The organism is Granulicatella sp. HMSC30F09 (genome assembly GCF_001806915.1).
In the GTDB taxonomy this organism is placed as follows: domain Bacteria; phylum Bacillota; class Bacilli; order Lactobacillales; family Aerococcaceae; genus Granulicatella; species Granulicatella adiacens.
Genome location: NZ_KV786410.1, coordinates 67,103 through 119,779 on the forward strand (window position 1 = coordinate 67,103; position 52,677 = coordinate 119,779).

52 protein-coding genes, 1 tRNA gene and 1 other annotated feature are annotated in these 52,677 nt (G+C 37.3%); of the genes, 17 read left to right on the plus strand and 36 right to left on the minus strand.

All coding sequences use genetic code 11. The features are described from left to right. Positions 1-179: 179 nt before the first annotated feature. The 3 genes from yidA (at position 180) to purR (ending at position 2,805) form a co-directional block, all read left to right on the plus strand. On the plus strand, positions 180-1,001 hold the full coding sequence (gene yidA / locus HMPREF3103_RS01280; protein WP_070436944.1) for a sugar-phosphatase: 822 nt from the start codon (positions 180-182) through the stop codon (positions 999-1,001). A 2-nt stretch (positions 1,002-1,003) separates the two neighbouring features. Continuing rightward, on the plus strand, positions 1,004-1,348 hold the full coding sequence (locus HMPREF3103_RS01285; protein WP_070436945.1) for an ASCH domain-containing protein: 345 nt from the start codon (positions 1,004-1,006) through the stop codon (positions 1,346-1,348). 629 nt (positions 1,349-1,977) lie between these two features. Further along, entirely contained in the window at positions 1,978-2,805 is an 828-nt protein-coding gene (gene purR / locus HMPREF3103_RS01290; RefSeq protein ID WP_039849302.1) for a pur operon repressor, read from the plus strand. Positions 2,806-2,886: 81 nt separating this feature from the next. On the opposite strand, the gene HMPREF3103_RS01295 is transcribed toward purR, so the two are convergent. The 5 genes from HMPREF3103_RS01295 to HMPREF3103_RS01315 form a co-directional block, all read right to left on the minus strand. Beyond that, entirely contained in the window at positions 2,887-3,825 is a 939-nt protein-coding gene (locus HMPREF3103_RS01295) for an AEC family transporter (protein ID WP_083278689.1), read from the minus strand. Between the two features lie 28 nt (positions 3,826-3,853). Further along, a complete protein-coding gene (locus HMPREF3103_RS01300) occupies positions 3,854-4,444 on the minus strand; it encodes a TetR/AcrR family transcriptional regulator (protein ID WP_070436947.1) in 591 nt (196 codons plus the stop codon). After that, the gene (locus HMPREF3103_RS01305; RefSeq protein ID WP_070436948.1) at positions 4,426-5,142 is read right to left on the minus strand and encodes an MBL fold metallo-hydrolase; all 717 of its coding nucleotides are present in this window, start codon (positions 5,140-5,142) and stop codon (positions 4,426-4,428) included. Before HMPREF3103_RS01305 ends, HMPREF3103_RS01300 begins: the two co-directional genes overlap by 19 nt. A 111-nt stretch (positions 5,143-5,253) precedes the next feature. After that, entirely contained in the window at positions 5,254-6,063 is an 810-nt protein-coding gene (locus tag HMPREF3103_RS01310; RefSeq protein ID WP_070436949.1) for a metal ABC transporter permease, read from the minus strand. Continuing rightward, positions 6,012-6,716: a metal ABC transporter ATP-binding protein gene (locus HMPREF3103_RS01315; protein WP_039849304.1), complete on the minus strand. Its 705-nt coding sequence runs from the start codon at positions 6,714-6,716 to the stop codon at positions 6,012-6,014. The genes HMPREF3103_RS01310 and HMPREF3103_RS01315 overlap by 52 nt, the downstream gene beginning before the upstream one ends. Before the next feature lie 162 nt (positions 6,717-6,878). Between HMPREF3103_RS01315 and HMPREF3103_RS01320 the strand changes: the two genes are divergently transcribed. From HMPREF3103_RS01320 to HMPREF3103_RS01330, 3 genes are all read left to right on the plus strand, one after another. Then, positions 6,879-7,235, plus strand: coding sequence for a DUF1304 domain-containing protein (locus tag HMPREF3103_RS01320; protein WP_070436950.1), 357 nt, complete (start codon positions 6,879-6,881; stop codon positions 7,233-7,235). Positions 7,236-7,353: 118 nt separating this feature from the next. After that, complete coding sequence (locus HMPREF3103_RS01325) at positions 7,354-8,373, plus strand: SPFH domain-containing protein (RefSeq protein ID WP_070436951.1); 1,020 nt, start codon at positions 7,354-7,356, stop codon at positions 8,371-8,373. A 2-nt stretch (positions 8,374-8,375) separates the two neighbouring features. After that, a complete protein-coding gene (locus tag HMPREF3103_RS01330) occupies positions 8,376-8,579 on the plus strand; it encodes a type II toxin-antitoxin system antitoxin (protein WP_005608052.1) in 204 nt (67 codons plus the stop codon). Positions 8,580-8,869: 290 nt separating this feature from the next. Here HMPREF3103_RS01330 and HMPREF3103_RS01335 read toward each other — a convergent pair whose 3' ends face one another. From HMPREF3103_RS01335 to HMPREF3103_RS01345, 3 genes are read right to left on the minus strand one after another with little or no spacing between them, the layout of a single operon-like run. Further along, positions 8,870-9,994, minus strand: coding sequence for a PIN/TRAM domain-containing protein (locus tag HMPREF3103_RS01335; RefSeq protein ID WP_005608054.1), 1,125 nt, complete (start codon positions 9,992-9,994; stop codon positions 8,870-8,872). Between the two features lie 15 nt (positions 9,995-10,009). Further along, positions 10,010-11,395, minus strand: coding sequence for a DNA repair protein RadA (gene radA, locus HMPREF3103_RS01340; RefSeq protein ID WP_070436952.1), 1,386 nt, complete (start codon positions 11,393-11,395; stop codon positions 10,010-10,012). 12 nt (positions 11,396-11,407) lie between these two features. Then, positions 11,408-11,971: a dCTP deaminase/dUTPase family protein gene (locus HMPREF3103_RS01345; protein WP_070436953.1), complete on the minus strand. Its 564-nt coding sequence runs from the start codon at positions 11,969-11,971 to the stop codon at positions 11,408-11,410. Positions 11,972-12,222: 251 nt separating this feature from the next. On the opposite strand from HMPREF3103_RS01345, the gene HMPREF3103_RS01350 reads away from it, so the two are divergent. The 3 genes from HMPREF3103_RS01350 to HMPREF3103_RS01355 all read left to right on the plus strand — a co-directional run bounded on the left by HMPREF3103_RS01350 (position 12,223) and on the right by HMPREF3103_RS01355 (position 14,694). Continuing rightward, the gene (locus HMPREF3103_RS01350) at positions 12,223-13,326 is read left to right on the plus strand and encodes an ABC transporter ATP-binding protein (RefSeq protein WP_049554782.1); all 1,104 of its coding nucleotides are present in this window, start codon (positions 12,223-12,225) and stop codon (positions 13,324-13,326) included. A 78-nt stretch (positions 13,327-13,404) separates the two neighbouring features. Next, a complete protein-coding gene (locus HMPREF3103_RS09590) occupies positions 13,405-13,806 on the plus strand; it encodes a hypothetical protein (RefSeq protein WP_246826939.1) in 402 nt (133 codons plus the stop codon). 33 nt (positions 13,807-13,839) lie between these two features. Beyond that, positions 13,840-14,694, plus strand: coding sequence for an SNIPE associated domain-containing protein (locus HMPREF3103_RS01355; RefSeq protein ID WP_246826940.1), 855 nt, complete (start codon positions 13,840-13,842; stop codon positions 14,692-14,694). 51 nt (positions 14,695-14,745) lie between these two features. On the opposite strand, the gene HMPREF3103_RS01360 is transcribed toward HMPREF3103_RS01355, so the two are convergent. The 16 genes from HMPREF3103_RS01360 to rpsF form a co-directional block, all read right to left on the minus strand. Further along, entirely contained in the window at positions 14,746-15,084 is a 339-nt protein-coding gene (locus HMPREF3103_RS01360) for a hypothetical protein (RefSeq protein ID WP_070436954.1), read from the minus strand. 97 nt (positions 15,085-15,181) lie between these two features. Then, positions 15,182-15,269: transfer RNA gene (locus HMPREF3103_RS01365), tRNA-Ser, on the minus strand. A 551-nt stretch (positions 15,270-15,820) separates the two neighbouring features. After that, positions 15,821-16,300, minus strand: coding sequence for a 23S rRNA (pseudouridine(1915)-N(3))-methyltransferase RlmH (gene rlmH / locus HMPREF3103_RS01370; RefSeq protein ID WP_049554784.1), 480 nt, complete (start codon positions 16,298-16,300; stop codon positions 15,821-15,823). Between the two features lie 515 nt (positions 16,301-16,815). Further along, positions 16,816-18,051, minus strand: coding sequence for a S1C family serine protease (locus HMPREF3103_RS01375; RefSeq protein ID WP_005608160.1), 1,236 nt, complete (start codon positions 18,049-18,051; stop codon positions 16,816-16,818). Between the two features lie 107 nt (positions 18,052-18,158). Continuing rightward, positions 18,159-18,962 (minus strand): MBL fold metallo-hydrolase, encoded by an 804-nt coding sequence (locus HMPREF3103_RS01380; RefSeq protein ID WP_070436955.1) that lies wholly within the window; start codon positions 18,960-18,962, stop codon positions 18,159-18,161. A 12-nt stretch (positions 18,963-18,974) separates the two neighbouring features. Continuing rightward, the gene (locus HMPREF3103_RS01385) at positions 18,975-19,838 is read right to left on the minus strand and encodes a two-component system regulatory protein YycI (RefSeq protein WP_070436956.1); all 864 of its coding nucleotides are present in this window, start codon (positions 19,836-19,838) and stop codon (positions 18,975-18,977) included. Then, entirely contained in the window at positions 19,828-21,180 is a 1,353-nt protein-coding gene (locus HMPREF3103_RS01390; protein ID WP_070436957.1) for a YycH family regulatory protein, read from the minus strand. The genes HMPREF3103_RS01385 and HMPREF3103_RS01390 overlap by 11 nt, the downstream gene beginning before the upstream one ends. Beyond that, complete coding sequence (gene walK / locus HMPREF3103_RS01395) at positions 21,170-23,026, minus strand: cell wall metabolism sensor histidine kinase WalK (RefSeq protein ID WP_070436958.1); 1,857 nt, start codon at positions 23,024-23,026, stop codon at positions 21,170-21,172. The genes HMPREF3103_RS01390 and walK overlap by 11 nt, the downstream gene beginning before the upstream one ends. Before the next feature lie 82 nt (positions 23,027-23,108). Further along, positions 23,109-23,825 carry a response regulator YycF gene (gene yycF / locus HMPREF3103_RS01400; RefSeq protein WP_049554790.1) on the minus strand — a complete coding sequence of 239 codons (717 nt, stop codon included), beginning with the start codon at positions 23,823-23,825 and terminating at the stop codon, positions 23,109-23,111. A 27-nt stretch (positions 23,826-23,852) separates the two neighbouring features. Then, positions 23,853-25,142, minus strand: a complete 1,290-nt coding sequence (locus HMPREF3103_RS01405) for an adenylosuccinate synthase (protein WP_070436959.1) — start codon at positions 25,140-25,142, stop codon at positions 23,853-23,855. A gap of 32 nt (positions 25,143-25,174) precedes the next feature. Next, positions 25,175-26,560: a replicative DNA helicase gene (dnaB, locus tag HMPREF3103_RS01410; RefSeq protein WP_070436960.1), complete on the minus strand. Its 1,386-nt coding sequence runs from the start codon at positions 26,558-26,560 to the stop codon at positions 25,175-25,177. Positions 26,561-26,745: 185 nt separating this feature from the next. Further along, on the minus strand, positions 26,746-27,198 hold the full coding sequence (gene rplI, locus HMPREF3103_RS01415; protein ID WP_049554793.1) for a 50S ribosomal protein L9: 453 nt from the start codon (positions 27,196-27,198) through the stop codon (positions 26,746-26,748). Positions 27,199-27,213: 15 nt separating this feature from the next. Then, complete coding sequence (locus tag HMPREF3103_RS01420) at positions 27,214-29,241, minus strand: DHH family phosphoesterase (RefSeq protein ID WP_070436961.1); 2,028 nt, start codon at positions 29,239-29,241, stop codon at positions 27,214-27,216. A 253-nt stretch (positions 29,242-29,494) separates the two neighbouring features. Further along, complete coding sequence (rpsR, locus tag HMPREF3103_RS01425) at positions 29,495-29,737, minus strand: 30S ribosomal protein S18 (RefSeq protein WP_005608178.1); 243 nt, start codon at positions 29,735-29,737, stop codon at positions 29,495-29,497. A 22-nt stretch (positions 29,738-29,759) separates the two neighbouring features. Then, complete coding sequence (gene ssb, locus HMPREF3103_RS01430; RefSeq protein ID WP_005608180.1) at positions 29,760-30,257, minus strand: single-stranded DNA-binding protein; 498 nt, start codon at positions 30,255-30,257, stop codon at positions 29,760-29,762. A gap of 46 nt (positions 30,258-30,303) precedes the next feature. Then, complete coding sequence (gene rpsF, locus HMPREF3103_RS01435) at positions 30,304-30,603, minus strand: 30S ribosomal protein S6 (protein ID WP_005608182.1); 300 nt, start codon at positions 30,601-30,603, stop codon at positions 30,304-30,306. A 242-nt stretch (positions 30,604-30,845) separates the two neighbouring features. Between rpsF and HMPREF3103_RS01440 the strand changes: the two genes are divergently transcribed. Next, positions 30,846-31,145, plus strand: a complete 300-nt coding sequence (locus tag HMPREF3103_RS01440) for a helix-turn-helix domain-containing protein (protein WP_070436962.1) — start codon at positions 30,846-30,848, stop codon at positions 31,143-31,145. A 52-nt stretch (positions 31,146-31,197) separates the two neighbouring features. Here the strand turns inward: HMPREF3103_RS01440 and HMPREF3103_RS01445 are convergent, their stop codons facing one another. From HMPREF3103_RS01445 to yaaA, 10 genes are all read right to left on the minus strand, one after another. Beyond that, positions 31,198-32,337 carry a 5-methyltetrahydropteroyltriglutamate--homocysteine S-methyltransferase gene (locus HMPREF3103_RS01445; protein WP_070436963.1) on the minus strand — a complete coding sequence of 380 codons (1,140 nt, stop codon included), beginning with the start codon at positions 32,335-32,337 and terminating at the stop codon, positions 31,198-31,200. Positions 32,338-32,355: 18 nt separating this feature from the next. Then, positions 32,356-33,108 (minus strand): cyclase family protein, encoded by a 753-nt coding sequence (locus HMPREF3103_RS01450; protein ID WP_070436964.1) that lies wholly within the window; start codon positions 33,106-33,108, stop codon positions 32,356-32,358. A gap of 86 nt (positions 33,109-33,194) precedes the next feature. Further along, positions 33,195-34,325 carry a 5-methyltetrahydropteroyltriglutamate--homocysteine S-methyltransferase gene (locus HMPREF3103_RS01455; protein ID WP_070436965.1) on the minus strand — a complete coding sequence of 377 codons (1,131 nt, stop codon included), beginning with the start codon at positions 34,323-34,325 and terminating at the stop codon, positions 33,195-33,197. Between the two features lie 46 nt (positions 34,326-34,371). Further along, a complete protein-coding gene (locus HMPREF3103_RS01460) occupies positions 34,372-35,508 on the minus strand; it encodes a 5-methyltetrahydropteroyltriglutamate--homocysteine S-methyltransferase (protein ID WP_070436966.1) in 1,137 nt (378 codons plus the stop codon). Positions 35,509-35,552: 44 nt separating this feature from the next. Then, positions 35,553-35,790 (minus strand) — a binding site (T-box leader). 162 nt (positions 35,791-35,952) lie between these two features. Further along, entirely contained in the window at positions 35,953-37,596 is a 1,644-nt protein-coding gene (locus HMPREF3103_RS01465; protein ID WP_070436967.1) for a hypothetical protein, read from the minus strand. Further along, complete coding sequence (locus HMPREF3103_RS01470) at positions 37,586-38,329, minus strand: ABC transporter ATP-binding protein (RefSeq protein ID WP_070436968.1); 744 nt, start codon at positions 38,327-38,329, stop codon at positions 37,586-37,588. Before HMPREF3103_RS01470 ends, HMPREF3103_RS01465 begins: the two co-directional genes overlap by 11 nt. A 491-nt stretch (positions 38,330-38,820) precedes the next feature. Next, positions 38,821-41,400: a DNA gyrase subunit A gene (gene gyrA / locus HMPREF3103_RS01475; RefSeq protein WP_070436969.1), complete on the minus strand. Its 2,580-nt coding sequence runs from the start codon at positions 41,398-41,400 to the stop codon at positions 38,821-38,823. A 45-nt stretch (positions 41,401-41,445) separates the two neighbouring features. Then, entirely contained in the window at positions 41,446-43,383 is a 1,938-nt protein-coding gene (gyrB, locus tag HMPREF3103_RS01480; protein ID WP_070436970.1) for a DNA topoisomerase (ATP-hydrolyzing) subunit B, read from the minus strand. 3 nt (positions 43,384-43,386) lie between these two features. Next, the gene (recF, locus tag HMPREF3103_RS01485; protein ID WP_070436971.1) at positions 43,387-44,514 is read right to left on the minus strand and encodes a DNA replication/repair protein RecF; all 1,128 of its coding nucleotides are present in this window, start codon (positions 44,512-44,514) and stop codon (positions 43,387-43,389) included. Continuing rightward, positions 44,511-44,765 carry a S4 domain-containing protein YaaA gene (yaaA, locus tag HMPREF3103_RS01490; protein ID WP_005608200.1) on the minus strand — a complete coding sequence of 85 codons (255 nt, stop codon included), beginning with the start codon at positions 44,763-44,765 and terminating at the stop codon, positions 44,511-44,513. Before yaaA ends, recF begins: the two co-directional genes overlap by 4 nt. A 355-nt stretch (positions 44,766-45,120) precedes the next feature. On the opposite strand from yaaA, the gene HMPREF3103_RS01495 reads away from it, so the two are divergent. Beyond that, entirely contained in the window at positions 45,121-45,444 is a 324-nt protein-coding gene (locus tag HMPREF3103_RS01495; protein ID WP_070436972.1) for an Imm59 family immunity protein, read from the plus strand. 108 nt (positions 45,445-45,552) lie between these two features. On the opposite strand, the gene dnaN is transcribed toward HMPREF3103_RS01495, so the two are convergent. Together dnaN and dnaA are read right to left on the minus strand one after the other, a co-directional pair. After that, positions 45,553-46,710 (minus strand): DNA polymerase III subunit beta, encoded by a 1,158-nt coding sequence (dnaN, locus tag HMPREF3103_RS01500; RefSeq protein ID WP_070436973.1) that lies wholly within the window; start codon positions 46,708-46,710, stop codon positions 45,553-45,555. A 173-nt stretch (positions 46,711-46,883) separates the two neighbouring features. Beyond that, entirely contained in the window at positions 46,884-48,254 is a 1,371-nt protein-coding gene (gene dnaA, locus HMPREF3103_RS01505; RefSeq protein WP_070436974.1) for a chromosomal replication initiator protein DnaA, read from the minus strand. Positions 48,255-48,786: 532 nt separating this feature from the next. Between dnaA and rpmH the strand changes: the two genes are divergently transcribed. The 6 genes from rpmH (at position 48,787) to HMPREF3103_RS01535 (ending at position 52,443) form a co-directional block, all read left to right on the plus strand. Beyond that, complete coding sequence (rpmH, locus tag HMPREF3103_RS01510; protein ID WP_005608206.1) at positions 48,787-48,921, plus strand: 50S ribosomal protein L34; 135 nt, start codon at positions 48,787-48,789, stop codon at positions 48,919-48,921. 67 nt (positions 48,922-48,988) lie between these two features. Further along, entirely contained in the window at positions 48,989-49,333 is a 345-nt protein-coding gene (gene rnpA / locus HMPREF3103_RS01515) for a ribonuclease P protein component (RefSeq protein ID WP_005608208.1), read from the plus strand. 60 nt (positions 49,334-49,393) lie between these two features. Next, a complete protein-coding gene (gene yidC, locus HMPREF3103_RS01520) occupies positions 49,394-50,206 on the plus strand; it encodes a membrane protein insertase YidC (RefSeq protein ID WP_005608210.1) in 813 nt (270 codons plus the stop codon). A gap of 78 nt (positions 50,207-50,284) precedes the next feature. Further along, positions 50,285-51,061 (plus strand): RNA-binding cell elongation regulator Jag/EloR, encoded by a 777-nt coding sequence (jag, locus tag HMPREF3103_RS01525; RefSeq protein WP_083278691.1) that lies wholly within the window; start codon positions 50,285-50,287, stop codon positions 51,059-51,061. A gap of 312 nt (positions 51,062-51,373) precedes the next feature. After that, on the plus strand, positions 51,374-52,234 hold the full coding sequence (locus HMPREF3103_RS01530) for a helix-turn-helix domain-containing protein (protein WP_070436975.1): 861 nt from the start codon (positions 51,374-51,376) through the stop codon (positions 52,232-52,234). 2 nt (positions 52,235-52,236) lie between these two features. Next, entirely contained in the window at positions 52,237-52,443 is a 207-nt protein-coding gene (locus HMPREF3103_RS01535) for a hypothetical protein (protein ID WP_070436976.1), read from the plus strand. Positions 52,444-52,677: the final 234 nt, after the last annotated feature.

The following is a 52,677-nucleotide window of genomic DNA, read 5'->3' on the forward strand; positions in this document are numbered from 1 at the left end:
CACAATATACCTTATAAGGTATATTGTGTTTTCCATATTTTACGGAGTACTCCGAAAGATTTCCGTAATGGAATGATGTAAAAGCATTGTATTTTTGCTCAGATTCTTATTTTAAAGACGTCCAATTATCCAGCTCAAAACCTTACTTAACGCTATTTAACAATTTTCAAGGAGGCATTATGGCTATCAAATTAATCGCCATCGATATCGACGGCACACTGCTCAATTCAAAACGCGAAATCACACCTCGAGTAAAGGCTGCTTTAAACGCCGCGAGCGCACAAGGAGTCTATGTGGTTCTTTGTACAGGACGACCATATCCTGGTGTAAAAGGTCTTCTTCAAGAACTAGACCTCGTCAACGACCACGATTACGTTGTGACTTACAACGGAACACTTGTACAACAAACAGGTTCGAAAAAAGCACTCGTTCGCTTCTCAATGACACATGACGACTTAAAACGCGTGAACGAGTACGCTACAAAATACAATGTGCACTACCACGCTATTGACGAAGAAGCGATTTACGTTCCAACGGAAACAGTTGGCAAATACTCTGTCCATGAGAGCGAACTAGTCGGCATGCCAATCGTGCACCAATTATACAAGGACATTCCAACCGATAAAGAATTCGTTAAAATCATGTTCGTGGATGAGCCTGAAGTTTTAGAAGAATTAATTCCAAATCTTTCTAACGACTTCAAGAGTAGCTACAACATTTTCCGTAGTGCCAGCTTTTACCTCGAAGTCATTCATCCTGAAGCCAGCAAAGGAAAAGCCGTGCATCATCTAGCCGATAAACTTGGCCTTACACCCGATGAAGTGATGTGTCTTGGCGACCACGAGAACGATCGTGATATGATTGAATACGCGGGTCTTGGCGCTGCGATGGGAAATGCGATTGATTCGATTAAAGAGATTGCAAACTTCGTGACAACCACTAATGACGAAGATGGCGTTGCTGTTGCCGTTGAAAAATTCGTACTAAACAAGGAGAACTAGTCATGCTGCATGAGATGACCCTTTTCCCAAGACCGTATGCTTCGATTGTCTCCGGTCAAAAAACGATTGAGCTTCGTCTGTACGATGAGAAGCGCCAATCGATTCAAATTGGTGATCAGATTCGATTTACCAATACCGAAGATGCTTCGCAAACGACACTGTGCGAAGTGGTTCAGTTGCATGTTTTTAAAAACTTCACAGAACTGTATGAAAACCTCCCGCTTCTACAATGTGGGTATACTCCAGAAGACGTGGACAATGCACATCCCGACAACATGTTGACTTACTATTCAAAAGAAAAACAAGCACAATACGGTGTTGTCGGCATCGAACTCAAACGCATTTAAACTATAGAGAATGGTTGGATAAAAACTTTCTTTTGTTTTGAAGTTTTAATGAACACTCGAAGTGGTTATGAAATAGGCTGAACCATATGGATGCTTTACTAAGATTGAGATTACTGAGAATCCACGGATTCTATAATAGCAGTAACGTGAATTCGCATTAAAAAAAGGGAGAAAGACAGAAATGCCATAGATACAAATGTATCTATGGTATTTCGTTTTCTTTCCCCTACAAAGTTGAATAGGAATGAGATAGCTGTTTACAGCGAAACTCATTCCATTCAACCACTGTGCTAAGGGGCGTAGGATTTTTAATCCTTACGCCCCATTTTTTGTTTTAAAGGTGAGAGACCCTAGGCTCGAACCGGTGCAACGTTACAGCTATTATGAACATATCCGTGAGGATTCGAAGGAATCGATTTCCCTTTGAGAAACTTTTTATAACTTTGTTCAGCCCTATTTTTATAACACTTCTCACGCTGAAAAGATATTCTTTATAAAAATAGAACGTTCGTTTTATAAAGAGGTGTTTTTTGTGCTTTTTCCCGAATGATACGGTTTTTCGAAATTGTAATTTTCGTTATTTTATGTATAATATAGAAGTAGTTCATTCAAAGAGGGAGGACGATACAATGAAATTGAAAAGAAGTGAACGTCTTATTGATATGACACAACGTCTATTAGATAATCCACATACGTTAATTTCATTAACTACATTTACAACTTTGTACCAGTCCGCAAAATCTTCTATTAGTGAAGATATTGCTATCATTAAGAAGACTTTTGAAAAACAAGGTGTTGGGATTATTCGTACAGTCCCTGGTGCTGCTGGCGGAGTGATTTTTGTACCAAAAATCAAACGTGAACAAGCATTGGCTGCTGCGGAGAAATTAAAAGAACAAATGAACGATGCAAGTCGCTTATTGCCAGGGGGATATATTTATCTTTCTGATTTACTTGCAAAACCAAATGTATTACATGATTTAGGAAAAATGATTGCATCTGCTTACGAAGATAAGAAGATTGATGCCGTTATGACCGTTGCAACAAAGGGTGTTCCTATTGCACAAACGGTAGCGAATTATTTAAACGTTCCTTTCGTCATTGTTCGTCGTGATTCAAAAATTACAGAAGGTTCTACTGTAAGTATTAACTACGTTTCCGGTTCTTCTTCTCGTGTTGAGAAAATGGAATTATCTAAACGTACACTTCCTAGTGGATCTAATGTATTAATCGTTGACGATTTCTTAAAAGCTGGTGGTACGATTAACGGAATGCGTAGCTTAATTCAAGAGTTCGATTCAACCACTGCAGGAGCGGTTGTGTTCTGTGAATCTGGAGTGTCTAATCACAATGTGTCTGATTATTCTTCTATCATTAAAATTACAGAAATTGATACCGAATCTCAAAAGATCAAAGCTGTTTTAGGTAACTTCTTTGATAAGCATGAATTTTTATAAGATAAAATGAAATAAAGCGAAGAGCCAAATTGGTTCTTCGCTTTTTTGTGTACTCTGCAATTACCATATATGGTAATTGCGTTAAATTAGAAATAAGAATAACGACCACAATGGCAATGCTGCTAAGTAAGCAATGGTGGTCATCGTCACCACATTCGTCGCAAAATCGACATCTCCTTTAGCTTCTGCCGCTAAAATTGGCATAATCACGAGCGTTGGAATAGTCGACTGAATAATAAAGGTTTCTTTTAATAAGGGATTATCCGCTCCTCCAACAAGTAACACCAATACCATTATGATTGGAAAAATAACAAAGCGCCCTGCTAGCGCAAGTACGGTATCGCGGTCGATGCGCAATGTTCCAAGACCACTTTGCTGAAGGTTGATCCCGATATACATAAGGGACAATGGCGTTACTAAACTTCCTACTATACTAATGGAATTTTGTGCAAATGATGGAATTGGAATTCCAAACGCCACAACTCCTAATGCCACCAAGAACGCAATAAGCGGGGGCGAACAGAGGCTCTTCCACTCGATTCCTTTATTTTTAGTTCCATCAGGACGGTCAATTGCTACGACATAAGTTCCCACAGTAAAAATCGACAATGTATTAATGACGTAGTAAACCAAAAAGTACGGCATCGCTTCTTCTCCAAAAAGAGAAAGATTGAGCGGCAGCCCCATAAAAACTGTGTTCGCATTCACGAATGTATTGAGCATCACTCCGCGTCTTCCAACTGGAACTTTGAACAAAACAACAGTGCCCCATGCCACGATGTATCCTAGAATCACCGTAATCAACGGATAAAGGCTTGCTCCAAAGAAGCTCACGAGTTGTTCTTTTGTAATAAATTTTAATACTGAAACAAAGATGGACGCTGGCAAAGCAATTTTCAAAATCAAATCCGCAATGCTCTTACTGAATCCTTTCTGAAACCATCCCTTGGCCTGCAAGAGATAGCCGAGCGTGATGACTGCTAGTATTGTCACTAGACTCGATAACGCCTGTATAATCACATGCTTATCCTCCAAAAATAGTTATATTTTACAAATTCTTCCGATTCAATAATGTAAAGGTTAAGTAATCTGTAACAATTGTCTGTAATCTATCGTTATATCCACAATTCCCAGAAGCGTAGTTAATCACCATTCCTTGTAAAAACAAATAGGTTCCGCGGACGATATTGAATAATTTCTCTTCACTGATTGACATAGGTAAGACTGCTTGAATTAAAGATTTTAGTATGTTGAAACTCTTCATTCTTAATTGATTAATTGGTTTTGTGAATTCGGGTAAGTCAACTTCCTCCCCTTCAACTATGAATAAAAGCTGATTAAAGCTCGCATATTGGAATCCAAACCGAATAAAATGATGGCAAACTCCTAATAATCTATCTTCTACACTCTCATTCGATTGATAGATTTCTAATGTCGTTTGATACAGATTTTCTAAAGGTGCACTAGCAACTTCAAACAAAATTTCATCCTTATTTTTAAAATAAAGATAAATGGTTGTATGAGAGCATCCTGCACGTTTGGCAATTTCTCGAATCCCAACCTCCTGAAAAGATTTTTCTGCAAAAAGACTACTTGCAGCTTCTAAGATTCTATCCCTTGTTAACTGTTCCGAAACCATTCACTTTTCTCCATTTCTTGCAATGCATTCTTCACTTCTCCTCCATGAGCAACAGAAAGTATAGATTGGCGATATTCTTTCAATACTGAATGAGCTGTTTCTAAAGCTTTCGGCATATCTGCTGTATATTCTTTCATTGGTGCGGTTAACACTCCAGCTCTGTTCGTCGTCAGAAGATCTCCTCCAATTAATAGATTATCCTCTGCATGATAATAACAGGTATGTCCTGGCGAGTGCCCTGGTGAATAAATTGCTTTGAGTCCGGCTTGTTCTAACAACTCATTTGATTCGGGAGTTCCTAGTTCAATGAAATCCTGCTTTTTAAAAGTGATAGGCTCTAGCTTTTCTCGACCAGGATATGGTTTTTCTCCTAAAACAAAAGGAATTTCTCTGTTGTCGATAACAATAGGAAGATTTGGTAATAGTTTTTTTAATCTTGGAATTCCTCCAATATGGTCAGAATGTCCATGCGTTAAAAATACTCCAGAAACTCTTTCCTTATCATAAAAATTACGAACAACATACTCTGCCATTCGTGGTAATAATTTAGCTAAACCACTATCAATTAAGAAGTATTGGTTATTCTTTTCAACACTCCAAATACTAACAATGAATATCCCAATATCAAACTCGAATTTTTCAATATGTGGACTAATTCTCTTTCTCTTTGAAATTAAACGATATATCAATTGATTCATTTCAACACCTCAACTGTTAATACTAACCACTGGTTACTTCGTAATATAAACCCTTTTTTCATTCAAGTCAAGAAATAAAAAAAGCCTACCAAATGATGGTAAGCTTTATTATTATGCTTTTTTACGAAAGGCACTCAGGATAAATGAGATGAATAAAATGACAAGGAACACACATGTAATCGCCGCTCCTGGGGGTGCTTCGTAAATATAGGATGCTGAAAGACCTGCAAAAAATCCAATCAGACTAATGATAATCCCGCCGATAATCACTCCATTAAACTTACTGCTCACACGAAGCGCAATCGAAGCTGGCAATACGATAACGGCTGATACTAGAAGAGATCCTGCGATTGGCATCATCACTGCAATCACAACTCCTGTGATAATTGTAAAGAGATTTGTCATCAATCGAACGGGCAGTCCCGCTGTCATCGCTGTGTCTTCATCAAACGATAGAACATAGAGTGGTTTACGGAAAATCGCATATAAACCAACTACAACTACGGCTAGTAAAATCATAATCCACATTTGTTCATTTGTAATTGTCACAATCGAACCAAATAAAAATTGATCCACACTCATCGTTGAACGACCTTTTTGTAAGTTCATTAAAATAAGAGCAATTGCCATTCCACCAGACATCAAAATCGCAACGGTGATTTCGGAATATCCTCTAAAATACTTTCCAATGGCCTCAATAAAAATGGCTGCAATAATAACTACAATTAGAGTTGTGAACGTTGGATTCATTCCTAGAAGAAACCCTAGTGCAACTCCGACTAAAGAAACGTGCGATAAAGTATCCGCCATGAGCGACTGCCTTCTAAGAATTAAGAACAATCCAAGAATCGGCGTGATAAACGCCATCGCTATTCCTGAGATGAATGCTCTTTGCATGAAACCATAGAAAAACATCTCCATGGAGAATCCTCCTTTCGTTGCAGATGGATATGTTTATCCACGTATTGTTCAAGCGCTTCTTCCTCGTGAGTCACCATCAAAATGGCTTTCCCATGATGAGCGCATGCATGATGTAATAGATGATAAAATCGTTCTCTAGAAGCTTTGTCCATACCCGCAGTTGGCTCATCTAAAACGAATAAATCTGGGTCTGTTGCAAAAATTCGCGCTAAACAAATGCGTTGTTTTTGTCCCCCCGATAAATCTCCGATACGCTTATGACGCTCATCCCACATCCCAACGGATTTGAGAGAACGCTCGATATGTTCGTGATCTTCTGCTGTTAATTTTTTAAACCAGCGACCTTGTTGGTATCGCCCTGAAGCAACTAGTTCATAAACATTCGAAGGGAAACCTACATTAAAAGAAGAAATCTGTTGCGGAGCATACCCAATCGATAACTTCTCGCCATTACTATTTTTCTTAGCAATCACTGCTTTCCCTGTCTTAGGTGTTAAAAGTCCCAAAATATTTTTAACGAGTGTTGACTTTGCCGCCCCATTTTCCCCAGTCAAAATCACAAACTGACCCGGCTCCACTGTAAAGCTAATATCTTCAAGTACTGTCTCTTGTTCATATGAGAAAGAAAGATGTTCTACTGAAATATAACTCATGACTTTCTCCTTTCTAAATCGTAGTGATTCTTTTTTATACAAAGGATAGGATAGCATATTGAGTGCACTCCGTCAATGTTTCGCTCTTCCTAGGCTTATCATTCGCTTCTGTCAAAAAAACGGGTTATACTCTAGTCTGCTTAATAAAAAGGAGGCAGACATATGTCTATTATGATTACTATTTTAACGGCTCTCGTGGCACTCGAATTCGTGTATATTTTCTACTTGGAAACACTCCAAACGACTTCAGAAGCTACAAGCCGCGTCTTCAATATGAGTGTTGAAACATTGAAAAATGCTAATATTACGACGCTCTTTAAAAATCAAGGTGTCTATAACTTAATGATTGCCGTAGGATTAGTCTTTGGATTAATCGTTGGTTCTAAAGAATTAGTTGGATTTTTACTCTTCAATATCATTGTCGTAGCAGTATACGGCGGTCTTACAAGCCAAATGAGCATCATCTGGAAACAAGGCGGACTAGCAATTATAACGTTCCTCTTACTACTTATTTTATAGTTAAAATTCCATCTCTAAGAATTATTGGGAAAATTTACCAATAGTTCTTTTTTTATATTGCTTTTTAGATTTCGTAGTGATATCATTTAGATATCAAATAGACAAAGGAGTCTTTTTTATGAACGAAAAAATTTTAAAAACAAAGTCTAACGGTTTTGCCGCATTATTTTTCATTGTTCTAATGATAATTGTTGCGATTGCAAGCTTTATTTCTTCCATCGCCTTTTTGAAGAATGAAGCATTATCTGTCGTGGGTGTTCTTCTAAGTATCTTTTTATTTATTGGATCGGTCATTTCATTTGGTGGTCTGAAAGTTGTGAAACCTCAAGAGGCCATTGTTTTGACTCTTTTTGGGGATTACACAGGAACGATTAAAGAGCCTGGATTCTATTTTGTAAATCCTTTTAGCGTGGCAGTGAATCCTGCTTCTAAAACGAAACTGGGACAAAGCGGCGATGTCGATCGTCAAAATACACCAATCGCGGTTGGTAACTCAGGAATTGAAGCCAACTTAGATGCCTTTAAAAAACATATTTCCTTAAAAATCATGACCTTAAATAATTCTCGTCAAAAAATTAATGATTGCTTAGGAAATCCTGTAGAAATCGGAATTGCCGTAACTTGGAAAGTGGTTGATACAGCTAAAGCGGTCTTCAATGTAGATAACTATAAAGAATACTTATCGCTTCAATGTGACAGCGCCCTTCGTAATATCGTACGCATCTATCCATATGATGTCGCTCCAAATGTCGACACTACAGGTGATGGGATTGCCGACGAAGGTAGCTTACGTGGTTCTAGTGAAGTCGTTGCAAAACGTATTCGTGATGAAATTCAAGCACGTGTAGAAAATGCAGGACTTGAAATTATCGAAGCCCGTATTACTTATCTAGCATATGCTCCAGAAATTGCTGCTGTAATGCTTCAACGTCAACAAGCTTCAGCAATTATTGATGCTAGAAAGATGATTGTAGATGGTGCCGTTGGAATGGTTGAAATGGCGCTAGAACGCTTAAGTGAAGGAGAACTCGTAGAACTTGATGAAGAACGTAAAGCTGCGATGGTTTCTAACTTACTAGTTGTTCTTTGCGGAAATCATGATGCTCAACCAATCGTTAACACAGGAAGCCTATACTAACGATGGCTGACTTAAAGAAAAAACAAATTCCATTACGACTGTCTTCTAAATTATATGCTGCTATCGCATCATGGGCAGAAGATGATTTTAGATCAGTCAATGGACAAATCGAATATTTATTAACGGAATGTGTGAAACAAAGGAAGAAAGACGGCAAATACGTCTCTGAAACCATTGATGAACCATTCGAAATTGATATTGAATAGGAAAAAGGATGGACGAAATTCGTCCATCCTCTTTTTCTATTTATTCAAATTGTCAGCAGATTGTTTATTGCTCCAACCAAAAAAAATTAAGCTCTATGATTACGGAGAATCATGCGGATTTTATAATAACAGTAACGTGGTTCGCAAAAAATACGAATTAAAGGGAGTTCGGAATTTATTCCGTACTCCCTTTTTGAGCTTTTTAGGCGAGAGACACTAGGCTCGAGCCGGTGCAACGTTACCGTTATTATAAATAAATCCGCAAGGATTTGAAGTAATCATTTTGCACTTTATTGTTTAATTTTCTTTTGGCTATGCAGCGGTTTGGCGAAAATCATACGACCTGCTGCAGTTTGAAGCGCGCTCGTTACGACCACTTCAATCTCTTCGTTCATATAATATTGACCGTCTTCCACAACAATCATCGTTCCATCATCCAAGTACGCGACCCCTTGTTGACGCTCCGTTCCTTGTTTCACAACGGTAGTCTTCAACGTTTCACCCGGAATCACAACTGGTTTAATGGCTTGGGCTAAAGCATTGATATTAAATACCGGAACATTTTGGAACTCACTTACTTTGTTCAAGTTGAAATCATTGGTGATAATAATTCCATCAATGGATTTGGCCAATCGAATTAATTTACGATCGACTTCATTGATATCATCATAATCCCCTTCGTAAATTTCCACTTGAATATGCTCTTCTTTTTGAAGGGCGTTTAAAATATCTAATCCGCGGCGGCCTCTTACACGTTTTAAGCTATCTGCACTATCCGCAATGTATTGAAGCTCGTTTAAAACAAATACTGGAATCACCAGCACCCCTTCGATAAAGCCTGTTTTAGCAATATCGTAAATACGACCATCAATAATGACACTCGTATCGAGCAGTTTATATTTTCTAAAATTATCTCCTGCTTTACGCTCTAACACTGGAGAATCTTCTGTTTTTTTCTTATTGACTGTGAAGACTCTTAAAATATCCTCACGACGAGTGGTTCCTACGTAAAATCCAAGATAACCAAAGATAATGCTAAGCGCAATCGGCAGCGCTTGAGTAATTGCAGGAATTTGCAAATTAGTAAACGGAAGGCCAACTAGCCAAGCCACTAATAGTCCAATCAGCGCTCCTATCATCCCGAAGAGTAAATAACTTACTGATAGTTGACTCACAATTTTTTCAAGTCTACGAATTCCCGCTAAAATTGGATCAGCAACGAAAAATGAAATACAGAATAAAATAATTGCACCTAATAAAATATTCGTTACTTGAGATGTTAGCCATTCATTTGAAATATTGAACGTTTGCCATAGACTTGGAAAGTACGTCGCTCCTAAAGATCCTCCGAGCAATACGAAAATGAATTGTAATAATTTTCTTCCGTATGCTCGAAATTTTTTGGGTTGTTCCATCCAATCCTCTCCTTTCTATTTTTCATGATTGAAGGCTTTATAAATAGCCTCTTTGACAGAAGATACACCGACAACTTCGATATTTTCAGGAATTTTCCATCCATCTAAGTTGTTTTTTGGAATGAAGACACGCTTGAATCCGAGTTTTTCTGCTTCACGGACACGGTCATAGACACGGTTTACTTTTCGAATTTCACCTGTCAAGCCAATTTCGCCGATAAAGCAATCCCCCATCTGCGTTTCTTTTTCCTTATAGCTTGAAACGATACTCATCGCAATCGCTAAATCGACTGCAGGTTCGTTGAGTTTCAAACCACCAGTTGATTTAAAGTAAGCATCTTGGTTTTGCAATAGAAGACCTGCACGTTTCTCAAGTACCGCCATCAAGAGCGCAACACGATTATAGTCTAGACCACTTGTCGTACGGCGTGCATTTCCAAAGGCTGTTGGGGACAATAGACATTGCACCTCGGTTAAAATTGGTCGTGTCCCTTCAAGAGACACGACAATTGCGGAACCAGTTGCGCCAGCCAAACGTTCTTCTAAAAAGACTTCCGAAGGATTGGTTACTTCATTCAGCCCTTCTTGATGCATTTCGAAGACCCCAATCTCGTTCGTTGACCCAAAACGGTTTTTCACAGAGCGAAGCACTCGGAAACTATGATGCTTATCCCCTTCAAAATAAAGAACGGTGTCCACCATATGTTCCAACATACGAGGACCTGCCAACGCTCCCTCTTTTGTCACGTGACCCACAATAAAGATGGCGATCTGATTGAGTTTCGCAAGTCGCATGAGTGTTGCCGTTGCCTCACGAACATGAGACACGCTTCCGGCTACCCCGTTTGCCTGTGGATGTGTCATCGTTTGAATCGAATCGATAATGACATAGTCCGGCTTCAACGCTTCTACTTGCGCAACGATATCTTCTAAGTTTGTCTCCGCATAAATATAAAATCCGTCTGCTTGCATCCCAAGACGCTCTGCACGCATTTTAATTTGAGACGCACTTTCCTCTCCGGATACATAGAGAACGGTCCCTTGTGTTTGTTGTAATTCACTAGAAACTTGTAATAATAAAGTCGATTTTCCAATCCCAGGGTCCCCACCGATTAATACTAAGGAGCCTGGCACCACGCCACCACCAAGCACACGGTCGAGTTCGCTAATGGATGTTTTTACACGGTTGACGCGTTCATAAGAAACCTGGTCCAGTCGCATCGGTTTTGTTTTATGGGCTTCTTCTGACTGTTGGACTAAAGAAGGTCGTTTCGTGTTACTCGTCGTTTCCTTAAACTCTTCCATTGTGGACCAATTTCCACAGTTTGGACATTTTCCTAAATATTTTGGTGAATTATATCCACATTCTCTACATACAAAACTTGTGGCTGTTTTTGCCATATTGGCTCCTTTCTAACGAACGCCAGAAGAACCAAAACCGCCTGTACGTTCATTCATATCATTTTCTTCGTCCGTATCTGCTTTTAAGAATGGTAAGAAAATACCTTGGCCAATACGGTCGCCTTTTTTAATTTCTTTATCGAATAATCCAAAGTTGATTAATTGGAAGTAAATATGTCCTTCGTTATCTGGATTATTATAATAGTCGCTATCAACAACTCCAATTCCGTTTGGTAATACTAAAAAGTGTTTAAGTGGATTACTTGAACGGTTCGCAAGTTGTAAATATTCATCTTCTTGCATATAAGATTTAATTCCTGTTGGAACAAGAATCGGTTTTAATACTTTTTGTTCTTTTTGTAATTCTGCCTCAACCGTTTCTTTATCGGTTGTATAAATCCATTGTTTTAATTGAGTAGCAGCAAATTTAAAGATCATTTTCCAAATACTTGGTAACACAATATCTTCTGCCGCTTCAAAATCATAACCTGCCGAATGTTTTGTAGAACGTTTAGGAACATGAATTCCTTTCCCTTCATAAGCAGATATAACTTCAAATCCACGTTTTCTTTCCATTTCATCACCTTTTCATTTAAAGTTTCTACCTCTTATCATAACAAAGTTTTGGAAAGCTTGCACTCGTGTTCACTCTTTTTTTGAAAATCCTTACATTCTTTATCTTAAGATACGGTAAAAAGAATCCTTCATACACCATTTTTCGGCAATATGCACAAAATTTAGGATACTTTTTGTGCAATGTACCCTATCACTTTTCTACTAAAAATCGTAAACTAATAGTGTTAAAACAATGACAGGGGGAAATCCTAATGGTAGAAATGCAATTAAACCATATTCACAAAAAATATGACAACGCGGAAAACTATTCCGTAACAGACTTTAACTTACACATCAAAGATCGCGAATTCATCGTATTCGTAGGACCTTCTGGATGCGGTAAATCAACTACACTTCGTATGATTGCTGGTCTAGAAGATATTTCTGAAGGGGAATTAAAAATCGGCGACGTTGTGATGAACGACGTAGCTCCAAAAGATCGTGATATCGCGATGGTATTCCAAAACTATGCCCTATATCCTCACATGAGCGTATATGATAACATGGCATTCGGTTTGAAATTACGTAAATACGACAAAGCTGAAATTGACAAACGTGTTAAAAATGCTGCTGAAATCTTAGGTTTAGCACAATACTTAGAACGTAAACCAGCTGCTTTATCTGGTGGTCAACGTCAACGTGTGGCTTTAGGACGTGCGATCGTTCGTGATGCGAAAGTATTCTTAATGGACGAACCTCTTTCTAACTTAGATGCTAAATTACGTGTTGCGATGCGTGCTGAAATTGCAAAATTACACCGTCGTTTAGAAACAACAACTATTTACGTAACACACGACCAAACAGAAGCGATGACAATGGCGGACCGTATCGTTATCATGAAAGACGGTTTCGTACAACAAATCGGTACTCCACAAGAAGTGTACAACACACCTAACAATGTATTCGTAGCTGGATTCATCGGATCACCAGCAATGAACTTCTTCACTGTCACATTAAAAGACGGCGTGATTACGAACGGTAAAGGTTTATCATTACAATTACCAGAAGCGAAGAAAAAACTTCTTGAAGAAAAAGGCTATGAAGGAAAAGAACTTATCTTCGGTATTCGTCCAGAAGATATCAAAGGTTCTCAAATCGCTATCGATACTTACCCATCTTCTTCAGTAAAAGCTGAAGTTGTAGTATCAGAATTACTTGGTGCAGAAACAATGCTTTATACTCGTGTTGATGATACTGAATTCGTATCTAAAGTGGATGCACGTGACTTCCACAGCCCAGGCGAAACAGTTGAATTAGCATTCGACTTAAACAAATCTCACTTCTTCGACAAAGAAACAGAACAAGTGATTCGCTAAGAGTCGTTACTTAACAATATTTGCCGGAACGAAATTTCGTTCCGGTTTTTTATTATAAAATTGGGGAAGGTGTTTAGTATGGGGTTTTTAGATATTTTTAGAATATCAGAGATAAAAAAAGAAAATGAAGAACTTAATGGGAAAGTTCAAAATATGGAGAAAATACTCGAAGAAACGAAGTCACTAACAATTGCAGAAATTAATGACTATATCGCTAAAAAAGAGAAAGAAAAAAAGGAAATTAACGTAGAAGTCATTAAATATAAATCTCAATTAGATGGGGTTATTCGAGAAATCAGTAATAAACGTAAAGAATTAGTTGACGTCGAAGATGAGATTGAACTTCAACAGTTTGCACTGTATAAACCAAAATATGATTTTGCTACATCTCTACAATACAAAGATGAATTAGATAAAATTCGTCAGCAACAAAAAAATATGATAAAAAACAAATCCGCTGTAAAATATTCTGATTTATGACGTGTTGATGGAAGTTTATCAAAAGGTCGTCAAATGACCAATGGAAATATCAAAGTTATACTAAGATGTTTTAATGCTGAATGTGAAGCTGCCATTAATAAAATTAAATATAATAATATTGATTCAATTGAAAATAAAATAGCTACATCATTTAGAATTTTGAATCAAGCGTTCAAACCAAACTTAGTATCTATTCGCGAAGAATTTCTAAATTTGAAATATCAGGAATTGTATTTAGGATATGAATTTGAAAGAAAGAAAGCTGAAGAAAAAGAAGCTTTAAGAGAGCAACGAGAAAAAGAACGTGAAGAAAAAGCTCTACAAAAAGAAGTTGAAAATAAAAAGAAGAAAATAAACAAAGAAATTACTCATTTACAAAAATTAGTTGAAGAATTAAACCTAAGATTAGCTGAAACTAAAGATGAAAATGAGAAGGATGATATTTTAGCTCAACTTGCAGCAGCTAATCAAAATATTAAAGACTATACAGATGAAGAGAAAGAACTTGATTATCGCCTAGAAAATTTAGGAGCTGGTTATGTCTATATAATTTCCAATATCGGTGCATTTGGAAAAGATATATTTAAGATTGGCGTTACTAGACGTCTAGATCCGCTAGAGAGAATTAACGAATTGAGTAGCGCTTCAGTTCCTTTTAAATTTGATGTTCATGCCTTAATTTTCAGCTATAATGCCTATCAACTAGAAACTGAATTGCACAACAAATTTAGCAAAAACCGCGTGAATAAAGTTAATAACCGAAAAGAATTCTTTAAGGTTTCAATTGATGATTTAGAGAAAGAGCTAATGAAATATAAAGATTTAACGATTGAGTTTACGAAAACTCCAGATGCAGAAGAATATAACGAATCTCTAAAAATAAAATAAACAATAGCCAGGACAAATTATATGTCCTGGCTTTTAAAATACTACATAAATTTATTCTTCTACTTCTTGAAACTCACATTCAAAACGATAGGCAAAGAATGTTTCAATCACCGATTTGATTTCATTATCACTCAGATTTTGAATAATACTATCAAAATCAATCGCTTCTAATTCTTCCTCAGTAAGTTTCTGATAAGGAGGTAAATCAGAGTACTGTCTTAATTCATCATAGACAATGAAGTCCCCATCGATAAACGATTCAATAAGTCCACGTCTTTGAAGAAGGTAAAACAACTCTTGGTAGCTATCCCCTGTAAAACTATACACCGTCTTATCCGAATAAATTCCACAACAATGCGTTTGATTTAAATTTAATTTTACTTTGGTCATCTCTTTTTCTGCCTCCAGTACTTTTTTAAAACGGATAAATCTCATCAGAATTAACGGAACAAAACCTCTATAAATGTTGATATATAAGGAACTTTTAAGGAGAAGAGGAGATTTGAACTCCCGCGCCGCTTTCACGACCTATCGCATTTCGAGTGCGACCCCTTCAGCCTCTTGGGTACTTCTCCATATTTTTAGTATAGTACGGATTTTTTCTTCAATCAATGCTTTTTTATCAATAGTGTTAATTAACTCTGCTGCTGAAGCTTACAGATAAAGTAATTTTATTATTGATACTACTGTCATTCAAAATTTCTAGTTCGAGAATTGATATTCATTCATACTTTCATTATAATGAACATACATTAGAGGTGCGATTTATCGCAGGCTCTACAGATGATATTTTTCAGAGAGGTTTTACCGGCTCTGCATAGGACACCTAAATTAGGTGTCCTTTTTTATTTTAAAACATCGCACTACTAACTCGGTTGATACTATCCATTATTAAGGTATGAATAGAAAGTCAAAAGGATAGTCAATCGCTAAAAATGGAAAATAAAAAAACCACGAAACCGTTGATATAACAGGCTTCGTGGAAAAAAGGATTAGAAATATTTATTTGGGAGGATAAATATTCTCTTTGGGAATAACTAAAGTATAGACACACCTTATGAAATAAATGTGAAGATAACTTCTCTATTTTGCACTTTCTTTTTATATTTTTTATGAGAATATTTACTTATTTATGATAAGCATGACCAGAATTAATTCGGAATGCTCGGTAAATTTGCTCGGTTAGAACGAGTCTCATCAGTTGATGCGGCAAGGTAATACGGCCAAATGATATCTTACGGTCAGCCCGTTTTTTCACAGCTGGGCTTAACCCTAGAGATCCCCCAATAACAAAGACCATCGAACTCTTACCATGGAGCGCAAAAGTATCCATCTCTTTGGCGAGTTGCTCTGAACTCACTAAGTCTCCTTCAATCGCCATAGCCACAACCACGTCCCCGTCTTTAATTTTAGCAAGGATGCGTTCTCCTTCTTTTTCGAGTACTTGCTCCATTTCTTTATCACTTAAGTTTTCAGGAGCCTTCTCGTCTGGCACTTCCACTACTTGGAACTTGCAGTAACTTCCTAAGCGTTTTGCGTATTCATCAATTCCTTGTTTTAAATATTTTTCTTTTAATTTTCCAACACTCACAATCGTGATATTCATATTATCCCCTCACTTCATCCAATATCTTACCTTTTTTTGAGGAAAAATGCTTGTTTTATCCTCTTATCCCCTACTTATCCACAAAGTTATCCACATGTACACATGTTCGCCACTAAATTTTGATAGTTTTTATCCATAGCCCCTAGATATAGATTCCATTCATCTAAATGTTACATAAATGTTATATTTAATTTTCGGAGGGATAAGTCAGTTATCCACAGTTATACACACTAAACCTGACCTTTTAAAAACACTGTTATATCAACGTTCTTTGTCATTTAATGAAAAAGTTATCCACAATAATTCTTTTTCATGTTTATAACTTTTTCCAATCAAATTCCTTATTCTAGGCCTTTTATCACTTTCTATTTTCAAAAGGTGTTTCCCACTGTTTTGACTTGACAAGGAGTTTTCCAAAGACTTTTCCACAGAGTTATCCACAATTCGGTGGATAAGTTTGCGGATAAGTCCAAAAAAATCGGATTACACATTGGTAATCCGATTCTTCATTTACTTTATAAACTTGGGTTATTGGTTTCTGTTAAGGAAACTGTGGTTGTTTGTTTTTGTCCGTTACGATAATACGTTACTTCCAATTTATCTCCCACTTTATGGCTATAGAGTATTTTTCTTAGATTTTGAATTCCCTCTACTTTTTGGCCATCCATTTCTACAATGACATCATAAGGTTGAAGTCCTGCCGCTTTTGCACTTCCCTTAGAAGACACTTCAGCGACCACTACACCGCTCTTCACATCTTTTGGTAAATTCAATTGATTAACAGCCTGTGAATTCACATTCGATAAGTTCACCATTGAAATTCCTAGAGCTGGACGAACGATTTTACCATTTTTTTCCAATTCATTAATGATGTTTACGACCTCATTACTTGGAATCGCAAATCCCATACCTTCAACAGAGGATTTAGAAATCTTCATAGAGTTAATCCCAATGACTTGTCCCGCGCTATTAATAAGAGCTCCACCTGAGTTCCCTGGATTAATTGCCGCATCGGTTTGAATCGCATTTACAATCCAATCTTGTTGGCCATCGCCATCCACATCTGTTGGAACTGGACGATTATTTGCAGAAACAATCCCTTGCGTAACACTGGTAGCAAATTCACTGCCGAGAGGAGATCCAATCGCAATAGCCGTTTGTCCTGCTTTTACCTCATCAGAGTTCGCAAATTCCGCTACAGTACTTACTTTATCTGCAGGAATACGTATCACTGCTAAGTCCGTCCATTGGTCACTCCCAACTAATTCTGCCTTTTCCCTAGTTCCATCTGCTAAAAGAACTTCTAACTCTTGCGAATTTGCAATAACGTGATTGTTCGTTACGATATAGGCATATCCATTTTCCTTTTTATAAATAACTCCACTTCCTTCTGAAGCTGTCGTTAATTCATCATTTGATTGTTGTTGTTGCTGCTGAGTCCCGTAAAGAGAATTACGGCCAGACGATTGTTTGTTAATGACAGAAACCACTGCATTTTTTACATTTTCTACAACCTTAGAAATATCATTATTTGTATTTGCCGCGGCTGTAGAGGTTTTTGTAGTCGTTACATTGCTCTCTGAAGCTTGCGTAGTTGGTGTTGGTGTTTGATGGTTTAAAGGATTTGTAATCGCCATAATTCCAATTCCACTTGCGACTGCAATGGTTCCTCCAACAATCCCACCAACAAAGCCATTTCTAAAGCTTTTATTTTTGCGTTTTCTTAACTGTTTTTGTTGTTCTTCTTCCATTTGCTCACTCCTCTCGTTGTTACTTTAAAGATAAATTCTAAATATGAATTTTGTATGAACAAACACTTATAGTCTATTTAAAAATCTCTTGCATTATTCCTAAGAATTTAAACTTCAAATAGGCTTGTAGGCTCATACGGATCCGTATGAAATAATTCGAAGGAATGATGAACTCCTTTATCGTGAGTTCTAAATACGGATTCTGCTGTTTGATAAGCAATTTCCTTCATATTATTATCTTGACTTAAATGGCCTAAATAAATGCGTTTCGTCTGATCCCCAAGCATTTCACACATAGCTAAAGCCCCATCATCATTGGATAAATGGCCTTTATCACTTAAGATTCGTTGCTTTAAATGCCACGCATAAGGTCCCATTCTTAACATTTCAAGATCATGATTGCTTTCAATTAAATACGCATTGGCATTTTTGAGGAGTGCACGAAGTTTGTCACTCACATATCCGGTATCCGTTAGCATAACAAATTGGCGTTGATCCTTTTGGAAGCTATAAAACTGTGGAGCCGCCGCATCATGAGAAACGGCAAAACTCATCACATCAATATCTCCAAAAGTCAGTGTGTCTCCTGTATTGAAAATCTCTTGTTGCTCAAGAGCAACCTTTCCAATTTTGCCGGACATTGCTGCCCATGTTTTTTCGTTTGCATAAATAGGAATGCCATACTTTCTTGCAAGCACGCCAATTCCTTTGATGTGATCTGAATGCTCATGAGTCACTAAAATCGCATCAATATCGGATATAGAACGATTTATTTTCTCCATTTGCGCACTAATAGCTTTACCAGTGAGTCCACAATCCACTAATAATTTTTGCTTAGGAGTCTCAATATAAGTTGCATTACCTGAACTCCCACTCGCTAATAAACTCACTTTAAAACCTAATTCTTGCATACTATGTCCCTTCTATTGTTGCTGCACTGTTTGTGTTGTTGTGTTATTGGTTGTTGTACGCTGCGTTTGCGTATTCGTTGTTTCCAAGGTTTCATTCGTTAACACGGTCCCATGAATCGCATCCACACGACGTGCCACTAATTGACCATCCGCTTGACGTATTTCAACATACCAAGCAGGAGAATAAATAGAAAATTCTTTTAGCACTAATGATTGGAAGTAAGATAACTTAACCGTTGAAACTGTTGATTTTGCTGGAATCTTTCCCGCTAGGAATAACACTTCAACAGCGCTTTGAGCAGTAATTAAACTTCTCTCATTTCCAAGCACTTGTACATTTCCCGCATAGGTTTGTTCATAACTAACGGCTTGGTCATTCGTATTCAATGTGACAATAATTTGGCTGGTTCCATCCATAATACTCAATTTATCTGCTTTTTGCGTATAAATTACTTTGCGTGTAGTCGCATTATAAGAAGACCATACATATTTATCACCGAATAAAACCTTATTATGGATAAACGCTGTTAAGTCATTAAAGCTCTCCTCATTAATGGGATTCGATAAACTTAACTGAATCGGTGGTACCAATTCTGCATTGATGACATTTTTTTCCAATGTGACAATCTGGTTTTGTAAATTATTCAAACCTGACTCCATTGAAACGGGTGTTAATTGGATAATCGGAGCCGTTTCATCCGTTGAAGGTAATGACGGCAATGTAATTCCATCTTGTTTCATCTGATCGATGACATTAATACTCGAATTCAAGGGAGTTTTTGACTCTACCTTCTTTTGCCAAACGAGCCCAAATAGGAATACATCTAGGAAAAAGAAACAGACAATCAATACGATTGCACTTCTTCTAAAATCCATCTCCGTCACCTCCTCCTGTTTGTTTATTCGCGGCATCTCCCGCTTTTTTCTCATTTTTTAACTCAGATAATGTCTTCCATCTGTTATTCATTCTTATATACCAAGTTGGAATGAATTCTACGATTTGATTGTTTTCACTGCTGGTTGTCCAAGAATAGCCAATTCGAATATCTTCTATTTCATTCATCGAGAACCCTTCATTAAGCAGTTCTGCTACAATATCTTTTCCACCAACAATCGTTACTTTTTTGTTTTTGGATGGTAGAGGTGTTTGAGCAATTAAAGAGGAAGTTCTTAATTTTTCAATTCCATTTGTAGTCGCTTTTACTTGAGTCATTCCTTCTCTTCCGCTAGAAAGAATTGGATAGGAGCTCACATACCGAACATACTCCACTATATTGGAACTTAAATCTACTGAAGAAAAACTCATTCCTAACTGCCATCCGCCTAGACGCTTCATCTGTGTAAAAGTCTGCGTTAAGTTATTCGTATAAAGAAGAGTTTCATCCCCTGGTTTATTTTCAAAGAAAGTAATGATATTCGTTGTACGATCCATCTTCAATTGCGATAAATTGTCGTTATACACCACACTCTTTCCATCTCCACGTGTTCTAATTTCCGTTTGATTTGAAAAGAGTTGGCGGATATAGAAGGTAATTGGAATTTGCTCAATCAAATACGCAGATTGTTCAACGTTTACCTTATCTTGCTCCACAAAAAATTGTTTTGTCTTTCCTCGATACGATTCTACTTCATAAAATTCATCTGATTTATACAAAGCATCCATCTTCGCACTTAAGCTTTCATCGATTTTCGCACTGTACACATTTTTATTTTCATCATTGACAAAGTATGCTGTATGCGGCTCATCTGTTCGAATAACAATCCGTGAAAATCTCTCATTCACATAATCCTCATTTAACCCGTCAAAATACCGATTCATAATTCCAAAAGAAAGCAAACCATCAAATAAGATTTGCGAATGAGCTTCTCTTAAAACAAGGTTCTCATAACTAGTATCATCTAAGTTCGACAACCGTGTTACATTCGAAAAGCTTTTTGATAGATAGGTATTTACTTCTTTTATAATCGACATTTGGCTTGTCATTTCAAACTTATTGTTATTGGTTAAGACAAGGCGCGTCGGTCTAAACACATCCTCCAGCGTATAGTTCGCTCGAATCTGCGCTCCGGAATCTTGAGAGGTCGTCAAATTAGTTGATTGCTTTTTAACTCCAAAAAATTCAACTGGACGAATAACAATTAAATACGTAAATACAAAGCTAAGGAGCATCAACACAAATAAGGTCGATAATAGTACTCGAAAATTTTTAAATTTCATCCCATTCACCATCCTCTTCAAATGGAACATAAGGTAATGAAATAAAGAATGTGGATCCTTTATTTTCAATACTATTCACCCAGATTTTTCCTCCATGAAGTTGTACGACTTCTTTAGAAATCGCAAGACCAAGTCCACTACCTCCCATTGCTCTTGAACGAGCTTTATCTACACGATAGAAACGATCGAATAGGTGAGGAATATCTTTACGTGGAACTCCTAGACCTTCATCACTCACACTAACAATAAGGTCGGTATGAGTTTCCATGAGTCGAACAATAATCCGTCCCCCATCTGGAGAATACTTAATCGCATTGTTGATAATATTATCTAGCACTTGCGTCATCTTATCTTGGTCGATTTCTACCCATAGATTTCTTTGGGTAATATCTGTGAGAATACGATAGTTCTTTTCTCTATACTGGTCGGATTGTAAAACCATATCAAATCGATTCACAATATGCTTCACGAGTTCATTCATATTCACAAACTCTTTATCAAGTTCTAATCGATTTTGGTCCATCCGTGATAAGTTCAGTAAGTCGGTAATCATACGCATCATTCGATCCGTTTCGGTTTCAATTACATTTAGAAACTCCGGAGCGATTTCTTTGTTTTCCCATGCCCCGTCCACAAGAGCTTCTGTATAACTCTTGATACTCGTTAATGGAGTTCTTAATTCGTGAGAAACATTTGATACGAAATTACGACGTTCGCGGTCAATTTTTTCTTGTTCCGTAACGTCCGTTAATACGCATACAAGACCACTAATAAATCCAGATTCACGCTGAATCACTGAAATTTCACATTGGACAATGGTTTCCTCGCCATCTTCTTCAATCGTAATCATTCGCTCTTCTTGAGATTCCAATAAATCTCTAAAAGAAACACTATGATCTAAACGCAATACTTCAAGCAATGGCGTTCCGATAATCCGCTCATTTCGTAAATTCAAAACATCCAATGCAGCCGCATTAATAATCACAATTCTTCCACGACGATCCGTTGCAATAACCCCATCACTCATATGACGCAAGACACTATCTAAGCGTTGCCGCTCCGCTTCCGTTCCTTCTTGGGCTTCTTTGATTTTTACAGATAAATCATTAATCGCTTGCCCTAACTGCCCAAGCTCATCGTCTCCGTAAATCATCACTTCACCCGTATAGTTTCCTTCTGCAATTTGTTCTGTCTGTTGTTTCATTTCAGCAATCGGTCGAGTAATCCCTTGAGAAATCATGACCGTAATCACAATCGCTAAAATAATAATAAAAATGGAAGAACTAATAAAGATAATCCCAATATCTTTAACTTGGGTATACCGCGATTCAATATTAGACGTTACCGAAATGATTCCCACTGGATTTCCTGAAACCCCACTGACGGGATCAATTGGTGAAACGTATTTCCAATATCTAGAATCTCCGTCAATATAGTTATAACTGTACACAGTATTTGAGACGACCACTTGTTGCACATCAGCCTCTGTAGAACGAGTCCCAACAATTGATTGCTGCGTTTGATTCGTAGTTCCCAAAATATATCCCTGCATATCCATAATACGAATTTCTACAATACTATTCCCTGTTGGATAATCTTGTAATAATTGCGATATTTCAGCCGATTTGGCCTCGTCTGTTGTATCCTTAGCTAAAATTGGCTGCACATTATTTTTCAAGAACCCTACTTGTAGCTGAATTTGTTCCTGAAAGTTCGAAATCATTTGAGATTCTAATTGCGTTAAGAAGTTCGCGACAATGAGTTGCAACGAAATCATCAAGAGCAAGATAAACAGCATTGGAATCTTAAATTGAATGGAACGAAAAAATCGTTTCATCTTCTTCATGAGTCACTTTCTCCTCTACTTTTTAGCAAAATACGCTTTTCTTGCCAGAATATACCATGGCAAGGAAAAGCGCATTCGTTGTTTAAGCTTCTTTTTCTTGGTCTGGGGTTTTAATATAATATCCTACCCCACGGCGAGTCATAATCCATGTTGGATGACTCGGTGTGTCTTCAATTTTTTCACGTAAACGACGAACTGTTACGTCTACTGTACGAACATCCCCAAAGTAATCATAACCCCATACCGTTTGTAATAAGTGTTCACGAGTAATCACTTGTCCGATATGTTTTGCTAAATAATGAAGCAATTCAAATTCACGATGCGTTAGTTCGATTTCTTCACCACGTTTTGAAACCACATAGGCATCTTCATGAATCGTTAAAGCGCCTAAAACAATTTCGTTAGCTGTTTTTTCTTCTTCTGCTTCCGCTGGAGCTAATTGTTGACGACGTAAGTTTGCTTTTACACGCGCTATTAATTCTCGGTTTGAGAAAGGTTTTGTTACGTAATCGTCTGCTCCTAATTCCAGACCTAAAACTTTATCAATTTCAGAATCTTTAGCCGTTACCATGATAATAGGAACATGACTTGTTTTACGAATTTCACGACAAACTTCTAATCCATCAATTTTTGGTAACATTAAGTCCAAAATGACTAAATCTGGATTTTTTTCATGAAAAGCAGCAAGTCCTTCTTCACCATCAAATGCGGTAATGACCTCAAATCCTTCTTTTGAAAGACTAAACTTGACGATGTCTGAGATTGGTTTCTCATCATCTACAACTAGAATTTTCTTCATATCAATCTTCCTTTACTCTATTCTTTTTTATGCCCAAACACTTTCTAAAATGTTGGTTTGTTCTCTATCTGGTCCTACTGAGAAAGTAGAAATACGAACGCCGACTAATTCTGAAATACGACGTACATAGTTACGTGCATTTTCAGGTAGTTCTTCTAGTGAACGGCATCCTGTAATATCTTCACTCCAACCTGGTAATTCTTCATAGACTGGTTCACATTGACCTAGTTCAACTAAGCTTGCTGGGTAATGGGAAATTTCTTCTCCATTTGGTTTGCGGTAAGCTACACAAATTTTCACTGTTTCAAGGCCTGTTAAAACATCAATACTGTTTAAGCTTAAGTTTGTAATGCCTGATACACGTTTAGAGTGGCGCATTACAACGCTATCGAACCACCCAACACGTCTTGGACGCCCAGTGGTTGTACCGTATTCACGTCCGACTTCACGGATACGTGAGCCGATTTCATCGAATAATTCTGTTGGGAAAGGGCCATCCCCTACACGAGAAGTATATGCTTTACATACCCCAACCACTTTATTGATTTTTGAAGGTCCAACACCGCTACCAATCGTTACCCCACCAGCAACTGGGTTAGAAGAAGTTACAAATGGGTATGTTCCTTGGTCGATATCCAACATCACCCCTTGTGCCCCTTCGAATAACACACGTTTTCCTTGGTCTAATGCATCATTTAAAATCACAGAAGTGTCGCAAACGAATTGTTTCATTTGTTGACCATATTCATAGTACTCTTCAAAAATATCATCGAACTCGATTGGATCTGCATCGTACATTTTAGTAAAGAGACGGTTCTTTTCAGCTAAGTTAATTCTGAGACGTTCTGCAAACACTTCTCTATCGAGTAAGTCTGCCACACGAATCCCTACACGAGCCGCTTTATCCATGTAACAAGGTCCAATCCCTTTATTCGTTGTTCCAATTTTGTTGTCGCCTTTTGCTTCTTCTTGTAATTGGTCTAGGCGAATATGATATGGCAAGATAACATGCGCGCGGTCTGAAATCCGTAAGTTATCAGTAGTCACATTTCTTTCGTGTAAATACGCAAGTTCTGTAATGAGAGATTTTGGATTTAAAACAACTCCATTTCCAATCACACTAATTTTTTCTGGTGAAAAAATACCGGATGGAATTAAATGAAGTTTATAAGTGACCCCATTAAACTGAATGGTATGCCCTGCATTGTCGCCCCCTTGATATCGAGCGATTACTTCTGCATTCTCACTGAGGAAATCCGTAATCTTACCTTTACCTTCGTCTCCCCATTGTGTTCCAACAACTACTACTGATGACATTTGACGCACCTCTTCTATTTTTTTAAATTTTACTATGCCATAGGAGCTCTTTGCTCAATTTCATCTGGCACTAAATTTGTAAACTTATTAAATTCCTTCATGAAGTTCAATTCAACCGTTCCACGTGGACCGCTACGGTTTTTCTCAATAATCACTTCAATGGTACTATTTGGCTCAACTTCTGGAACCTGTCCATTTTCATCTGGCTCTTGACGATAATAATCATCACGATATAAGAACGCTACGATATCCGCATCTTGCTCAATGGATCCAGACTCACGAATATCCGACATGATTGGTCGCTTATCTTGACGTTGTTCCACTCCACGAGATAATTGAGAAAGTGCAATAACTGGAACCTTTAATTCCTTCGCTAATTTTTTCAAATTACGAGAAATTTCAGAAACCTCTTGTTGACGACTCTCTTTTCCGTTTCCTTCGATTAATTGTAAGTAATCAATCACTACTAAGCCGAGATTATTCCGCTCTTGCTTCAACCGACGACATTTCGCACGAATCTCTGACACACGAATTCCTGGAGTATCATCGATATAAATAGGCGCTTCAGCAAGAACCCCTGTCGCCACGAAATATTGCGTATATTCCTCATCGGTCAATTTCCCTGTTTTCAAATGTCCTGCATTAATGCTCGCATGAGAACAGATAATCCGTTCTACTAAAGACTCTGCCCCCATTTCAAGACTGAAAATAGCAACTGTTTCATTCAAATTAACCGCAACGTTCTTTGCAATGTTTAACACGAAAGCAGTCTTCCCGACAGAGGGACGTGCTGCTAAAATAATTAGCTCATCGGCATGAAGACCAGAAGTCATTCGGTCTAAACCGATGTACCCTGTAGCAATACCAGTAACTTCTCCATTATTTTTGGATCGCTCTTCAAGACTTTCATATGCATCATGTAAAACATCGCGAATTGGAATGAATCCAGCTTTATTTCGTCCTTCAGATACAGAAAGAATATCTCTTTCAGCTGTATCTAAAACATTTGCAATTGTTTCATCTTCTTGATATGCATTTTTAACGATATTCGTCGATGTCTTAATTAACTTACGACGAGTTGATTTCTCTAAAACAATTTGAGTATAAAATTCCACGTTGGCTGCTGTCGGAACTTTATCAAGAAGCTCAATAATACCCGCTTCTCCACCCACATTTTCAATTTGGTTCTTTTGTCTTAATTTTTCTGAAACGGTGATTGGATCGATCGCTTCCGAATTTTGATTTAATTCAATCATTGCGGCAAAAATCAATTGATGAGCAACGCGATAAAAATCATCGGGTACAAGAAACTCCATGACCGAGATAATTGAGTCTTGTTCCAAAAGAATTGAACCCAAAACGGCCTCTTCTGCCTCTAGATTTTGTGGCGGAACTAAATTGGGATATAGCTCTTCCATTCAAACACCCTTTCTACTAAAAATAGCCATAAAAATACAGTTTCATTGTATCACAAAACACCCTAATAAAACAGAAGATTGGGCTCAAAATAAAAGATAACTTAATTACTTTGTGATTTTTATCACTTGTTTTAATAAATAAAGAGACTATCCGAGTGGGATAATCTCTTTTCTAATTTTTAACTTTATTGAGCGACAATATTCACTGTCATAATCGCTTGCACATCATGATGTAATTTAACAGGGACACGAGTGTATCCTAACGCTCGAATTGGAGCTGCTAATTCGAATTTACGACGATCCAATTCAACATTGAATTTCTTGTTGAATTCTTCGGCGATTTGTTTTGCTGGGATTGCTCCGAATAAACGTCCATCTTCCCCTGCCTTAGCCTTAATGGTAACCACTGTTTCTTCACGTTCTAGGAACTCTTTTAATTCCTTGGCTTTTGCTAATAATTCAGCGTTATGTTTTTCTTCTGCTTTCTTTTGACCTGATAAAGTCGCAAGGTTTGCTGAAGTGGCTTCTTTTGCAAAACCGTTCTTAATTAAGAAATTTTGTGCATAGCCATCAGCTACATTTTTAACTTCGCCTTTTTTACCTTTGCCTTTTACATCTTTTAAGAAAATTACTTTCATGTTTCTTCCTCCTAATTATAAGTTAATTTCACTACCAATTTCTTCAATGACTTGCATTAATTGGCGGATTGCATCTTCAATCGTGATATCCGATAGCTGAGTAGCAGCATTCGATAAATGTCCGCCACCACCCATTTTTTCCATTACACGTTGAACGTTCTTATTACCAAGACTTCGCGCGCTAATTCCAACCCGGCCATCATTGCGTTTAGTCACCACAAATGAAGCATCGATGTTTTCCATAGACAACATCATATCGGCTGTTTGGGCTGCAACAACAGTAGGATAAACGGTATTTTCTTCACCATGAACAATTCCGACATTGTTAGGAAGCATTTCGAGTGAGTTTAATAAATGTGAACGCATTAAGTACGTATCTACATTTTCTTTTAATAAGCGTTGGATAAGGATTGTATCCGCACCAACGGATTTCAAATAACTAGCCGTATCAAAGGTACGAGACCCTGTACGAAGCGTGAAATTACGCGTATCCACAATAATACCAGCAAGTAATGTGGTTGCTTCGATTGGCTGGATTTTCTCAGCTTCTTCAGATTGATATTCTAGTAATTCTGTAATCAATTCACCCACAGATGAAGCATACGGTTCAATATAAACCAAGTCAGGATTTTCAGGGAATTCCTCTCCACGACGGTGATGGTCGATAACCACTAATTTATTCGCCTTTTTAACAATAGACGGAGCAGCACATAGGGAAGGCTTACTTACATCGACAATAATAACAAGTGTATTTTCAGTAATTAACGCTTCTGCCATTTCTGGATTTACGATAGCGGAAGAGAGGAGTTCATCTTTTTTAATCACTTCCATCAATTTCTTGATATCATGCGAATATTGCTCTGGATTTGTGACAATCCAAGAGGTTTTACCGTGCATTTTAGCGATTCTTCGAATACCTAAACATCCACCAATACTATCCATATCTGGATATTGGTGGCCCATAACCATTACTTGATCTGCTTCTGCAATAAGGTTTTCTAATGCTTGAGAAACCATTCGAGAACGCACTCTTGTACGTTTTTCTAGCGGGTTGCTCTTACCACCGTAGAAGCGAGTTTCTTCGTTTTTAGAACGGACAACGACTTGGTCACCGCCTCGTCCTAAGGCTAAATCAAGGTTATCTTGCGCAAATTTAGCGATTGCACCATAATCCATCTCTTCTTGAGTATCATCCGCATATGAGAACCCCATACTTACAGTTAGTGGGGTATTTTGTTGAGCTGTTGTCTCACGGACACGGTCAATAATCTCAAATTTCGTTTTTTCAAGTTCAGAAAGGATGTTTTTATCTAAAAATGCGACAAAACGGTCTGAACTAACACGTTTTAAGTAGATATTATTGTGATTTGCCCAGCTAGTAAGCTGATTCGTCACGAAATTATTCAAGTTTGATTTCTTACGGTCGCTCAGCGATTGAGAGACTTCAGCAAAATTATCGACGAAAATTTGTCCAAATACAGGTCTTTCGTCTAAATACGTCTCTTTAATTAACGCATATTCCGTAATATCCATCATGTAGAGCATTCCAATATCGTTATGGTAGACTATTTGGAAGTATTTATCTTTCCAATGGACTACATTATCATTATCATCATCAAGATTTTTAACGATATTGGCTAAATCTGGATCAACTACTTCGAGTTTAAACCCTAATAGTTCTTTGCGTTCAAAATACTTTTGCAGATAAGGATTAATCCATTGAATTTCTCCATTATCGTCTAGTAAAAGCATTCCAATCGGCATTTTGATAGAGGCATCTTGCGAACCTTTATTGATTTTATACGATAAGTTCGTTACATAATGATTCGTTTCCTGAATAATATAGTTTGCGAACGAGTAGAGGAGTGTTCCTAATAAAATAATAAATAAAGTAAGGATAAGTCCCATCCATATATTCATTACGTATGCCACAACCAGCATACAGAGAATAATTGCTATAAATGAGAATCCGTATTTCTTCATTGTTTCACTTTTAAGAAATGTCGGTAAAGCCTTAATACGTTCTTTTAGGCTTTTCTTCATTCTTGCACCTTCTTTCTATATAGATTATTTTACCATAGTTTTAGCCCCTCGTCAGTTCTCTAAAATTGTTTCACGTGAAACAATTTAGGAGAGGGTAGGGGTACAAATGTTTCACGTGAAACATTCTTTTATATGTATTCGATTTTTTATAATGATACTGCTTAAATCTAAACAAATAGAAATTAACTTTTAATAGGATACAGCTTTATAAAACAAAAAAGGATTGAGAAATTCTCAATCCTTTTATTTAATATTAGTCAACTGTTGTGAATGGTAATAATCCCATGATACGAGCACGTTTGATTGCAACAGTTAAAGTACGTTGGTGTTTAGCACAAGTACCTGTTACACGGCGTGGTAAGATTTTACCTTTTTCAGAAATGTAACGTTTTAATAATTCTACATCTTTGTAATCAATGTAGTCTACATGGTTTGCACAGAAGTAGCAAACTTTTTTACGACGGCGTTGACCGCCACCTCTACGTTGTTGAGCCATTATGGTATCCTCCTTTTAAACTTTAGAATGGTAAATCATCATCTGAAATGTTGATTGTCTCTCCATTACTTAAGAATGGATCTGACATTCCACCACCGAATGATGAAGTAGGAGTGTTAAATTGATTAAAGTTATTTGATTGGTTTTGTTGGAATCCACCTTGTGAGCTTTGATCGTTTGCAGGGCGTTGTTCAGTAACATTACGTGATTCTAACAATGAGAAGTTCTCAGCTAGCACTTCAGTCACATAAACTTTTTGGCCTTGTTGGTTATCATAGCTACGAGTTTGAATACGTCCTTCAATTCCTACTAGTGAGCCTTTACGAGTGAAATTCGCAAAGTTTTCTGCAGCTTTACGCCACATTACGCAGTTGATAAAGTCTGTTTCACGTTCACCGTTTTGGTTTTGGTAACGACGATCAATTGCGATAGAGAAGCTCGCATAAGCAGTTCCGTTTGAAGTATAACGTAAATCAACGGCACGTGTTAAGCGTCCAACTAATACAACATTATTAATCATTTAATTCTTACTCCTTTCAAGATTTTTGTTTACTTATAATAAACAATTATGCTTCTAATTTAACGATCATGTGACGTAAGATGTCGTTGTTGATTTTCGCTAAACGGTCGAATTCATCGATTGCAGCAGCATCTTCAGCAGTGATGTTCACTAAGTGATAGATACCTTCTTGGAAATCTTTAATTTCGTATGCAAAACGACGTTTCGCCCAGTCTTTAGATTCAACAACAACTGCACCGTTGTCTGTTAAAACAGCATCAAATCTTGCAACCAATTCAGCTTTAGCAGCTTCATCGATGTTTGGACGGATGATATATAAAATCTCGTATTTTGATGTTTGACTCATTGACTGTCACCTCCTTATGGACTTTTGGCCTACTGAATTTTCAGCAAGCAAGGAGAGTATCATTTCTAATACTCACGTTCAATCATTATAGCAAACAAAGCTATAGAATGCAACAGAAATCCGCATTGCAGAGGTGCTTAGGAAAATTTGTGAGTACCAAAAAAAGTGTCATTATATCATATCTGATATGTAGCATATATGTTACAATTGGCTTATAAAGGAATTAGGGGGAGAAATAAAAAATGGTGGATTATTTAAAACGGCTTTTTGACCGACTTGACGCGAAATATGAGACTTTTAGAGATGATTTTGAAGCAGAATATTTTTTGCAGAAGAATGCCTTAGCGATGATCAGACTTCGGAGGGACTCTGGACTGACACAAACGGAATTCGCTAAAAACGCCGGTATGACGCAAGGAAATCTCTCTAGGCTCGAAAAAGCAATTTATAATCCGACGCTCGCACATCTTCAAAAAATTTCGAGTAAAAATGGGTATGATTTAGAGATTCGTTTTAAGAAAAAGAAGCGATTAATACGATGAAATCAACAAAAATAGCTCCTACAAACCAACTGTAGGAGCTGTTTTTTTAATTTTATCCCCAAACTTCATGAACGATCTCGTCAATGAGTTTTAATTTATTCCATTGCGCTTCAATCGTTAAGATATTGCCTTCTTCTGTAGAAGAGAATCCACATTGAGGGCTGAGGCATAATTGTTCAAGAGGAACGTACTGACTGGCTTCTTTAATACGAGCGATAACTTCGCCTTTATCCTCTAAGTCCCCTGATTTAGAAGTAATTAAGCCAAGTACGACTTTTTGGTCTTTAATATAGCGAAGTGGAGTAAAATCTCCAGCACGGTCGCTATCATATTCCAAGAAGAAGCCATCTACACGGCAATGACCAAATAGCGTTTTCGCAACTGGCTCATAACCACCACTAGAGAACCATGTTGAGCGGAAGTTTCCGCGGCAAATATGCATGTTTACCACTAAATCTTCTGGTTTCCATTCAATGACACGATTTAATACATCCACGTAGTCACGAGCGATTTGTTCGAGGTCGAATCCACGCGCTTCGTACGCTTCACGTTTATCTAACGCACAGAACTCACCCCAGCTAGTGTCATCTAATTGAATATTACGGCATCCTAAGTCGTAGAAGCATTGCAATGCCTTACGGTATGCTGCCACCACGTCATCATAGAAGAGGGCTTCATTGTCTTTGTAGCGCTCAATTGGTACATAGTTTTTCTCACGAACTTGCGTAATCAAATGCAACATACTTGGTGAAGGGATTGTTAGTTTCACCGGTGTTTCGCCAGCATGCTCTTTTAAGAATTTGAAGTGTTTTACGAATGGATGGTTCTCTGAAAAATCCACTTTATCAACGATACGTAATGTTTTTGGCTTCACATCTTTATCTTTGAATTGAACAGAGAAGTGGTCTACTTCGACAAGTTCAACCCCATCTAAGTTTTCTAAGAAATCTAAGTGCCAGAATGCACGACGGAATTCACCGTCTGTGACAGACTTAAGTCCAAGTTCTTTTTCTTTCTCGATTAGGGCAATGATTTCTTCGTTTTCAACGCGTTCGAGTTCTTCGGCAGTGATTTCTCCATCATTAAATTTCGCACGGGCTTCTTTTAGACGTTCTGGACGTAAGAAACTTCCTACGTGATCGAGTCTAAATGGCGCTTTTTGACAACAGTTACAGTTTTCGTGATTTGACATGTGTTTTCCTCTTTTCGTTTATTCAGCTTCTGGTAAGTATGCAATAGCGCGAACAGGTGACCCTGGAGTATGGTTCCAGTTAGGGTATGAAATTGAAATCACAGCACCGACTGAAGGAACTTGATCAAGATTCGCTAATACTTCCACTTGGAAGATATCTTGGCTTAATAAATAGTATTCATTTGTTAACCCATGTGCTGCAGCGTGAACACCTGAGTCTGTATCTAATGTTTCATGACCTACAGCTTTCACATGACGTTCGTGAATTAAGAATTCAAGCGCATCTTTTGCCCAACCTGGTGTGTGTTGAACGTCGTTTTCGTCTAAATTACGAACCGCATCTTGGTCTGGCCAGCGGTGTGACCAGTCGCTACGGAAGGCTACAAAGGCACCTGGTTCGATTTTTCCATATTCTTCTTCGAATGCTAATACGTCTGCTTTTGTTAATTCAAAATTTGGATTTTCAGCAACTTCTTTTGAACGGTCGATGACGTAGAGTGGTAATAATAAATCTTTTAACTCGATTTCATCCAGGAAACGTCCGCCTTCATAGAAGTGGCAAGGAGAGTCGATATGTGTACCGTATTGTGTTACCACTGATAATTGTTGGACGTGGAATCCATCTTTTAATGTAAATAAATCTTTTTGTTCCAATGCTGGTAGAGCAGGGAAGTGAGGGCTATTCGCATCGATTTGATGGCTTAAGTTCACCCATTTTGCTTGTTTTAATGTTTCAAAAGCTTTGGCTAATTGTTGTTGAAATGCTGTCATAATGTATCTTCCTTTCTAAATAGGGGAAGGCTGTGGTTCAAAAGTTATTCTCCCCACAGCCTTTTTGTTCATTTTATAATGAGAGGTTATTCTCCCCAAACCTCACGAGCGATTTCAGTAATCAATGCAATTTTCTTCCATTGATCTTCTTCTTTAATCACATTTCCTTCTTCTGTTGAAGCAAATCCACATTGTGTACTTAAGTATAAGTTTTCAAGTGGCACATATTGGCTTGCTTCTTTAATACGAGCGATGACTTCATCTTTGTCTTCTAAGTCTGCAAATTTTGACGTTAAGAGTCCTAATACGACTTTCTTCTCATTCCCAACTTTCGCAAGAGGCTTGAAGTCGCCGGCACGGTCTGTATCGTATTCTAAGTAGTACGCATGTACGTGTTCGCCTGCTAATAGCTCATCTTCTACTTTTTCGTATCCCCCTTGAGAAATCCAAGTAGAGTGGAAGTTACCGCGACAAACGTGTGTGTTCACTACTAAGTCTTTTGGTAGTGCATCAAGAACTGAGTTGTTCAATTGTAATGCACGACCTGCAAAGTCACGACGAACTTCTTCTAATGGACGGTCTGCGTTGAAACGTTTTGCAAAACCATCGTCTGCTAAAGCGCCCCATGTACAATCGTCAAATTGAAGGGTACGAAGTCCTTCATTGTATAAATCTGTAATCACATCTACATAAGCATTCTTGATAGCTTCAAAAAGCTCTTTTTCTGTTGGATAAACGGCTTTCCAAGCTGCAATATGTTCAGGAGTACGGATTAATTCGAAATAGAATTGTGATGGAGAAGGGATTGTGAATTTCACAATAACATCTTCGTCTTTCACTAAGTCACGTAAGAATTTGAAATGTTCTACGAATGGGTGGTTATGTCCATCGATTGGAGCCGTTAATGTTGATGTATCGGCTTTTGTTTCAATACCGTTGAATTTATAACCGTGTTCACCTACCGTATGTTCTACGCCGTTGAATCCCCAGAAGAAGTCAAGGTGCCAGTAAGCGCGGCGGAATTCGCCGTCTGTAACGCCTTTTAATCCAGCAGCGATTTGTTTTTGAACAAGTTCGCGGATTTCTTTATCTTCTACAGCTGTTAATTCTTCGCGTGTGATTTCGCCGTTTGCAAATTTTGCGCGTGCTTCTACTAAATCTTTAGGACGTAAGAAACTTCCTACGTGGTCTACTCTAAATGGTGCATGTGTTGTCATAAATGTGTTTCTCCAATCTATCTTCGAATTTCTTCTTGTGGGAGGATTATTCTCCCCATACCTCACGAGCGATTTCGCTAATTAAGGCAATTTTCTTCCATTGATCGTCTTCAGTAAGGATGTTTCCTTCTTCCGTTGATGCAAATCCACATTGTGTACTTAAGTATAAGTCTTCTAGTGGAACGTATTGGCTCGCTTCTTTAATACGAGCAATGACTTCATCTTTGTCTTCTAATTTTCCTGATTTAGAAGTTAGAAGTCCTAGAACGACTTTCTTACCATTGTTTACTTTTGCGAGTGGCTTGAAGTCGCCGGCGCGGTCTGTATCGTATTCTAAGTAGTACGCATGTACGTTTTCGTCTTCGAATAATGCGTCGCTCACTGAATCATAGCCACCTGAACTTGCCCAAGTTGAGTGGAAATTACCACGGCATACGTGAGTGTTCACTGTTAAATCTTCTGGTAAGTCTTCTAGAATTCCGTTATTTAATTCTAAGAATTCACGTTTGTGTTCTCTTCTTAACTCTTCAGGTGTTAAATGACTTTCTTTTGAGATGATGTTTAAGAAGTTATCATCTACGATAACACCCCATGTACAGTCATCGATTTGTAAGAGACGGCAACCTGCATCGTATAATTCTTTAATTACTTGTCTGTAAGCAGCAATGATATCTTTAAAGAGTTCTTCTTTTGAAGGGTATACTGAGAAAGTTTGCTCAATATGCTCTGCGTCACGAATCAATTCGAAGTAGAATTGCGCTGGAGCAGGGATTGTTTGTTTTACGATGAAATCTTCATCTTCAAATTGTTTTAAGAATTTGAAGTGTTCAACGAATGGGTGATTTTCACCAGTGATTTTTCCAACGACATCTGCTGAGTCTGGTTTTGTAATTTCATCGTGGAATTGATATCCGATTTTTGCTTGCGTATGTTCCACTCCGTTTAATCCCCAGAAGAAATCTAAGTGCCAATATTGGCGACGGAATTCGCCGTCTGTGAATCCTTTTAATCCAGCTTTCTTTTGTTGTTCGACTAACTTTTCGATGGCTTTATCTTCGACGGCTGTTAATTCCTCGCGTGTAATTTCTCCTTTTGCAAATTTTTCTTTTGCTTCTACTAATTCTTTTGGACGTAAGAAACTTCCTACGTGATCGACTCTAAATGGTGCTTGTAATTTTGACATTGGACATTCCTCCTATAAATAAAAAATCCTCACAGTATCGCTACTGCAAGGACGAAATTTCGTGTTACCACCTTGTTTTGTAGAATCCTCACGAATCCTACCTTACCGAGTACGCACACTGGGTGTTATACTCTACAGCTATAATGGGCTACCCATTTACGTCTAATGATTCGACGTAAAATCACTCCGAGGCCATCTTCAAAAATTCCATTTGATCTCTTCCCACCAACCGAGACTCTCTTAGCAAATTTTCTTTTCTACTCACCTGTTCTTTGTGATGTCTTATGAACATGTCCTTAGGATAACAGAGAACAAACCGCGCTGCAATAGGTTTTCTTATACCGTTTTTCTATCATTCGTTATAACTTGAAGTTATATATCTAAAATTCCTTTTAAAATAGGTTATAAAAAAGACTTAGAGAAAATCTCTAAGTCTTAAAATCATTATTCAGAATCGACTAATTCATGTAATTTTTTCTTATAGTGGAATGTTGCGAAAATTGATAAACCGAGAATCAAGACAACATACGCAATTGTAATAATCCAAACGAAGGTGCGATTCCATTCTGGTAAGTGAATTAATAGATAAATCGCTCCGAAGATAAATCCGAAGAGAACCACGACAAAAATGATCGACTTCACTCCGCTACGCGTACGGTTTAAAAGCTCAATGACATTCGTCCAACTTGGGGTAAAGAGCTTCAAGTCTCTCGCATATCCCCAACGGCTAAGTCCTAAACTGATAATTCCCCATGAGAGAATGATACCTAAGGTCATATAAATCGGTAAACGAAGTACTGTACAAATAACTGTCATAAGAATGACTGGAATCGCAGACTGAATCGCAAAGAGAATCCAAAATTTCCGTTCCAAAAATTCATGCATATCGAATGGAAGAACTTTGAGATAATAATAGTTTTCCCGCTCGAGTGAAATTCCGACTGCTAATAAGTTATTTCCTCCTGTATTAAAGAATGCAATGAAGGTAATGAGCATCGCAAATGGTAAGAAGGTATTTAGATTTAGGAAGTCCATAAAATTAATCCCTGCTGGAGCATTCCTTAAATTAAAAACTGTTGGAAGAAGCAAGAGATATGGTAATATTCCTGCACTAATAATCGTTTGCGTTAATACAGAACCTTCCATTAATTGGCGAAGTGTATAGCGAATCATGAATTTTGTTGAAATCTTGCTGCCATCTAACTCCATTTGTTTTACACGTTCGACTTTTACTTTCGAAGAGGATGTTTGCGAAACTGCTTGATAGAAGTTTGGCAATACAATGAACTTCACGAGTAGTAAAATCGCCACAAATACTAAGAGTACTAATCCCATCATCGGATAAACGCTCAAATCGAGTGGATTTAAAATCGCATCATAGAAGGCAAGTACTGGCTTAAGGAAAAGTGGCATTTCTCCTGTTAATACAGTATTCACCACGGATTTTGACAAAATCATTTGATAACCAATAACGGCCCCGAGAGAAATCCCAAAAATTAAAACATTCGCAATCACGGATTGATATTTTCTAAAGAGCGGAATCTTCGCTAGGAAGAAGCAGAGAAGAAACATCAATACGTAAACAGTCGCATTGAGTACAAGTGCCCCGATTAAGGCAATTGGAATCGTGAGGAGGAAGTTTCCCCTTGAAAAATACACATGGATTCCAAATAGCATTACAATTGGAAGAAAACCTTGCAATGTAGCCACCACAATCGAAAGGCTCTTTCCAAGAACCACTTCTAATTCTGTAAAAGCATATGGCAAATACGATTCAAAGTCTTTACTTTCATAAAAGACATTGTAAACAGCTGGTAAAGCTTGCGAAATTAAAATCATCAAGAATAAGAAAACCGTACTTGCAAATTGAAGTGGAGGGTATGAACGTCCCGAAATTGCTCCTGGAATTCCAAATAAAGCTCCAAACATCACCGCAAATAGCAATTGTTGCATCAATGTTCTCATCGCAACATTCACGGGTTTCGATGGGTTTTTCGCTTGTTTCTTTCGATAATTTTGTAACATTGCCGGTTGAGTCGCAAAAATTAAATTGGTCTTCACCAGCGTAAGAATTCGATTAAACCGCATGTGAATCCACTCCTTCTTGTCTACCGGCTAGTGATAAGTAGATTTCTTCAAGCGTGCTATCTGGTTGTTGGCCTTTCAACTCTTGAATCGTACCATAGAAGAGTAGTTTTCCTTTTTTCAAAATGGCAATTTTATCACAAAGTTGTTCTGCTACTTCGAGTACGTGAGTAGAGAAAAGAACAGTATTGCCTTTATCGGCATGTTCGCGCATCAATTTCTTCAAATCATACGATGCTTGAGGATCTAACCCAGTCATTGGTTCATCGAGTACCCAAATATCTGGATCCGAAAGTAGGGCACCAATGACAAATACTTTTTGTCGCATCCCATGTGAGAAGGAATCAATGACTTCATAGCGATGTCCTTCAAAATCAAATAAATCTAATAAATAAGCAAGACGACTTTCTACTTCGTCTAGAGTCATGCCATAAGAAGAAGCAACTAATTCCCAGAATTCATTGGCTGTTAATCGTAGGAATAAGTCTGGGCTATCAGCTACATAGCCAATTTTTTCTTTAATCGCAAGTCGATTTGCTGAAAGTTCTTGTCCATCGACAAAAATTTCGCCACTTGTTGGATTGATGACACTTACTAGGGATTTAATGGTTGTTGATTTTCCTGCACCATTATGTCCAATCAGTCCGATGATTTTTCCACTTTCAATCGTTAAATTCAACCCATCTAAAGCGACTGTTTGTCCATATTTTTTTGAAACATTTTTAAATTCAATCATGCAAATTCCTCCTTATGCCCCTGTATATCCCTATTATATAACTAGAATCCGCATAAAAAAAGAGATTTTCTTGCCTTCAAAGAGAACTTTTTTGCTAAAAAGCTTTACATTCGATTACTACGAATCCTTACGGGTATCTTCATAATAGTGGTAATAGGGCACCGGTTCGAGCCTATGGTCTCTCACCTTTGGGAGTAAGACAGAAGAAAAAATCGGACTCACAGTGTGAGTCCGATTTTCTTCGTAGTCTTACCCCCGCAAGGCTGATTAGGATTAAGCAAATCATAAATGATGAAGCTTAATCCAATCAGCTACTGCGTCAAATTCTATAAGTTTTTTTAGTAAGGAATAACCTCCTAACTCCCTCTAAGTACAGTGGTTGAATGGTATGATTCTTCGTAATCTCAATGAGTGCTTTTGATACTCTTTTTAGCACCATAAAGAAAAAAAGAACACAAAAAGCCATCATTTGATGGCTTTTTGCTTACTTACTATTCATTTTCTTCATCGACTAATTGTTGCGCAAAATCTTTCATATTGCCTTTGATTTGGTCATCTGAAAGAGATGCAGTTGGTGTTTCTGTTGCAGCTGTTTCAGCAGTTGCCTCAGTCACCTCTTCTGTTGTTTCTTCTTCGCGGTCCACAATCGCTAATGAACTTACAATCGCATCTTGATCGAGACGCATCATACGAACTCCAAGTGCGCCACGGCCTGTTTGAGATACGTCTTCAGCATGGAATCTGATGATAACCCCTTTATTGGTCATAATCAGTAAGTCTTCGTCTCCCGTTACGGTACGTAGGCAGACAAGTGGTCCATTTTTCTCGGTAATACGAAGTGTACGAACCCCTTTACCGCCACGGCCTTTCAATGCGTATTCGCTCGCAGCTGTACGTTTTCCATATCCTTTTTCACTCACGACTAATACTTCATTATCAGGAGTTAAAATATCCATTCCAATCACATAGTCGCCGTCACGTAGAGAAACCCCACGAACACCTGAAGCAGTACGACCCATCGCACGAACTTTATCTTCATGGAAGCTTACAGCATTACCATGATAAGTTCCAAGGATAATACCATCATTTCCGCTTGTGACCACTACACGGATGAGTTCATCATCTTCGCGTAATTGGATGGCACGTAGACCATTTGTACGGATATTCTTGAATTCTGATAGACGGACACGTTTCACTGTTCCACGTAAAGTAGTGAAGAACAAGTAACGTTCTGTTTCGTCAGATTCTGGAACACTGATAATCGCTTGGATTTTCTCAGCTGAATCAATGTTTAATAAGTTGATAACCGGTAATCCTTTTGCAGTACGGCTATATTCAGGAATTTCATACCCTTTTGCTTGGTACACTTTCCCTGTATTTGTAAAGAAGAGGAGTGAATCGTGTGTTGAACATGAAATCATGTTTTCCACGTAGTCATCATCATGGACGCTCATTCCTTGAACCCCACGTCCTCCACGGCGTTGTGCCTTGAATTCAGTGTTTGCAAGACGTTTGATATATCCATTCTTCGTTAATGTAATGACGACATCTTCTTGTTCGATTAAATCTTCATCTTCAAGGCTTAATGCTTCTCCGACTAATAATTCTGTACGACGAGGATTGTCGAAACGTTGTTGGATTTCAAGAAGCTCTTGTTCGATGATTTCGTAACGAAGTTCTTCGCTCGCTAATACTTTTTCTAAGTATTGAATCGTTGCTTGTAATTCGTTGTATTCTGCATCGATTTTCTCGCGTTCTAATCCTGTTAAACGAACCATACGCATATCGAGAATCGCTTGTGCTTGTTTATCGCTTAAGCCGTATTCATTCATGAAGCGGTCTTTGGCGATATCTCCACTTGCTGAACTTCTTAAGATGGCCACAATCGCATCGATATGGTCTAAGGCGATTTGTAACCCTTCTAAAATATGAGCGCGGTCTTCCGCTTTCTTCTTATCGAATAAGCTACGACGACGAACGACTTCTTCTTGGTGATCTAAGTAGTGGCGTAAAATTTCTTTTAAGCTTAATACTTTTGGCTCTTGATTTACAATCGCAAGCATATTGAAGCCGAAGTTTGATTGTAATGGTGTTAATTTGTATAAATTATTTAATACAACGGATGCTGAAACATCTCGACGCACTTCGATTACGACACGCATACCCACACGGTCAGATTCATCGTTTAAGTAAGTGATTCCTTCGATTTTCTTTTCGTGGTGTAATTGCGCGATCCGTTCTACTAAACGCGCTTTATTCACCATATATGGTAATTCAGTGATGATGATGCGTTCTTTTCCGTTTTTCAATTCTTCGATTTGTACGCGTCCACGAACCGTAATTGATCCGCGTCCTGTTTCGTATGCACGACGAATTCCAGATTTACCTAAGACAAGTCCTCCAGTAGGGAAGTCTGGCCCAGGAAGAACTTCCATTAATTCAGTGGTTGTCACATCAGGGTTCTTCATTAATAAGTGAAGAGCAGAGATGACTTCCGCCAAGTTATGTGGTGGAATATTGGTCGCCATCCCTACGGCAATCCCTGTTGCACCGTTTACTAATAAGTTTGGAATACGTGCTGGTAATACTTCCGGTTCACGTTCTGTTGAATCGTAGTTATCACGGAAATTAATCGTATCTTTATTAATATCGCGAAGCATTTCAAGAGCAATTTTACTCATACGAGCCTCTGTATAACGCATGGCAGCGGCGCCGTCTCCATCAACAGAACCAAAGTTACCGTGACCATCAATTAATGGATAACGGTATGAGAAATCTTGTGCCATACGAACCATGGCATCGTAAATTGCAGAGTCACCGTGTGGGTGATATTTACCCATTACGTCCCCGACAATACGCGCAGATTTTTTATGCGGTTTGTCCGGTGTCACTCCAAGTTCACTCATTCCATATAAAATACGACGGTGTACTGGTTTTAATCCATCGCGTACATCTGGTAGGGCACGCGATACAATAACACTCATCGAATACTCTAGAAATGATTTACGCATGGTATGCACTAAATCAGTTGATTCAAAAGTTTCTTCAAAGTGTTTCACTTCTTCAGACATAATTCGTCTCCTTTTCTATTCTTCTCTTCAAATTCGTTTACTAGATTAGATATCTAAATCTTCCATATTGACATATTTCGCATTGCTTTCGATGAATTCACGACGTGGTTCTACACGGTCACCCATCAAGATATCTAAAATTTGATCCGCTTCTGCAGCATCTTCCACAGATACTTGTAACATTGAACGGTTTTCAGGGTTCATGGTTGTTTCCCATAATTGTTCCGCATCCATTTCCCCAAGACCTTTGTATCGTGATAATTGTGGTTTTGGATGTGCTGGTAATTCTTTTAGTTTTTCTTCTAACTCTTTATCATTTTGAATGTAGTATTCGTTTTTACCTTGTTTCAACTTGTAAAGAGGTGGTTGCGCGATATAAATATATCCAGCTTCCACTGCAGGGCGCATATAACGATAGAAAAGAGTAATGAGCAATGTACGAATGTGACTTCCATCGACATCGGCATCGGTCATGATGACTAATTTTTGGTAACGAGCTTTCGATAAATCAAAATCTCCACCAAAACCAGTTCCCATCGCTGTAAAGAGCGAACGAATTTCTTCGTTGGCTAAAATTTTATCGAGTGTTGCTTTTTCAACGTTCAAGATTTTCCCGCGGATTGGTAAAATCGCTTGGAAATGACGTGAACGTCCTTGTTTTGCTGAACCACCCGCAGAGTCTCCTTCGACGATGAATAATTCAGAAATCGTTGGGTCATTGCTTGAGCAGTCTGCTAATTTACCTGGTAAGTTTGAAATTTCTAAACCAGATTTCTTACGAGTCACTTCACGCGCACGTTTTGCAGCAAGACGTGCTTTCGAAGCTAAAATCCCTTTTTCAACAATCTTACGTGCGACTTGAGGGTTTTCCATTAAGAATTTATCGAAGTGTGTTGAAAACAGTCTATCTGTAATCGTACGAGCTTCAGAGTTTCCTAATTTCGTTTTTGTTTGTCCTTCGAATTGTGGATCAGGATGTTTGATAGAAACAACAGCCGTTAAACCTTCACGGACATCTTCACCGCTTAGTTTTTCTTCGTTTTCTTTCATCAATTTTTGACGACGCGCGTAATCATTAATCACACGTGTTAAGGCCGTCTTCATCCCTGATTCGTGAGTCCCACCTTCATAAGTGTGGATATTATTCGTGAAGCTGAGAAGGTTTGTATGGTATCCAGAAGTGTATTGCATAGCCACTTCTACTTGAATACCATCTTGTTCTCCTTCAACGTAAATTGGCTCTTCGAATAACACTTGTTTTGATTTATTAAGGTGTTCGACATAGCTCTTAATCCCGCCTTCGTAGCAGAATGATTTTCTTACTGGCTCTTCTGGTCGGAAATCCGTAATCGTTAATTTTAATCCTTTGTTCAAGAACGCTAATTCACGCACGCGGTTGGCTAATTTATCAAATTCAAAGACTGTTGTTTCTTGGAAAATTTCAGGGTCTGGTACAAAGTACACGCTCGTACCATGTTTATCAGTTGTCCCAATGATTTTTAAGTCTTCTAAAACGGCACCACGTTTATAAGATTGCTCATAAATGTTGCCATCTTTAAATACTTGAACAGTTAAGTCTGTTGAAAGAGCATTTACAACAGAAGCCCCAACCCCGTGAAGACCCCCAGAAACTTTATAGCCTCCGCCACCGAATTTACCACCGGCGTGAAGCACTGTAAATACTGTTTCTACGGCAGGACGACCTGTTTTTTCTTGAATATCGACCGGAATCCCACGTCCATCATCAGTGACACGAATATGGTTTTCTTTGGTGATTTCAATTTCAATATGAGTGGCGAATCCTGCTAAAGCCTCATCAATCGAGTTATCCACGATTTCCCATACAAGGTGATGAAGCCCAGCACTACTTGTTGAACCAATATACATCCCAGGACGTTTACGAACAGCTTCGAGTCCTTCTAATACTTGAATCTGACTGGCATCATATTGCGCAGCTAATTCAGCTTTGTTTTCTTCTGTCATATGCTAATTCTCACTCTCCGTTTTTAAAATAGTTCCTTTTTCAATCGGTATTACGACTGGTTCATTAATAAATTGTTGCTTAATCCCATCCAGGCTCGTTGTCGTAATAAAGGTTTGCACCTTATTTTCAATGGCCTTAATCAGATGGGTTTGTCTGTCATCATCGAGTTCAGAAAGTACGTCATCTAATAATAGAAGAGGATACTCACCTGTCGATAATTTCATCAATTCGATTTCCGCAAGCTTTAAACTGAGAACGGTCGAACGTTGCTGTCCTTGCGAACCGTACGTTTGAACCGGAATCTCGTTCAAATAAAAAATCAAATCGTCACGGTGCGGTCCAATCAGCGTTGTGGCTTGATCCGCCTCACGAGTTTGATTCTTCTTGAATTGATCGATATAAATTTCTTTCATTTGCGAAGGAGTTAAACCATCCTCCAGGGGAATCGTTGCTTGATACGACACCGAGAATTTCTCACGACCAAGCGATAACTGGTCATGAATCGGAATGGCTAAAGCCTCCAATTGCTTCATAAAATCGAGACGATGAAAGACGATTTTACTAGCTAACTCGCTTAACATCTCGCTTAAAACCTCTAAGTATTCGTCAGGCTGCTTTTTCTTAATCGCTAGCTGCTTCAAATACGTATTGCGTTGTTTTAAGACGCGATTATATTCCACTAAATCGTAGAGGTAGAGGGAACTCATTTGTCCAAGTTCCATATCCACGAATTTACGTCTGTTTTGCGGAGACCCTTTGACAAGCGTGAGATTCTCTGGGGCAAATAGAATAACATTTAAGTTTCCAAGGTAGGAACTCAGTCGTTTTTGCTCCAAATAATTCACTTTCGCGATTTTTCCTTTTTTAGAAAATTGCAATTCTAAATTCGTCTTTGTCGCTGTTTTTTCAACGGTCCCTTTAATCGTCGCAAAGTCTTTTTTCCATCCAATCAGTTCTTTGTCGTTTGTAGTGCGGTGGCTCTTTGTCATCGCCAAGGCATAAATCGACTCCATCAGGTTGGTTTTACCCTGTGCATTTTCACCAATAAAAACATGCACACCCTCTGTAAACTCTAGTTGGACAGATTCATAATTACGAAAGTTTTGTAATTGTAAATTAGTCAGCTTCATGCGTCATGTGTGTTCAAATCATTTTCATCCGATTTCATTTCTTTCACAATAAAAATACCCTCATCAGGTATTTCGACACGTGTATTCGGATATAATTTTCTACCACGTCGATTTTCTAACTCTCCATCTACAAAAACTGTATATTCTTGCAGGTACCATTTTGCTTGTCCGCCCGTTGTAATGACATCAATATGCTTTAAAAATTGCCCTAATGTAATGTACTCATCAGAGATCGATACGATAGTTGTCATGAACTTCCTCTTTTCTAATGGATATTGGTGAGAACTCCATTAAACTCATGCATGCTCACATATTTTTAAGTAGAATAACTCTACATTATTATACATTTTTTACAAGCTTTTCGCAAAGAAATTGCAAATTTTAGGGGGTTATTTCAATTTTGAGGCAAAAACATCAAAAAAGCCTAAAAAAACAAAAAACAAAATTTACTAGGATTTTTTTTAAAATTGAAAGTTTTGGGCCAAAAATCACCCCAAAATCGTGCTGCCCGAAATTCACTTATAAGTGAATTTCGGGAAATTAATCAGATGAAGGTTGAAATATATGCTATACTATTGACAAATAAAGCATTTCGAGGATTCTAATATGAATATTGAGCCATTAAAAAGAGAATTAGAGGAAGAAATTAAACATAGAAATTACGATTCATTGGTTTATGTATTATTTGATGAATCTAATACCACGCTATTTGCAGTACATCTTTTCTATAAAAATCATTTATTTATGGTGAATAGTAGAGATGATAGATCTTATGTTTTAGGAAAGACATTTGAATTTACAAATTTCATTGATGCAAAAGAGAAGTTTTTCAATATTTTAGACTTTATTGTTCGAGAAGGTCGTAGAGAGGTAGCTAAACACGGAAGTTATATGTATTCTTCTCCATTGTGGGATGATTATAAAAACTAAGAATCAAAAAGGAATTAGGCAGCATTCACTGCTTAATTCCTTTTTCTATACATAAAAAAACTCGAGCCTTCAAAACGAAAGCTCGAGTGAAAGTTTGATAACTTACGATTACCCGTTGAATGTACGAACAGGTGTCACTAATTGAATGAAGCTATGTGGAATACCAGAATGGTCTTCTTTTAGTTTCAATGTGAATGGACGGTTTGATTCTAAGAAGTTGATGACAGCTTCTGAAGAACCGAATAATTTCAACGCTTCTTTTAAGTAGTCAGGGTTGAATGAAATTTCAAGTGGAGCTCCTTCGAAGTTTTCCACAGCGATTTCTTCTTCAACCGTACCCACTTCAGGAGATTTACCTGTTAATAGAATGCGTTCCGGAGAAAGTGTTAATGTCGCGATATTATTTTTATCCGTATGTGACATTAATGAAGCACGTTCTACAGCTGCTACAAGTTCGCTCGCAACCACTGTAATTGAAGTGTTCGCTCCGTCGTTAATTAAACGGTCTGTATCAGGGTACATTCCTTCTAATAAACGAGAGTAGAAGGATAATGTTTCTGTTTGGAACAAGATTTGATTATCTGTAATCGCAAAATCGATTGTTTCTAATCCGTCGATGATACGAGATAATTCTAATAATGTTTTACCAGGTAATGTCATTTCAAAAGTCAATGCATCACTTCCAGCTGGCATTTGTAGTGGAATGATACGTTGGCTTAAACGGTGAGAGTCAGTTGCAACTGCTTTTAATTGGTTGTCTTTAATCACCATATGAATCCCTGTTAAGATTGGACGAGATTCTGCAGTTGAAACGGCAACCGCTGTTTGTACAATCACTTGTCTAAATAATGGTACAGGAATGGTAATCACATGATTTTTTTCGATTTCTGGTAATTGTGGATAATCCACTGCAGATAAACCATTTAATGTAAATGATGCATTACCTGCTGTAATCGTTGCTTGTAATTGATCGTTTGTTTCAATAGAGAAGAGATTTAAAGGTAATTTTTTAACGATTTCTCCAAAGAAACGAGCAGGGAGAACGATGCTACCTGGTTCTTGGACTGTTAATTGTAATTCTTCGTCTTCGATAGGTAAGAATACTTCGATAGAAACTTCTGAATCACTACCTGTTAATGTTAAACCTTCTTCACTTGCAACTAATTTAATCCCAGTTAAAATTGGAATCGTTGTTTTTGATGGAATCGCACGTTGAACATCGACTAGATTTTTTAAAAATCCTTGTCTGTTTACTGAAAATTTCATAACTTCCTCCTTTTGGATGTCCTTTTATATTTAATTTATTTATTAAAAAAATAGTAATAGTAGTAGGGGCTGTGTATTTTGTGGAAAAGTAAAGAATCCCTACAGCTCTTTCATTTTTGATTGTGGATAACTATTGTGGATAAACAGCTTGAATTTTTTGAGTTATCCACTGACTACTGATGAAGCAATCCTTTAATTTCATTAATGACTTGAGTCGTTTCACTATTTTCTTTTACTTCTAAGCTGATTTTTTCATAAGCATGAAGAACGGTTGAATGGTCTCTACCAAAGTCAGATCCAATTTTTTGTAAAGAACTTCCTGTTAATTCACGTGAAAGATACATGGCGATTTGACGAGGTTGAACCATTGTTTTCGTTCTCTTTTTCCCTTTAATATCTTCAACAGTAATATTGTAATATTTGGCAACAGCACTTTGAATATCATGAATCGATAGTAATTTCTCTTTACCACCTGGTAGGAGATTTTTCAAAGCTTCTGCGGCTAAATCTGTTGAAATATCTTCGCCAACCATCACGGAATAGGCTTGAAGACGCATTAGAGCTCCTTCCAACTCACGTACGTTTGATTGAATATGTCCTGCTACATAGCTTAGTACATCGATTGGAATATTAAATCCAAGAGATTGTGCTTTATTTTGTAAAATCGCAATCCGAGTTTCTAAGTCTGGTGGAGTAATATCCACAGGAAGACCAGAAACGAAACGAGAAACAAGTCTTTCTTGAAGTGCTTTAATTTCTGTTGGTTGTCGGTCACTAGTAAGTACGATTTGTTTTTGGTTATTGAATAAAGCATTAAAAGTATGGAAGAATTCCTCTTGTGTTGCTTCTTTTGCTGCTAAAAATTGAATATCATCGACCAGTAAAATATCCACATTGCGATAACGATTGCGGAATTCTTGTGGTGTCTTTGATCCAATGGAAGCAATCATTTCATTCATAAACTCTTCACTGGTTACATATTTAACACGTGCTGTTGGATGATTCTTCTTATAATCATTCCCAATCGCTTGCATTAAATGGGTTTTTCCAAGACCTACACCCCCATAGAAAAAGAGTGGGTTATAAGCCGTTCCAGGGTTTTCCGCTACATACCGAGCAGCAGCCGTAGCCATTTGGTTCCCTTTCCCGATAATGAATGTATCAAAAGTGTATTTTGGATTTAAATGAGAATCCTCTTCAATCACAGTTGGAGAAGGATGACTTAATCCAGTCGTTTGTGTTTCTTCTATATTACTGTTGTTCGATTGAAAAGAAGAAATCGCTGGTTCGAAATCAGACTCTGGTGTAATAAATCTAGGTTCAAATGATTGTCTGAAATAGTCGTACCCAAATTCAATAATGTCTCTTAATAAATTATCTTGCCAATATCTGGCAAATGTTTGAGAAGGGACTTTAATATAAAGAATATTTTTCTCGATACGAACAGGTTCAGCGGGTTTTATCCAATGGTTGAATGTAAACTCGGAATTTGTTTTTTCAAATTGTTCTAATAATATATCCCAAAAATCTTGAATGGAATTCATAAATGCACCTCCTTATAGTTCTAAAGATTCTAATCCAGTTAACAGTTTACCATCTTTCAATAGAGTTTTCCACAATTGGATGGAGAAAACCACAATAAATCAAAGTTTTTAATAAAATTATCCACAAAAATGTGGATAATCGATAAGATTAATAGAGAATAAACAGAGTTATACACAGAAAATTTCAAGTTATTCACATTCATTTTTATTGATTTAAAGAGATTTTAACAACTTATCCACCAGTTGTGGATAGATTTATACAAACAGAGTGTTATTTTGTGGATAAGTTGTTGAAAACTAGTGGATGAAGAGTTGTTTTTAAAAAAAGATTTCCACTATGATTGTTGATAACTAAAAAAATCGATGCAAAAATACAGTTATTTGTAGAAATTTTTAGAGAGATTATGGTATGATACTTCAGTAATTTAGCGATTAGATAGTTTATATTGACAATTCAATATTTTATATTTATAATGTACTAGACTGTCTAGGGAGACTAGATATTTCATTTACAGTAGGAGGTGCACATCGAATGAAAAGAACATATCAACCAAGCAAACGTAAACGTCAAAAAGTTCACGGATTCCGTAAACGCATGAGTACAAAAAATGGCCGTAGAGTATTAGCAAGCAGACGCCGTAAAGGTAGAAAAGTTTTAGCAGCTTAGATCACTGAACGTCTCAGTGGTCTTTTTTTTTAAAAAACATTTCGAGTGACTGGAGATATTCAAGTAGATGAAAAAATCGTATCGAGTGAAGAAAGATCGTGAATTTCAGCAGGTATTCCATAAAGGAAAATCTACAGCTAATCGACAATTTGTTATTTATAAGTTAAATAAGGAAGCACAAGCTCATTTTCGTGTGGGAATTTCAGTAAGTAAAAAGCTAGGAAATGCAGTGACAAGAAATCGTCTAAAAAGACGAATCCGTCACATTCTTATGGAACTGGATGATCAAATAACTCAAAATGCAGATTTTATTGTCATTGCTCGATCTCCCATCGTACAAATGTCTTATCAAGAAATGAAAAGCAGTATGATGCATGTTTTAAAATTAGCTACATTATTACCTAAAAATTAAGATTCCTATTATAGGTAGGAATCGTTGAAAATTAAATATTCTAAAAGGTGGGACTTTTCAGTGAAGAAAAAAAGCCAATTGATTTTATCATTAGCAGTTTTAACTTTATTTTTAGCGGCCTGTGGAACTTCTCCTGTTACGGAGTCTAGTACAGGTTTTTGGGATCGAATTGTTCTTTATAATTTATCTCAATTTATTATTTGGTTATCCGATCTATTTGGAGGAAGCTACGGGTTAGGAATTATCTTCTTTACGATTATTACTCGTTTAATTATGGTTCCTTTAATGCACTTCCAATATCAAAGCACACGTAAACAAGCAATTCTTCAACCAGAAATTAAAGCTTTACGTGAAAAATACTCTGCTAGAGACCGTGCAACACAAGAAATGCTTCAAGCAGAAATGAATGCTTTATACGAACGTGAAGGAATCAATCAATATGCTGGTTGCTTACCATTATTAATTCAATTACCTGTAATGATGGCCTTATATCAAGCAATCAGTCGTACAGAAGTCTTAAAAACAGGACACTTCTTATGGTTCCAATTAGACCAACCAGACCCATACTTCATCTTACCAGTATTAGCTGCTGTGACAACATTCATCACAACGTGGTTATCTATGAAAATGCAAGATACTGGTGGAGCCGGTAAAGCAATGATGTATTTTATGCCAGTGATGATTTTATTTATGTCACTTGGTTTAGCAAGTGCGTTATCACTATACTGGGTAGTCGGAAACGTATTTATGGTAGGTCAAACCTTACTATTAAATAATCCATTCAAATTCCAAGAAGAACAAAAAGCGATTATCGCTGAGAAAAAACGTCGTCAAAAGGCGCTTGAAAAAGCGAAGAGAAGACACGGAAAATAATTCTTATATAGAAGTCTTGTTGAAACGTCTCAATCATGAGATAATAACAATGATTTTTAAAGAGTAGGAGAGTTTACGATGACAAATACTATTAAAGTAACAGATACTTCAGTAGAAAAAGCAATTCAAAAAGGATTACGTCAATTAGGATTAACCAAAGAAGAAGTAGTTGTTGAAGTGTTATCTGAAGGTAAAAAAGGATTGTTTGGCTTTGGCCAAAAAGATGCAATAGTTGCTTTAACTCCAGTTGTTAAAGAAGAAGTTGTGGAAGAAGTTTCTACACCAGTAGTAGAAGAAACGGTTGAAGAAGTAGTAGCAGCTAAAGATGAATCTTTCGAGGAAGAATTCGAAGACGAAGAAGATGTTGAAGGTTCTGAAAATGAAGAAACAACCGTAGATCGTTTAGAAGAAGCAGCTCATGTAACCAAAGCATATTTAGAAGGAATTGCGAAAACTTATGGTGCAGAAGCAACTGTAGCAGTTGAAGTGCGCCGTGATCGTATGACATTTGTATTCGATACAGACAAACAAGGTCTTTTAATCGGAAAACATGGTAAAATTTTAAATGCTTTACAAGTGTTAGCACAAGTTTCTGTCCATCGTTTTGTTAAAGGAAGAATTTCTGTTCAAGTAGATGTTGGTGATTACCGTGCTCGTCGTAGTGAAACACTACAACAAATTGCCGAAAGAACAGCTCGTAAAGTATTAAAAACGAAACAACCTGTTTACTTAGAACCACTACCAGCATATGAAAGAAAACAAATTCATGCTGCATTAAGCAAAAATAAACGTATTTCAACTCATTCCGAAGGAAAAGAACCTCATCGTTACCTAGTTGTTGAAATCGCTGAATAGAAAATGATGAAAGCTTATGACCGTTTCAGTCATAAGCTTTTTTTTCATAATTAATGAAAGATAATAAAAGACATTTCAGAAAATATTGCTATAACAATATTTTTATGAATGGATAGGTAATATAAATCATTAGGACGAAACAAATAAAGTATAAAAAAACTTTCATAAATAGAGCTATTTCAATCATAAAAAAAGAATTATTCCTATAAATGTCCACTAAATCTAAGTTTTTCTTTTGGAGAAATTAGAAAATAAAGGTATAATAAAAATGAATATAGGGAGCATATATTTAATAAAAGATGAGGAGATATTATGGACATTCAAATTTTTGTGAATCGACGAAAAGAATTAGGTTTATCTCAAATTGAATTGAGTGAGGGTATTTGTACGCAAGCAACATTAAGTCGATTCGAAAATCACGGTCAAATCCCTTCCATGAAGATATTGACCTTACTTTGCAAAAAACTACATATGGACGTAGGGGAGTTATTTCCATCTGTAGCGATTAAAGATTCAGTTATAAACAAAAAGCTGGATAAAATCGAATTTCATATTGTAAATATGGAATATGAAGAAGCTGAAGAATTAATTCATAGTATAAATGCGGCTCATTTAACCACGCAGCAACTATGGAGATATTTATACTTAAAAGGTTTCACTCAAACCTTATTAGAAAAGGAAAGTACAGATAGCTTTTTCTACTTCAATCAATTGTTAGCAGATCATTCTGATGTGGATAATAAATATATTTTCTTAGCGTATACGGGAATCGGACTTATTTATATGAATCAGGGAGACTATGATAAGGCCGAATACTTCTTTGAAAAAGCCATCCACCAAATCGATAATCATACAATTGAATCCATTGAAGATGTCTGTCGTGTGTTAACAGTTCTATATTATGGTGGGACTTTCTATGCAAAAATTAAAGAATATGATACTAGCGATGTCTTACTAAGACGCGGAATTACAATCTGTAGTGAAAATCATGTTACATACTATTTAGCTCGTATCAAATATTTGCAAGCAGAGAACGCTTTTGTGAATGACGCCTCAAGTGAAGAAGTAAAAGAATTGATGAGAGACGCCGCAGCATTTGCCAGAGTGAATAAAAATACGGTATTATTAGAAAAAATAAAAGTATTTAAAGAACTTGTGGCGAAAGGAGAATAGGAATGTCTATTCGTCAAAAAAGAGATGATTTATTCAAAAAAGAAAAATTGGAAGTTCCAGAAGAAATCAAAGAGGAATTTCAAAACGATGAGTATGATTTAGATAGTTTTGGAGATGCATTTGTAATGATGCCAAAATTAGAAGAAGATAAGCGTCAGAAAAATCTAGAGAAAAACATTAAAAAAGAATGGTTAGAGGATTTTGAATAAATCGCTTTTGACCTGCTAAGTGAGATTAGAGACCTTGTTCTTCAAGGTCTTTTTTATTTCAAAAAAGTAGAGATAATTCCTTTTCAGAAACTTATTCATTTAGAAAGAAATTTTTAATGAAAACAGTAGCATTTTAGTTGAAATCACAAACTAGTTATGATAAATTAATATCACTGTTAAGCGAACGTTCGCTTTTAAAACCGTTTCAAAATCTTCCAAAAAGATGGATGAAAT

What these genes read in the sequence shown, in the direction of transcription:
- HMPREF3103_RS01335 (WP_005608054.1), bottom strand. Translation starts at nt 9,994, where the DNA reads ATGGAACAACCCAAAAAATTTCGAGCATACGGAAGAAAATTATTACAA.
- HMPREF3103_RS01450 (WP_070436964.1), bottom strand. Translation starts at nt 33,108, where the DNA reads ATGACAGCATTTCAACAACAATTAGCCAAAGCTTTTGAAACATTAAAA.
- HMPREF3103_RS01465 (WP_070436967.1), bottom strand. Translation starts at nt 37,596, where the DNA reads ATGCGGTTTAATCGAATTCTTACGCTGGTGAAGACCAATTTAATTTTT.
- HMPREF3103_RS01530 (WP_070436975.1), top strand. Translation starts at nt 51,374, where the DNA reads ATGGACATTCAAATTTTTGTGAATCGACGAAAAGAATTAGGTTTATCT.
- jag (WP_083278691.1), top strand. Translation starts at nt 50,285, where the DNA reads ATGACAAATACTATTAAAGTAACAGATACTTCAGTAGAAAAAGCAATT.
- dnaB (WP_070436960.1), bottom strand. Translation starts at nt 26,560, where the DNA reads ATGGAAGAGCTATATCCCAATTTAGTTCCGCCACAAAATCTAGAGGCA.
- HMPREF3103_RS01385 (WP_070436956.1), bottom strand. Translation starts at nt 19,838, where the DNA reads ATGGATTTTAGAAGAAGTGCAATCGTATTGATTGTCTGTTTCTTTTTC.
- rpsR (WP_005608178.1), bottom strand. Translation starts at nt 29,737, where the DNA reads ATGGCTCAACAACGTAGAGGTGGCGGTCAACGCCGTCGTAAAAAAGTT.
- rpmH (WP_005608206.1), top strand. Translation starts at nt 48,787, where the DNA reads ATGAAAAGAACATATCAACCAAGCAAACGTAAACGTCAAAAAGTTCAC.
- HMPREF3103_RS01440 (WP_070436962.1), top strand. Translation starts at nt 30,846, where the DNA reads ATGGTGGATTATTTAAAACGGCTTTTTGACCGACTTGACGCGAAATAT.
- HMPREF3103_RS01300 (WP_070436947.1), bottom strand. Translation starts at nt 4,444, where the DNA reads ATGGTTTCGGAACAGTTAACAAGGGATAGAATCTTAGAAGCTGCAAGT.
- yycF (WP_049554790.1), bottom strand. Translation starts at nt 23,825, where the DNA reads ATGAAGAAAATTCTAGTTGTAGATGATGAGAAACCAATCTCAGACATC.
- HMPREF3103_RS01420 (WP_070436961.1), bottom strand. Translation starts at nt 29,241, where the DNA reads ATGAAGAAAAGCCTAAAAGAACGTATTAAGGCTTTACCGACATTTCTT.
- rlmH (WP_049554784.1), bottom strand. Translation starts at nt 16,300, where the DNA reads ATGAATATCACGATTGTGAGTGTTGGAAAATTAAAAGAAAAATATTTA.
- HMPREF3103_RS09590 (WP_246826939.1), top strand. Translation starts at nt 13,405, where the DNA reads ATGGGGTTTTTAGATATTTTTAGAATATCAGAGATAAAAAAAGAAAAT.
- yaaA (WP_005608200.1), bottom strand. Translation starts at nt 44,765, where the DNA reads ATGACAACTATCGTATCGATCTCTGATGAGTACATTACATTAGGGCAA.
- HMPREF3103_RS01445 (WP_070436963.1), bottom strand. Translation starts at nt 32,337, where the DNA reads ATGTCAAATCACGAAAACTGTAACTGTTGTCAAAAAGCGCCATTTAGA.
- rpsF (WP_005608182.1), bottom strand. Translation starts at nt 30,603, where the DNA reads ATGAGTCAAACATCAAAATACGAGATTTTATATATCATCCGTCCAAAC.
- rnpA (WP_005608208.1), top strand. Translation starts at nt 48,989, where the DNA reads ATGAAAAAATCGTATCGAGTGAAGAAAGATCGTGAATTTCAGCAGGTA.
- HMPREF3103_RS01320 (WP_070436950.1), top strand. Translation starts at nt 6,879, where the DNA reads ATGTCTATTATGATTACTATTTTAACGGCTCTCGTGGCACTCGAATTC.
- HMPREF3103_RS01325 (WP_070436951.1), top strand. Translation starts at nt 7,354, where the DNA reads ATGAACGAAAAAATTTTAAAAACAAAGTCTAACGGTTTTGCCGCATTA.
- HMPREF3103_RS01330 (WP_005608052.1), top strand. Translation starts at nt 8,376, where the DNA reads ATGGCTGACTTAAAGAAAAAACAAATTCCATTACGACTGTCTTCTAAA.
- ssb (WP_005608180.1), bottom strand. Translation starts at nt 30,257, where the DNA reads ATGATTAATAATGTTGTATTAGTTGGACGCTTAACACGTGCCGTTGAT.
- HMPREF3103_RS01470 (WP_070436968.1), bottom strand. Translation starts at nt 38,329, where the DNA reads ATGATTGAATTTAAAAATGTTTCAAAAAAATATGGACAAACAGTCGCT.
- HMPREF3103_RS01375 (WP_005608160.1), bottom strand. Translation starts at nt 18,051, where the DNA reads ATGGAAGAAGAACAACAAAAACAGTTAAGAAAACGCAAAAATAAAAGC.
- HMPREF3103_RS01350 (WP_049554782.1), top strand. Translation starts at nt 12,223, where the DNA reads ATGGTAGAAATGCAATTAAACCATATTCACAAAAAATATGACAACGCG.
- HMPREF3103_RS01390 (WP_070436957.1), bottom strand. Translation starts at nt 21,180, where the DNA reads ATGAAATTTAAAAATTTTCGAGTACTATTATCGACCTTATTTGTGTTG.
- HMPREF3103_RS01405 (WP_070436959.1), bottom strand. Translation starts at nt 25,142, where the DNA reads ATGTCATCAGTAGTAGTTGTTGGAACACAATGGGGAGACGAAGGTAAA.
- HMPREF3103_RS01380 (WP_070436955.1), bottom strand. Translation starts at nt 18,962, where the DNA reads ATGCAAGAATTAGGTTTTAAAGTGAGTTTATTAGCGAGTGGGAGTTCA.
- dnaN (WP_070436973.1), bottom strand. Translation starts at nt 46,710, where the DNA reads ATGAAATTTTCAGTAAACAGACAAGGATTTTTAAAAAATCTAGTCGAT.
- HMPREF3103_RS01535 (WP_070436976.1), top strand. Translation starts at nt 52,237, where the DNA reads ATGTCTATTCGTCAAAAAAGAGATGATTTATTCAAAAAAGAAAAATTG.
- walK (WP_070436958.1), bottom strand. Translation starts at nt 23,026, where the DNA reads ATGAAGAAGATGAAACGATTTTTTCGTTCCATTCAATTTAAGATTCCA.
- dnaA (WP_070436974.1), bottom strand. Translation starts at nt 48,254, where the DNA reads ATGAATTCCATTCAAGATTTTTGGGATATATTATTAGAACAATTTGAA.
- HMPREF3103_RS01345 (WP_070436953.1), bottom strand. Translation starts at nt 11,971, where the DNA reads ATGGAAAGAAAACGTGGATTTGAAGTTATATCTGCTTATGAAGGGAAA.
- radA (WP_070436952.1), bottom strand. Translation starts at nt 11,395, where the DNA reads ATGGCAAAAACAGCCACAAGTTTTGTATGTAGAGAATGTGGATATAAT.
- gyrA (WP_070436969.1), bottom strand. Translation starts at nt 41,400, where the DNA reads ATGTCTGAAGAAGTGAAACACTTTGAAGAAACTTTTGAATCAACTGAT.
- HMPREF3103_RS01495 (WP_070436972.1), top strand. Translation starts at nt 45,121, where the DNA reads ATGAATATTGAGCCATTAAAAAGAGAATTAGAGGAAGAAATTAAACAT.
- HMPREF3103_RS01315 (WP_039849304.1), bottom strand. Translation starts at nt 6,716, where the DNA reads ATGAGTTATATTTCAGTAGAACATCTTTCTTTCTCATATGAACAAGAG.
- HMPREF3103_RS01310 (WP_070436949.1), bottom strand. Translation starts at nt 6,063, where the DNA reads ATGGAGATGTTTTTCTATGGTTTCATGCAAAGAGCATTCATCTCAGGA.
- yidA (WP_070436944.1), top strand. Translation starts at nt 180, where the DNA reads ATGGCTATCAAATTAATCGCCATCGATATCGACGGCACACTGCTCAAT.
- recF (WP_070436971.1), bottom strand. Translation starts at nt 44,514, where the DNA reads ATGAAGCTGACTAATTTACAATTACAAAACTTTCGTAATTATGAATCT.
- HMPREF3103_RS01460 (WP_070436966.1), bottom strand. Translation starts at nt 35,508, where the DNA reads ATGTCAAAATTACAAGCACCATTTAGAGTCGATCACGTAGGAAGTTTC.
- gyrB (WP_070436970.1), bottom strand. Translation starts at nt 43,383, where the DNA reads ATGACAGAAGAAAACAAAGCTGAATTAGCTGCGCAATATGATGCCAGT.
- HMPREF3103_RS01305 (WP_070436948.1), bottom strand. Translation starts at nt 5,142, where the DNA reads ATGAATCAATTGATATATCGTTTAATTTCAAAGAGAAAGAGAATTAGT.
- purR (WP_039849302.1), top strand. Translation starts at nt 1,978, where the DNA reads ATGAAATTGAAAAGAAGTGAACGTCTTATTGATATGACACAACGTCTA.
- HMPREF3103_RS01360 (WP_070436954.1), bottom strand. Translation starts at nt 15,084, where the DNA reads ATGACCAAAGTAAAATTAAATTTAAATCAAACGCATTGTTGTGGAATT.
- HMPREF3103_RS01285 (WP_070436945.1), top strand. Translation starts at nt 1,004, where the DNA reads ATGCTGCATGAGATGACCCTTTTCCCAAGACCGTATGCTTCGATTGTC.
- rplI (WP_049554793.1), bottom strand. Translation starts at nt 27,198, where the DNA reads ATGAAAGTAATTTTCTTAAAAGATGTAAAAGGCAAAGGTAAAAAAGGC.
- HMPREF3103_RS01455 (WP_070436965.1), bottom strand. Translation starts at nt 34,325, where the DNA reads ATGACAACACATGCACCATTTAGAGTAGACCACGTAGGAAGTTTCTTA.
- HMPREF3103_RS01355 (WP_246826940.1), top strand. Translation starts at nt 13,840, where the DNA reads ATGACCAATGGAAATATCAAAGTTATACTAAGATGTTTTAATGCTGAA.